This window comes from Flexivirga sp. (genome assembly GCF_035551235.1).
Taxonomy (GTDB): domain Bacteria; phylum Actinomycetota; class Actinomycetes; order Actinomycetales; family Dermatophilaceae; genus Flexivirga.
Genome location: NZ_DASZNO010000024.1, coordinates 1 through 57,671, shown reverse-complemented (window position 1 = coordinate 57,671; position 57,671 = coordinate 1). Strand labels below are relative to the sequence as shown.

Below are 57,671 nucleotides of genomic sequence, written 5' to 3'. Positions count from 1 at the left end.
ATCGAAATTCACACTGTGACAACCATATTCGGCCGCAAGCGAGCGACTCAGCCCACTTCGGCGGCACGGATGGAGGCAGCAGCACATGAGTGAGAACCTTGAGACAACCGCCGAGAGCGGGCTCGGGAAGGGCCTGAAACAGCGGCACATGAATCTGATCGCCCTCGGCGGCGTGATCGGAGCCGGACTCTTCGTCGGTAGCGGCGTCGTCATCGACGACGCGGGACCGGCGGCGGTGATCTCCTTCCTCATCGCGGGAATCATCACCGTCCTGATCATGCGCATGCTCGCCGAGATGGCGGTCAACCGGCCCGCGCTCGGCTCGTTCTACGTCTACGCACGTGAATCCCTCGGCCGCAGAGGTGGTTTCGCGGTCGGTTGGATGTACTGGTACTTCTTCGTCATCGTCGTCGCCGTGGAGGCGGTGGCAGGTGGTCGGATCCTGCAGCTGTGGGTGCCCGGTGTGCCGCTCTGGATCCTCAGCCTCGGGCTGATGCTGCTGCTCACCGGTACCAACATGGTGAGCGCCCGGTCGTACGGCGAGTTCGAATACTGGTTCTCCTCGATCAAGGTCGTCGCGATCCTGCTCTTCCTGGCTGCGGGCATCCTGTGGCTCACCGGGCTCTGGCCGGAGTCGACCCCCGGACTGGGCAACCTGGTCGACCACGGTGGGTTCGCGCCGATGGGCTGGGGCGCGGTCATCGCCGCGGTCGTGCCCTGCGTCGCCTTCTACACCGGCGCCGAGATCGTCACCATCGCCGCCGCCGAGTCCGAGCGCCCGGCGGAGGCCATCGCCAAGGCGATGCGCTCGATCATCGTCCGCGTCGTCACCTTCTATGTCGGCTCGATCTTCGTCGTCGTCAGCGTCCAGTCGTGGAACGGCAAGAACGTCAGCGTCAGCCCCTACGCCTCGGTCCTGTCGGTGCTGAACGTGCCCGGCGTCGAGACGATCATGAATCTCATCGTGCTCACCGCGGTGCTGAGCTGCCTGAACTCGGCGCTCTACACCTCCTCCCGGATGCTGTTCGCGCTCACCCGGCACAACGACGCACCGATGGCGTTCACCAAACTGTCCAAGAGCGGGGTGCCGCGTCGCGCCATCGTCGCCGGAACGCTGGTCGGCTACATCTCGGTGATCGCGGCATACGTCTCGCCCGATGCGGTCTTCAGCTTCCTGGTCAACTCGTATGGCGCCGTGGCGCTGTTCGTCTACCTGGCGATCGCGATCTCCCAGGTGGTGCTGCGCCGCCGGCTGGACGCCGAAATGCCCGAGGGTCCGCTGCTCAAGATGTGGCTCTTCCCGTGGCTGAGCTACGTGACGATCGCGCTGATGTCCTGTGTCATCCTCGCGATGGCGTTCATGGGCACGACCCGGAACGAGTTCTGGCTGAGCATGCTGACGTTGGGCGTCATCCTGGCGGTCTACGAATGGTGGCAGCGCCGCCACCCGACGGTCGGCCAGAAGCGTCCCGTGCCCGGTCCCGGGCCGACCGAGCGTCCCGCCCCGGCCTTCGCAATCGTCGACGTGCCGGACAAGTCGGTCAGCGCGCGCGAGCGAGCACGCCGGATTCGGGAGTTGCGCGAGGCGCGTAAGCGCAACGCGGGAGTGCCTCCGGAACGCGGGTCCGGGCGCTCGCCGCTGAACGGACACGACGTGCTGCCGCGCAACGGCGGCTTGATGGATGCCTCGAAGCACGACATCGACCTTCCCGACAGCCACGGCATCACCGCCGTCGTGGTGGAGGAGGACGAGCCGAAGGGCTGAGCAACTGCAGTGTCACAACAGAGGGGCCCGGTGTGTGCACCGGGCCCCTCTGTTGTCAGGCCCGGCGTCGCCGCTGCAGGCCCAGGCCGGCGACGCCCGCGACGAGCACGCCACCGACGGCGATGCCGAGGCCATGCCCGGGCATCCCGCTGTGCGTGGCCCCGCCCGGCGTGGTGGTTGAAGCGCTGAAACCACCTGCCGTTCCACGCTTTTCGTAGGCGCTACCGGCCTGCTTGTCGGCATACCTACGTTCCACGATGTGCTGGTATGACGCGACCGGCACGGGCCCACTCCCGACGACCTTCCTGGCAGCGGCGTTCAGCGGCCTGACCCGGTCGGCCGACACGGCATACCAGGCGTTGACCTGCGGCTCGATCAGCAGCGAAGCACCGTGGGCGGCTGCGGCCATTCGGGCCTCGGTGTCGCCCGATGCGACGTTCACGGCAGTCCACTTCCCGGTCCCGTCCGGCGCGGTGAAGAGCGTCATCGGCCCGGCACCCGTGGTCGCGGAGGTTGCGACATACCAGAGCTGTCCGACGGTGTCGGACCGTCCGCGCACGAAGCTAGCCGACAGTGCGTAGACCGGGGTGCCCTGCGTCCCGATCCGGGCAGGGGCCTGTGGCATCGCTGTATGGCGGCGCGCCGCCGCATCCCGTGTCGCGGTCCTGAGCAGCGCACGGGCGCCGGGTGACGACGCGGCGGCGACGGCTCCTCGCTGTTGTTGCGCCGAGACCGGCCGCAGGTCGTGCTGGCTCGCGGCGAAGGCGCTCGGTGCGCAGACGACGGCGCCGGCGACCAATGCACCGGCCAGGACGGAGCCCGCGGTGAGGCGACGGGTGACGTGCTTGCGAGTCATGTCAGGCTCCGATCCCGTAGAGCGTGTGCGTCCAGGTGAACTGCGAATTCGAGCGGTACCAGTCGTATGTCGACACGTTGAAGCGCGAGTCCGAGGGCCACGGGTCGTAGTACTGCACCTGGCTGTTGCTCTGGTCGTAGCCGGTGAGCACCATCATGTGACCACCGCCGGAGGTCCAGCCGATGCGGGTCATGACCGGCTCGTTGTTGCTGATCTGGTCGACGAGCGTGCTGTAGCTGATCGTCCCGCTGATGTAGCGACCGGGATTGATGCCGATCGTGGAGAACGCCTGTTGGTCGTTGCCGAGAGTCGCCTGGTCGTTCGGGCACGTGACGTTCGTCGAGTACCCGAAAGCCATGTCGCAGAACTGGTTCTGCGAGTAGTCGTAACCGAAGTAGGCGGCAACGCTGTTGCCGGTCGCCGCCCAGCACCAGTTGGACTGCTCCTGGGCCTGACCGTCGATGTAGAGGTAGTAGTTCGACGGTGTCGACGCCCACTGCGCCGAAACCCGTTGGCTCGCGGCGTGATTGGTGGTGGCGCGATTGCTGACCGTCTGAGCTGTCGCCGTGTGGGTCTCGGTCGCCTGCGCGGGCCCGGCCACGGCAAGCGCGGTCGTCGCCGCCGCGATCACGACGGCCGCCAGCCGGCCGGCTCTGGATGTTCGCTGCATCTGAGTGCGCCTCCTGGGAGTCCTTGCCCGCAGGCAGGAGTGGTGGATGCCGTGGATCGTGCGCGCCTTCAGCCAAAGCCGCAATACCGTTGCGCGAGTGTGCAATCCGTCCCGTGAACAGCTGCGCGGAGCGTCCCTCGCGGGCGCCGCATTCTTGACGAATCCTTGACCCAGCAGGTGTGAACGTTTACATACAGTGACGCGGGTGAGTAGTAACGGCGGCGACGACGGTCGGCTCGTGTTCAGCGATGCGCTGCGCTCCGCGATCCGGGCGCGCGAATTGTCGCTGTCGCGCCTGCGGGCACATCTCGCGGAGAAGGGTTTCGACGTCGGCACCGCGACCCTCAGCACCTGGCAGAGCGGCGCGCGGGTGCCGCGGGACGGCTCGATCGCCATACTCGGTGCGCTCGAGGACGTTCTGGGTGTCCCGCCCGGGTGGCTGGTCGAAAGGCTTGAGCCGGCACGGCTTTCGGCTGTTCGCCCGCGCCGCCCTTTCGCCGTCGTCGATGAGGCGGACGCGCTGGCAAGTCTGCTGGGACGGCTCGACGGTGCCGAGCACGGCCAGCTTCGCACGACCGGGGTCGTGGAGGAGGTCGTGCTGTCGGCGACCGGCGCGCTGCGGGTCAAGCATGTGGTCCAGGCCGTGCAGGCGGCGCGGTCCGCGGATCGGCTGGTGATCGTGCACCAGACCGAGCCCGACGGTGACATCGACGAGGTGCGGCCCTCGGCCGTCGGCGGCTGCCGGGTCGGTCGTGTCGTCCGTGACTGCGAGCGAGGCCTGCTCGTCGCGGAGTTGCTGCTCGATCGGCGCCTTGCGGTCGGCGAGTCCGCCGTCCTGCGGTATGACGTGCACGACGAGGCGACCCACCCGATGACCGAATACTTCCGCTTCCACGAGTGGCCGGTCACGCATCACGCGCTCGAGGTGCGCTTCGACCCCGCGGCGTTGCCGGTGCGGGTGATGGAGTTCCAGCGCAAGACGTCGCATTCACCGGATCTGCTACGCCGCGAGATCACCCTCTCGCAGGACCGCCGCGCGCAGGTCGTCGTCCCCGACGCCGAGCCGGGCGTCGTCGGGATCGACTGGCAATGGAGCTGATTCACGTATGACGAAGGGCGCCCCGCACCGTGCGGGACGCCCCTCGTCATACGACCTCGACCTCAGTCGGTGGTGTGTCGCGGCGGAAGCGACTCGTCCACCCCGTCGGCAGGCTCATCGCCGAGTGCCTCGTGGCGGCCGGCTCCGATACCGGCTCCGACACCGACCGGCTCCGGCCGGGCGGCCGCACTACCACCGGATGCCTCCGACGCGGCGGCCGCACTGGCGGACTGAGCGCGCAACTCGACCTGCGGCATGAGCAGCAGCACCAGGAAGCCGATGAACATCACGATCGCGGCGCACAGGAAGATCAGATCCATCGAGTCGGCGAAACCGACCTTGAAGGGGTGCGCGATGTTCGCGGGCACGTGCTGCAGGATGTTGGAGTCGTCCTGCACCTGCGCCGCGACCTTGCCCAGCACCTTCTGGTTGGCCGGGCTCGCGAGCGACGGGTCGGCCTTGACGGCCGCGCCGAGCGCATCCTTGATCTTGTCGCCGACCGTGCTGAACAGGATCGACAGGAAGATCGCGACACCGAGGGTTCCACCGGTCTGCCGGAAGAACGTCGCGGCGGCGGTGGCGACACCGATCTCGCGCGGCGGCACGGCATTCTGCACGATCAGCGTCAGCGGCTGCATACAGTTTCCGAGGCCGAAGCCGGTGACGAACATGAACGCCATGACCACGGCGAGGCTGGTGTCCGCGGAGACGGTCAGCCACAGGAGGACCAGGCCGACGGTCGCCAGGAGGGTGCCGAGGATCGGGAAGCCGCGGATCTTGCCCGTCTTCGCGGTGATCAGACCGGAGATGATCGCAGCCAGCATCAGGCCGCCGACCATCGGCAGCATCATCAGACCGGAGGTCATCGGCGACGCGCCGTGCACGATCTGCATGTAGAGCGGCAGCACGGTGATGCCACCGAACATGCCGATGCCGACGATCACGCTGGCGACGATCGTGACCGACGCCGCACGCAGCCGGAAGATGCGCAGCGGGATCAGGGCGTCGTCGCCCATCGCACGCTCGATCCAGATGAGCGCCGCGATGCCGATGACGGTGATCGCGAAGCAGATCAGCGACGTGCTCGAGGTCCAGCCCCAGCCGCGGCCCTGCTCGGCGACGGTCAGCAGCGGCACCAGCGCGACGACGAGCGCGGCAGCGCCCCACCAGTCGATCCGCGCCTCACGCCGCACGTGCGGCAGGTGCAGCGTCGCCGACACCACGAAGAACGCGACGATGCCGATCGGCACGTTGACCAGGAAGACCCAGCGCCAGCCGGTGACACCCAGGAACGAGTTGGTCTCGGCGAGGAAGCCACCGACGACCGGGCCGAGCACCGACGAGGTGCCGAAGGTCGCCATGAAATAGCCGGTGTACTTGGCGCGCTCACGCGGCGGCACCAGGTCGCCGATGATGGCCAGCACCAGGGTCATCAGGCCGCCGGCGCCGATACCCTGGAACGCGCGGAATGCGGCGAGCTCGTACATCGAGGTGGCGAAGGAACACATCGCCGAGCCGAGGATGAAGACGCCGATCGCGAAGATGAAGAGCTTCTTGCGGCCGTAGAGGTCGCCGAGCTTGCCGTAGATGGGCGTCGTGATCGTCGAGGTGATCAGGTATGCCGTGGTGACCCAGGCCTGGATCGACAGGCCGTGCAGGTCGTCGGCGATCGTCCGGATCGCGGTGCTGACGATGGTCTGGTCGAGCGCGGCGAGGAACATGCCGAGCAGCAGGCCGGAGAGAATCGTCAGGATCTGCCGGTGGCTGTACTCACCGTTCGCGGGCGCCGGAGCGGCAGCCTTGGGGGTGCTCACGAAGCATCCTTTCGAGTGGTTGGTGGAAATTCGGGAAAGTCGGCGCCCTGCGTGCGGGCCCGGTCGATCTCGGTCGTCAGATCACCGATGAACTCGCGCAGGTACCGGGTGAAGTCCCGTGCCTTCTCGTCGTCCCAGTCGGCGAGGATCTGCTGGAACCAACGGCCGCGACCGTCCTGCAGGCGCTGGACGAGGCTCGCGCCCTCCTCGGTCAGGGCGACATGCTGTGCCCGGCCGTCGTCGGGGTCGGAGACCTTCGCGACCAGGTCGTGCCCGACCAGGTTGCTGACCTGACGGCTGACCGTCGAGATGTCGGAGTGCACCAGTTCGGCCAGGGCCGAGACCCGCGCCGGACCATGCCGCAGCGCGAAGAGCACCGGGTATGACGACGGCTCGATGCCCGGGTGCACGCGCGGCGAATGGTGCCGGATCGCCTCGATCTTCTTCACCAGTTGGATGAGCTCGGTGGACAGCTCCATCGCAACGGCGTGCTCGATGGGCATGAGATTCCTGAGGGGAGAGTCGGTTTCGATGATTGGGGCCAGCAGAGCGTCGGTCCGGGGCGGGCCGTGTGATCCGAGTAACTTGCTTGCGGCATACAACTATATTCATCGGATGCCGATGAATCAAATCGGCTGTGCTTGTCAGGGCGTGATGGTGAGGGCGTCGAGGACCCGGGCGGCAACCGCCTCGTCGCCCTCGACGGCATAACGCAGCTGCGCGGTCGGCACTCGGCCGGCGCCGCGTCGGGTGAGCGCCTCGGTGGTCAGCCGGATGGTGGTCATCGAACCGGGCGGTATGACGATCACTTCGCCGGTGGTGTCGTCGGTCTCGTCCACATGTGCCTGACCGGAGAAGAGCGGCTCGCCGCGCAGCGACCCGTCATGGCTCGTCGTGATCCGCACGCCCTCGCGGGCCAGCACCGGGCCGGTGCACTCGATGATCACCGAGGTGCCGGGTTCGAGGCCGGCCCGGGCGGCCCGGCGCGGCAGGGCGTCCAGGATCGCGGTGACGAAGGTGGCCGCGGCCGCCGAGTCGAGGTTGCCCGGCCGGTCGAGCGCTTCCCGCAGGTCCTGCTCGTGGCACCAGATGTCGATGATGCGCAGCATCAGCTGGGTGGCCACGGTCCCCTTTCCACCGACCAGTGGCGGCATCGGGCTGTCCAGCGTGAGCTCCGGGTCACGCAACGCGCGCAACCGGCGCGGCAGCACGTGGGCCAACTCCTGGACGACCTCGTGCCCGCTGCGAGGTCGCCGTGCTTCCACGGACTGCTCCATGAACCGGCCAACGTCATGCCGGATCCATTCGTGGTCCGGGACGTCGACGTCTTCCTCCGGGTTGCCGGCCAGCAGCGACTCCAAGCCGGCGACATGCGAGATCTGGTCCTTCACCGTCCAACCCGGGCACTGGGTGGGGAGGTCGAAATCCGCCGGCCGACAAGTCATCCCGAGCTCGAGCACGGCCTGCACCGTCTCGGCATACGCCGTGACCATCTCGTCGAGTCCTTCGGGCGGGAGCGGTCGTGTCGGCATACCCCCACGGTAATGGCTGCGTCCCGGGCGACCGAGGCAACGACCCACAACTTGCCGATCTAGGCTTTTCGGCGTGACCTCTCCGCCCACCGCCCGTCCGAGCTCGCGCGCCGGAGCGCTTGCCGGCACGATTCTCGCCGGTCTGATCGCCTGCGCGGTCGCCGCGAAATTCACCGGCGCGACCGACAAGCTGGAGCTGGTGGACAGCGGCGCCTTCGTCCGCTGGGCGCTGCCGCTTTCGACGACGGTCTTCCAGCTGGCGATGGCGCTGACGATCGGCCTGCTCCTGCTCGGCGGGATGTTGATGCCCGAGGGCGAGAAGACCGCCCGCCGCATCCGGGTCAGCCGGTATGCCGCCTGGTCGGCACTGACCTGGGCCATCGCGGCAGTCGTCAACGTCGTGCTCAACTACGCGGACGTGTCCGGCACGCACGTCGGTTCGAGCGGTTTCTGGTCGGCCGCCTGGCAGTCGACCTGGGAGCTGGAGCTGCTGCGCGCCCCGGCGATCAACGCCCTGGTCGGCCTCGGCATCGCCGTGTTCTGCTTCATCGGCGCGGGCCGCGCCACCCAGGCCGCGCTCTTCTTCGTCGGCATTGCCGGACTGTGGCCACTCGCGCTGGTCGGCCACGCCGCCGGCAGCGACGACCACGACGCGGCCGTCAACTCGCTGATCTTCCACCTGCTCGGCGTCGCCGTGTGGGTGGGCGGCCTGATCGCCATACTCCTGATGTGGTCGCGGCTCGGCAAGGGTGCCCCGGACGTCGTGGCGCGGTTCTCCACCGTGGCGACCTGGTGCATCGCGATGGTCGGGTTGTCGGGTGCGCTCAACGCGTGGATCCGGCTCGGCGGCTTCGGCGGGCTCGGCTCGAAGTATGGCGTCGTGGTGCTCGCCAAGATCGCCGCGCTGGTCGGGCTCGGGGTGCTCGGCTGGTTCCAGCGGCAGAAGGTGATCGCCCGGCTGCGTGCCGACCGGACGTCCAAGCCGGGTCGGGCGGCGTTCGCGCGGCTGGCCGGTTTCGAGGTCCTGGTGATGGGTGTCGCGATCGGTCTCGGCGCGGCCCTGTCGCGCTCGCAGCCGCCGGTGTCCGGCGAATCGCCGCTCAACACCACGGACATCGCCTTCTCGCTCACCGACTACCCGACGCCGTCGCCGCTGGAGACCGGCAGCTGGTTCCTCGCCTGGCGGGTGGAGTGGCTCTTCACCGCGGTCGCGGTGCTCGCGCTCGGCGTCTACCTGAACTGGGTATGGCGCCTGCACCGCCGCGGTGACAAGTGGCCGATCGCCCGCACGGTCTGGTGGGTCTGCGGCTGGGCGGCGTTCGTCTACTTCTCCGACGGCGCGCCGGCGATCTACGGCCACGTCATGTTCTCGATGCACATGCTGATGCACATGGGCGTCTCGATGTTCGTGCCGATCTGCCTGGTGCGCGGGGGGATCGTGACGCTGGCGATGCGTGCGTTGCCGAAGCGGCACGACGGCACCCTCGGCCCCCGCGAGCTGATCCTCGCCGTGGTGCACTCGCGCATCTTCGCGTTCTTCGCCAACCCGATCATCGCGGCCGTGCTGTCCTTCGGCACGCTGATCGTCTTCTACTACTCGCCGTGGTTCTACCTGGCGCTGACCACGCACACCGGGCACATCCTGATGGTCGCCCACTTCACGATCACCGGATACATCTACGCCTACTCACTGGTCGGCATCGACCCCGGCCCGAAGCGCTGGGCGCCGCCGATCCGCATGCTGATCCTGTTGGTGGCCATCGCTTTCCACGCCTTCTTCGGCGTCGCGATGATGACCGGCACGACGCTGCTGGCGCCCGACCTCTTCACCGTGCTCCACCTGTCCTGGGTGCGCGATCCGCTCGTCGACCAGCAACGTGCCGGCACTGTCGCCTGGGGGGCGGGTGAGTTCCCGACCTTCATGCTCGCGATGCTGATCGCGAGGGAGTGGTACCGCAGCGACCGTGCCGAGGGCCAGCGGGCCGAACGCCAGGCCGAGCGGGACGGCGACGCCGAGCTGCACGCCTACAACGACTACCTGGCTTCCCGGGCCCGGGCCGAAGCGGCCCATGAGAAGGACTGAGGATCATGCGGATTGCTGTCATCCAACTGGCGTATGACGACGACGAGTCCCTGACGGACCGCACCGACCGGGTCGTCGGGCTGGTGCGGGCCGAGGCCGGCGCCGACCTGGTGGTGCTGCCGGAGCTGTGGTCCGCCGGTGGCTTCTCCTACCGGGACTGGCCGGCACGATCGCAGGACGTCGGAGGCGCGGTGGTTTCGGCGCTCGCGGGCGCCGCGCGGGATGCCGGGGTGTGGTTGCACGGCGGGTCGATCGCCGAGCACCCCGCGACCGGCGAGACCGGGCCGGAGGGGAAGTCGCTCTGGAACACCTCGGTGCTTTTCAGTCCCGACGGATCGCTCGCGGCGACGTACCGCAAGATCCACCGGTTCGGGTTCGCCGGTGGCGAGCCGAAGCTGATGGAAGCCGGCACCGACATCGTGGTGCGGGACATCGCCGGGCTCCGGTCAGGGCTGTCGACGTGCTACGACCTGCGCTTCCCCGAGCTCTACCGGGCGCAACTCGACCAGGGCGCAACGGCTTTCGTCATACCGGCTGCGTGGCCGGAGGCCCGCGTCGACGCCTGGAGTCTCCTGCTGCGCGCCCGGGCGGTCGAGGACCAGTGCCTGGTGATCGGCTGCAACACCGCGGGCACGCACGCCGGCACGCCGATGGGTGGGAGGAGTGCGGTCATCGCGGCCGATGGTTCGGTGCTGGCCGAAGCCGGCAGCGGCGAGGAAGTCCTGCGTCTCGACGTCGACCCGGCTGCGGTGCATGAGTTCCGCGAGACGTTCCCGGTGCTCCGCGACCGCCGCATGTGACTTTCTCGGACCGTCCGGTGACGGCCGAGACCGGCCGACCGATCGAAGAGTCGACGGCTGCGGTGATGACGATCGCGCCAGCTGGCGGAACGAGCGAGCGTGCGAGCCGTTCTGCCAGCTGACGGGTGAGGAATCAGCGCCGAGGACTCAGCTCTCGGCGACGAGCGCGCTCGCGAAGCCGAGCATGACCACACCGGTGGCGCCCTCGATGCTGCGCCGGACGGTGATGCGCTGCAGGACGCGTGTGGCGACGCCTGCCGCCGCGACGAGCCCCACGAGCACGAACAGGCCGACGGCCGCGAGGGTCATGGCGTAGGCGAGCAGCGTTGCGACGCTTGCGTGTTCGCCGACGAACTGCGGCAGCACCGCGATGTTGAAGGCCAGCACCTTCGGATTGGTGATGTTGCACAGGAATCCCTGGCGCACGGCGGACCACGGGCTGCGCCGCAGCTGGGGCACGGAGTCGGTGCCATCCGTGTTGCGCATCCGCCAGGCCGCACGGATCGCCAGGAACCCCAGATAGGCGAGGTATGCCGCACCCGCCCACTTGATGATCCGGAAGACCGTCTCGGCGTGCACCAGGATCGCGCCGAGTCCGGATGCGGCGAGCACGCCCTGCACGACGTTGGCGACCAGGATGCCGACGACCGTCCACGCGCCGCGCCGCCTGCCACCGAGGAGCGTGCTGCGCAACGTCAGCAACGAATCGGGGCCGGGCGCGATAGCCAGCACGGTGGCGAGTGCGACGAAGGACAGGTACTGCGTCATGCGAAAAATGGTAGGACCGCGCCGTCACACGGACGAGTGTTGGTGCGACATACCTCGATCGCAACCGTCGGGCCGCCTGCCGGCCACCGTTTCCTTCCCGGGTTGTCGGGTATCACGCCTACGCTCAGAATGAGCCCGGCCCGGCGCGCCCGCACTCGGCGGACGCCGCCGCCCGACAGTCGGCCGGGCCGGAGGTGTTACGGGTGACCACCCTTTCCGTTCCCACCGACCACTGGACCGTCGACGCGCTCCTGTCGCGGTATGACGAGGTCCGCTCCTACACCGAACGGCTCGCAGCGCCGCTGTCCCCGGAGGACCAGACGGTGCAATCGATGCTCGACGTCTCACCGACGAAGTGGCACCGAGCGCACGTCACCTGGTTCTTCGAGACGTTCGTGCTCGCCGAGCAGGAGCGCGACTTCGCGCCATACCAGGACAAATACTGGTTCCTGTTCAACAGCTACTACGAGGCGGTCGGGCCGCGTTACGCCCGCGCCGAGCGTGGGCACATCAGCCGCCCGGGTGCGCACGACGTCGGCACCTACCGCGGCAATGTCGACGCCCGCATGCGAGACCTGATCGACACGCTCGACGGGGGCGCGCTGGAGCGGCTCACGTCGACCATCGAGCTGGGGTTCAACCACGAGCAGCAGCACCAGGAGCTGCTGCTGATGGACATCAAGCACGTGCTGTCCGTCAACCCCTTGCAACCGGTGTATGCCGGCGCACCCGAGCCTGTCTGCACGCCCGACCCGCTCGGCTGGGTCGACGTGGACGGCGGCCTGGTCGAGATCGGCCACGACGGCGGCGGGTTCTGCTTCGACAACGAGCTCCCACCGCACCGCACCTACCTGGAGCCCTACCGGCTCGGTGACCGGCTGATCACCAACGGCGAGTGGCTCGACTTCATGGCCGACGGCGGCTACGACCGCGCCGGGTTCTGGTTGTCCGACGGGTGGGGCCACGTGCAGCAGGAGGGCTGGCGGGCGCCGTACTACTGGCAGCAGATCGACGACATCTGGTTCGAGCACACACTGCACGGCACGTTCCCGGTCAATCCGGGCCTGCCGGTGACCCACCTGAGTCACTACGAGGCCGACGCCTTCGCCAGCTGGGCCGGCAAGCGACTGCCGACCGAGGCCGAGTGGGAGCACGCGGCACGCACCATGCTCGGAGATCCGGACGACACCGCAAATCTCGCGAATTCGCAGAGTTACCATGCACGTTCGGCTCCTCCGGCCACCGGTCGACTACGGCAGATGTATGGCGACTGCTGGGAGTGGACCTCCTCGGCATATCTTGCCTATCCGGGTTTCCACCCGGCGGAGGGCGCCATCGGCGAATACAACGGCAAGTTCATGTCCGGCCAGATGGTGCTGCGCGGCGGCTGCGCACTGACGCCGCCGGGGCACGCGCGGGCGTCATACCGCAACTTCTTCCCGGCGGGCGCGCGTTGGCCGATGACGGGCCTGCGACTCGCCGAGGGGAGTGCATCGTGAGTCCCAGGCCGGAGCCGGTCGTCTCGGTGCTGCTCGATCCGGACCGCGCCGGTGACAGCCTGATCGAGGACGTGCGCCGCGGCCTCGGCAGCCAGCCGCGCACGATCTCCCCGAAGTGGCTGTATGACGATCGCGGCTCGGAGCTGTTCGACCAGATCACCAAGTTGCCGGACTACTACCCGTTCGCCGCCGAGCACGAGATCCTCTCCGACTTCGCCCCGCAGATCGCAGCTGCCAGCGGGGCGAGCACGCTGATCGAGTTGGGCAGCGGCACCAGCGAGAAGAGCCGGATCCTGCTGGACGCGTTCACTGCGACGGGCCGGCTGCGGCGGTTCACGCCTGTCGATGTGTCGGAAGCGACCCTGCGGCAGGCGACCGAGACGCTCGCGGAGCGCTACCCGGGCCTGCGGGTGGAGGCCGTCGTCGGCGACTTCACCCTGCACCTGGCCCAGCTTCCCGCCGGTGATCGCCGCACCATCGCCTTCCTCGGCAGCACCATCGGCAATCTCTACCGCGAGGAGCGCGCCGCGTTCCTCGGTGCGCTGAGCGACGTTCTGGTTGCTGGTGATTCGTTGCTGCTCGGCGTCGACCTGGTGAAGAGCGCGGATCGACTGGTTGCGGCATACAACGACCCGGACGGGGTGACCGAGGACTTCGTGCGGAACGTCCTGCACGTCCTCAACCACGCATTGGGCAGCGAGATCGACGTGGACGGCTTCGCCTACGTGCCGTTCTGGGACCCGCACATGGAGCGCATGGACCTGCGCCTGCGCGCAGAGATGCCGCAGCGGGTCCGGCTGCCCGGAGCAGGGCTGGACTTCACGCTCGCCTCCGGCGAGGAGGTGCGGGTGGAGATCTCGACGAAGTTCCGGATCAGCGGGATCTCCGGTGAGCTGGAGGACGTGGGCCTGCCGGTCCGGCAGGTCTGGACCGACCGGGCGGGCGACTTCGCCGTGCTGCTGGCCGCCAAGCCGACCGGCTGAGGGCGACGTTCGACCCCGCGCGATCATGGGGGTATGACGAGAATTCGCGTGCGTGCCCCGGAGCTCCTCGGTCGGGGCTGGCTCAACACCGGCGGGGAGCAGGTGCGCCTCGCGGACCTGCGCGGCAAAGTTGTGGTCCTCGACTTCTGGACCTTCTGCTGCGTCAATTGCCTGCACGTGCTGGACGAATTGCGCCCACTGGAACGCGAATTCGCCGATCAGCTGGTGCTGGTCGGGGTGCACTCGCCGAAGTTCGAGCACGAGGCCGACCCGGTCGCGCTGGAGCAGGCTGTCGAGCGTTACGCGGTGCACCACCCGGTGCTGGACGACCCGGAGCTGACCACGTGGGGCGCGTACACGGCCCGTGCCTGGCCGACGCTCGTCGTCATCGACCCGGAGGGTTACATCGTCGGGCAGTTCTCCGGTGAGGGGCATGCGCACGGGCTGACGGTCCTGGTCCGGGAGCTGCTGGAGGAGCACCGCGCGAAGGGCACGTTGCGCACCGGCGACGGCCCGTATGTCGCACCCGAACCGCCCGCCACCGCGCTGCGATTCCCGGGCAAGGTGGCCGCGGTGGGTGATGGGAGCTACCTCGTTTCCGACACCGCACACCACGAGGTCGTGCACCTCGAGGCGGATCTGGAGACCGAGCGCGCCCGCTACGGCGGGGACACCTTCGACTCGCCGCAGGGCGTGCTGATGCTGCCCCTCGACGTCGCCGAGCGTGTGGGGTATGACGCCGTCGTGGCGGATTCCGTGCGGCACCAGATCTTTTCGATCCGCCTGTCGGACGGTCAGGTTCGCGCGCAGGCCGGCACCGGTGAGCAGCTGCGGGAGCGGTCCGGCAGTGGTGCCGCGCTCAAGCAGCCGTTGTCGACGCCCTGGGACGTCGCGTGGTGGATCGATCGGGTGGTCATCGCCATGGCCGGCACTCACCAGCTGTGGGCGCTGCACCTCGCCGCGGATTCGAAGGACAACTCGGTGGCAGTGCTCGCCGGCACCAGCCAGGAGGGCCTGCGCGACGGCGATGCACACGACGCCTGGATGGCTCAGCCGTCCGGACTCGCGACATCGGGCGACGGCAGCAAGGTCTGGATCGCCGACTCCGAGACCTCCGCATTGCGGTCGATCTCCTTGTCGGACAGCGGTTTCCGTCTCGACTCGTATGTCGGCAAGGGCCTCTTCGACTTCGGTCACGTCGACGGTCCGGCCAGCGATGCGCTGCTGCAGCACCCACTCGGCGTCACCGAGCTGCCGGACGGCAGCGTCGCCATCGCGGACACCTACAACGGAGCCATCCGACGCTTCGACCCGGCGACCGGCGAGGTGTCGACTCTGGCGTCGGATCTGGCGGAGCCGAGTGACGTGCTGGTCGAAACCGACTCCGACGGCACCCGACTGCTGGTGGTCGAGTCGACCGCGCACCGAGTCACCCGAGTCGCCATACCCGCTGATGCTGCACGGGTTTCGGGTGCCGCGCTGCGCACGCAGCGGTCGGTGACCGAGGTCGCGCCGGGCGCGCTGCGACTGTCCGTCGGCTTCGTGCCGCCCACGGGGCAGAAGCTCGACAAGCGGTATGGCGACCCGACGCAGCTCACCGTGTCTGCCACTCCCGAGGGTCTGCTGGTGAGCGGCGCCGGCGCCGCGCAGGGCCTGGAGCGGACTCTCGAGCTGTCCGGCGAGATCACCGAGGGCGTGTTGCACGTCTCCGTGCGTGCCGCTGCCTGCGACGGCGCCCCCGTCACCGGCGAGCTGCCCGAACACGCGGCCTGCCATGTCTACCAACAGGATTGGGGCATCCCGGTCTCGCTGATCGAGGGCGCCACAGACCGCCTGGAGCTGGCCCTCCGCGCCACGGACTGATGGCGGATCGAGCAAGGCCTTGACGTTGTAATCCTGTAAGCGTGTAATCAATAGATGAACGAGATCGAAGGATGGTTCGCCGGGCGCTTGCCCGACGATTGGTTCGAGGGTGTTCCGGAGGTGACGATCGACCGCGACGAGATCGTGGTCGTCGGCACGTTGACGGCGCCGACAGTGGACAAGTCTGACGAGGGCGCCGATCAGGACGGAGCCCGCGCCGCGGAGAGCGGCCGCATCAAGCGCTGGCGTGAGGACACGCGCGGCAAGCGGATGCGGATCGCGGACGAGGCCCAGCGGCGCTTCGGCGGCAAGGTCGCCTGGGGTGCCGTCTGCGGGGAGACGCGAGAGGTCTTCACCAACCTGTCGGTGCCGGTGATGACCCGGCTGCGGCAGCCGGAGCGCCGGGTGCTCGACACCCTGGTCGACGGCGGTGTCGCACGGTCGCGGTCGGAGGCGTTGGCCTGGTGCGTGCGGCTCGTCGGCCAGCACGAGGACGACTGGATAGGCCGGCTGCGCGAGGCGGTCGCCGCCGTCCATGAGGTGCGCGACGACGGCCCGGCCGCCAAATCGTGATCAGCTGACGGTGAATTCCGTTGAGGCGCCGGTGAAGTCGGTGATCTTGCCGGTCAACGGCGCCTTCGACGAGCCATGGTGCACGATCCGATACGTCCCGGTCGGCGCATCCGTCGGGATGTCCCAGGTGATCGTTGCCGTCGAGGAGCCCAGCAGCACATCCGTGCGCTTCCAGACGAACTTCGTGGCGAAGTCGCCGTCGTCCTGCACGCGCTTCCACGACAGCCCGACCTTGCGCTGCACCTCGAGGAACGTCCCGCCGCGGCGCAGGTTGTTCTTCGGATGCCCGGTCACGAACTCGACCTTGGCCTGCGACCCGCGATCGTATGACGTCGCGGGAGCAGTCACCACCTGGCCGAACTTCTTGCCCAACGGCGGATTGTCGTAGACGACCCCCGGCACCAGATCGATGAAGCCCAGCGGCGACGGTGCACCGGCGCTGCCGACCGGCACCGGCGTGTTGTCCTGCAGCTTCTTGGCCAGGCCCGCCAGCTCCTGTTGGTAGGCGCACAGCTCGTAGCGACCGTAGAGCGTGGATCCGCCCTCGTACTGCTGGGACGCGTATTCCTCTGGCGTTGTGACGTATTCGGCATACCCGTTGGAGTAGGACTGGATCATCACCTGCTCGATCGGCACACCGAGTTCGGCTGCGACCGAGCGCCGGATCCGCAGGCCGGCGACGATCGTCACCTCGCACGGGGTGCACACGATGTGGAACTGGCCGATCTTCAGCACCTGGATCAGCACCCGGCTCGGCGCGGCCCCGACGAGGCCGACGGGCAGCGTGCACAGCTTGGGCTGCTGCTCGGCGAGCATCCACCCGGGCGACGGCGGCATCGACGGCAGCATCGCCCACAACTTCGCCAGCGGACCGGTCCAGCCCTCCGGGTAGCCCAGGCCGGGGCCGTCCTCGACGCTGCCGGCGAGCATCGACGCACCGATCACCGCCGGCGTCGTGTGGTGCTCCTGGCCGTCCGGCGTCCACTTCGAATCGATAGCGATGTCACCGATATCGATGTATGTCGCGATGCTTCCGATCGACCCGGATATCGGCTCGCTCGCGGACTTCCAGGCCTGCTGCATTGCGGCCTTCTGCCGGTCGCCGATGATCGCGATGTTCCGCCACGGATCGTCGGTCGGACCGGTGCCGGGCTTCAGCTCCAGATTGGGGGACATGTCGCCCGCGGCCGACTGTGCGAACGCCGCGACGAACTTCGGCTGACCTGCGAGGTAGTCCTGGCCGAGTTGCTCGCGCTCCCACGACCACGCGGCATACCCCTTGTTGTCCCCGCTGACAAGGAGATTCGTGTTCGGCAGCGACGTGCCGTGCGTCGGGAACCACGAGATCGCACCGACGTCCGTGCTGCCCTGCTTGAAGCGCCAGACGATCATGTGCGGGTCGATTGCGTCCGGGAAGGCGGCCTTGTCCGAGTCGGGGTTGAGGTCGAATGCCTTCTGCGATCGGTTGCGGCTGGCGTTGTCCAGGGTCGTGTGTCCGACGCTGATGCTGCCCGGCTTGAGGTCGTCGTGGGCGGCGCTGATCGCGTCGACGAAGCCGTCGACCATCGCGTCGAAGGTGTCCTGCTGGAAGCCCAGGATCGCCAGGTTGTAGATGAAATCGTGCGAGCAGCCGCCCGGTGTCGAGTGCGAATGCGTAGCAGTGACACAGACATTCGTGTAGTCGTAGGTGCCGGGATACTTGGCCATCAGTTTCGCCACGATGGCCGCATGGGCCGCGACCGGGATGAGCGCCTGGTCGGCCACGCACCACGCGATCCGCTTGCCGGTCGCCCGGTCGACGACCACGAAGGCGCGGGCGCGGAGCCGCATCGAGATGCCGTTGTCGATCTGCTGCGGCATCGAGTAACCCATCATGCCGTTCTCGGCACACGCCCCGGTCGTGTCGCCGATGCCGCGGCCGACGAGGTATGCCGAGTCGGTGCTCGCCTCGGCGTCGGGGGCGCCGCCGACTGCTGTGACTGCGACCGCTGCGCCCACGCCGGCAGCAGCAGTGCCGCGCAAGACGGTCCGGCGGGTGGGCTGGGTCTTCTCCTCGTGAACCGTCATCGCACGGTCTCCTTCGCCTGAGGGTGCGCGGTCCGCCCGCGCCGACGATTTCGACTATGACAGGGATCACGCCACGAAGGTGGACAAGCGACCAACAAATATGAACAACTGACCAAGTCGGCTGATCCACCATGCCGAATGACGGCTCCCTCGCCGAGTGACGGCGAGATTGGACCGTCACTCGGCGAAGAAGCCGTCATTCGGGATGGGTGAACGCCGAGAGGCCCGGAGAACCAACCCGCGAACGGGTGATTCTCCGGGCCCTCTCGGTGTGTTTCTGAGCCTGTCGATGTGAAGGGGAACGCCGACGGGCTCAGGGGCGAAGGATCAGAAGGACTCTTCCGGCAGGTCCATCAGGTCGAGGCCGGTGGACTCGGCGATGGCGCGCTCGGCGGTGATCTTCGGCAGCACGGTGGCGGCGTAGAACTTCGCCGCCGCGACCTTGCCGCGGTAGAACGCCTCGTCCGAACCGGCGTCGCCGGCGTCGAGCCGGGCCTGCGCGACCTCGGCGCCACGGACCAGCAACCACCCGATGACCAGGTCGCCGGCGGCGAGCAGGAAGCGCGAGGTGTTGAGGCCGACCTTGTAGATCTCCTTGGCCTTGCCCTCCTCGAGCGCCGACATCGCCGTGGTGGCAAGCCATTCGGCGATGCCCTGCACGTCGGCGAGCGCGGTGCCGAGCAGCTCGCGCTCGGCCTGCAGGCCGTCGTGTCCGTCGCCGCCCTTGACGGTCTCGGTGATCAGTCCGGCCAGGTGCATCAGCGATGCGAACTGGTCCTTGACGATCTTGCGGAAGAAGAAGTCCTGACCCTGGATCGCGGTGGTGCCCTCGTAGAGCGTGTCGATCTTGGCGTCACGGACGTACTGCTCGACCGGGTAGTCCTGCAGGAAGCCGGAGCCACCGAAGGTCTGCAGCGACTCGGTGCCGAGCAGCACCCAGGCGCGCTCCGAGCCGACGCCCTTGACGATCGGCAGCAGCAGATCGTTGAGCTTGCCGGCCATCTCCGCGGGCGAGCCGGCCTCGGGCTCGGAGCCGGTACGCAGGAACTCCGCGTCGACGATGTCCTGCTGGCTGGCGGTGTAGAGCACCAGCGAGCGCAGGCCCTCGGCATACGCCTTCTGCAGCATCAGGCTGCGGCGCACGTCCGGGTGGTGGGTGATCGTGACGCGCGGTGCGTCCTTGGCCGGCGTGGTCATGTCGGCGCCCTGCACGCGCTGCTTGGCGTAGTCGAGCGCGTTGAGGTAGCCCGTCGACAGGGTGGCAATTGCCTTGGTGCCGACCAGCATTCGCGCGTGCTCGATGACCTGGAACATCTGCGCGATGCCGTTGTGCTCGTCGCCGAGGAGCGTGCCGACGGCCGGCTCGCCGTCGCCGAAGGTCAGCTCGCAGGTCGTCGAGACCTTCAGGCCCATCTTGTGCTCGACGTTGGTCGTGTAGACGCCGTTGCGCTCGCCGAGCTCGCCAGTCTCGAGGTCGACGTGGTACTTCGGCACGATGAAGAGCGACAGGCCCTTGGTGCCGGGGCCGGCACCCTCCGGGCGGGCGAGCACGAAGTGCACGATGTTGTCGCTCATGTCCTGCTCGGCGGAGGTGATGAAGCGCTTCACGCCGGTGATGTGCCACGTGCCGTCGGGCTGCTGGACGGCCTTGGTGCGGCCTGCTCCGACGTCGGAGCCCGCGTCCGGCTCGGTCAGCACCATGGTGGCGCCCCAGGAGCCCTGGGCGATCCACTTGGCGAGCTTCTTCTGGTCGTCGGTGCCCAGCACGTTCATCAGGCGAGCGAACGAGAACGTCGCGGCATACATGCCGATCGCCGGGTTCGAGCCGAGCACCAGCTCGTTCATCGCCCACTTCAGCGACGGGGGTACGACGGTGCCGTCGAACTCCTTGGGCAGGTCGACGGCCTGGAACCCCGAGTCGAGGTAGGCCTGGTAGGACTTCTTGAAGCTCTCCGGCAGCGTTGCAGTCTTGGTCTTCGGGTCGTAGACCGGCGGGTTGCGGTCCGAGTCGAGCAGGCTGTCGCCCAGCTCGTTCTCGGCCAGTCGGGCCAGCTCCTTGATCATTTCGCGTGCGGTGTCGGCATCGACCTCGTCGTACGGGCTCGAACCGAGAACATCCTCGCGACCCAGGAGTTCGAAGAGGTTGAACTCCAGATCGCGGGTGTTGCTCTTGTAATGGGACATGGCTCTGGCTCCTCCAGATGGGCCTACTCGTCAGTAACTTCATTGTGCTACTCGCCAGTACATCAAGCAAACCCGGGGTCGGTATGCCGAATGACGGCATCCGTGACGACCGTGGTGCGACGGGGTATGACGTGGTCGGGCTGCCGCCCGTAGTTGTATGGCGGCACGAGGCGACGGGAGTGTAGGAATGGCGCAGGCGGATCAACATCTTGAAGTGGAGCGCAAGTTCGCGCTCGGCCCCGACGACGCGCCGCCCGACCCGGTGGACTGGCCGGGCGTCGACACCGCGGCGGAGCCACAGCGGTTCGAACTCGACGCGCTCTACTACGACACCGGCGACATACGGCTGGCGAGGGCCGGGGTGACCCTGCGGCGGCGGACGGGTGGTGGTGACGACGGCTGGCATCTCAAGGTGCCGGGCGAAGGGGAGGGGCGGCTCGAGCACGGGCTTCCGTTGGATGCGGCCGCCGACACGCCGCCGGAGGAGTTCGCCAGGGAGGTGGAGCACCTGACCGATGGTGAGCGGCTCCGACCGATCTGCCGGGTCCGCACCAGCCGGGTGGAGCGCCGGCTCGACGGGCCGGCGGGGCCGGTCGCGACGATGTGCGACGACCGCGTCACGACGCACAACCTGCTCGACCCGACGCTGGACCAGAGGTGGCACGAGCTCGAGGTCGAGCTCACACAGGACGGCACGGTGGACTTCCTGGACGCCGTCACCGCGCACCTGACCTCGCTCGGCATACCGGAGGTCTCGATCGCGTCGAAGCTCAAGACGGCGCTGACGCCTCCGGGCCGGTCCGGCTGAGGGACAATCGGCGGGAAGGAGGTGCACGATGCGTCATACCGATGAAGCCCCTGCAGTTGCCGAAGCGCTGGGCCAACTGCGCGAGAAGGGCGAGCGAGTGACCGCGGCGCGACGGGCGGTGCTCGAGGTGCTGGACGAGGCGCGCGGTCACCTGTGCGCCGAGGACATCGCCGAGCGGGTCGATGCCGCCGAGCCCGGTGTGCACCGGGCGACCGTTTATCGATCCCTGCAGTCGCTGACCGAGCTGGGCATCGTCGCGCACACCCATGTGCCGGGCAGTGCCACGATCTACCACCTGAAGCACTCCGCGGCGTCGCGGCACAGTCACGCGCATCTGCAGTGCACGACGTGTGAGCGGTTCTTCGACATACCGACCGAGTGGCTGGAGCCGCTCGGAGACCGCATGCGGGACGAGCTCGGGTTCGAGCTCGACGCCCAGCACGCCGCGCTGCTCGGCACCTGCGCCGACTGCCGCGCCGACTCGCACAGCTAGCGCCGAGTCGCACACCTGCAGCTGTGCGGCTCGGCGTTCACTGTGCGGCTCGGTGGCTACTCCTTGGCGACCAGCGTCAGCACGTCGTATGTCGCCACGGCCTCGCCGTCCTGGTTGGTGACCAGGCAGTCCCAGCGGACCTCGCCGTAGTCGGCGGTCTGCCGGGGCGTGATCTGCTTCGCGGTGAGCTTGACGCTGATCGAGTCGCCGGCCTTGACCGGAGTCAGGAACCGCAGGTTGTCGACGCCGAAGTTGGCCAGCACGGGGCCCGGGTTGGGCTCGACGAAGAGGCCGGCGGCGAGTGACACGATGAGGTAGCCGTGCGCGACGATGCCGCCGAAGATCGGGTTCTGAGCAGCCGCCTCGGGGTCGGTGTGCGCGTAGAAAGTGTCGCCGGTCTTTGCCGCGAAGTCGTTGATGTCGTCGAGGGTGATGGTGCGGCTGCCGGTCTCGACGGTGTCGCCGATCTGCAACTGTGCCAACGACTTTCGGAACGGATGCATGTCGGCGGCGGCACGTGCCGAGCCGGTCGTCCAGCGCCCGGTGATCGCGGTCAGCATGTCCGGCGAGCCCTGTATGGCGGTGCGCTGCATGTGGTGCAGGATGCCGCGGACACCGCCGAGCTCCTCGCCGCCGCCGGCGCGTCCGGGGCCGCCGTGCACGAGCATCGGCAGCGGCGAGCCGTGGCCGGTGGATTCCTTCGCATCATCGCGGTTGAGCACCAGAATGCGACCGTGCCAGGGGGCGACGCCGCGCACGATGTCCCGGGCGACGTCGGGGTCGTTGGTCACGACGGATCCGACTAGGCTGCCCTTGCCGCGAGCCGCCAATTGCACTGCGTCAGAAGTGGATCCGTAGCCGATCACCGATGCGACCGGGCCGAAGGGCTCGACGTCGTGCACCTGGGTGGAGTCGGCATGTGCGCGGAGGAGCACCGGCTGCATGAACGCGCCGCGCTCGTCGCCGACAGTGGCGTGGGGGTCGCCATACACGACATCGGCGGCGGAGCGCAGCGCCTCGATCGCCTTACGCACCTCGTCACGCTGCGCGAGTGAGGTGAGTGGTCCCATGCGAGTGGTCTCGTCGCGCGGGTCGCCGACGGTGGTCTTGTCCAGGCGTGCGCTGATCGCCTCGATGACCGGGTCGATCATCGGCTCGGGCACGATCACCCGGCGAATGGCGGTGCACTTCTGGCCGGCCTTGACGGTCATCTCGGTGACGACGCCCTTGACGAAGAGGTCGAACTCCGGGTCGTCGGTCGTGACGTCGGTGCCGAGCACTGAGCAGTTGAGCGAATCTGCTTCCACGCCAAGGGAAACCCCGCCGTGCAGCACCGACTCGTGCCGCCGCAGGATGCCCGCGGTGTGTGCGGATCCGGTGAATGCGACGGAGTCCTGCACGGTCAGCTCGTCGAGCAGTGTGCCGGCGCTGCCGGCGAGGAACTGCAGGCTGCCCTCGGGCAGGATCCCGGCCTCGATGATGCGACGCACCGCGAGTTCGGTCAGGTATGCCGTCTGGCTGGCCGGCTTCACGATGCTCGGCAGGCCGGAAATGAAGGCGGGAGCGAGCTTTTCGAGCATGCCCCAGACCGGAAAGTTGAACGCGTTGATCTCGACGGCGACGCCGGGGCGCGAGGTGAAGACGTGCTGCCCGACGAAGGTGCCGCCCCTGCCGAGCTGCTCCAGGGGGCCGTCGGGGGCGACGGTGGAGTTGGGCAGCTCGCGGCGGGCCTTGCTGGAGTAGCTGAAGACGGTGCCGATGCCGCCGTCGATGTCGACCCACGAATCCTTTTTGGTGGCACCGGTTTTGAAGGACGCGTCATACAGCTCGTCCTTGATCTCCGGCTTCGACAGGAGCAGTGCGACCTCCTTCATGAGCATGGCGCGCTCGTGGAAGGTCAGCTCCCGTATGGCGGGCCCGCCGGCCTCCTTGGCGTGACGGACCATCGCGGCGAGATCCACGCCGACGCTGCTGATGCGGGCGACCGTCTCTCCGGTCGTGGCATCGAGCAGGGGGTCGCCCTCGGCATCGGACCGAAACCACGATCCTGCGGCGTAGCTCTCGAGCATGCGTGCATCTGTCACCGGGGACTCCCTCGTCGTTGCCAATGGCGGCCGTCACGTGCCAGACTAATAACTGACCACTCGGTCTGTAAATAGCGCAGGAGGACACCGTGCAGGTTGATCAGGCTCCGCTGGAGGAGGCCTTCGCAGCGACGATCGCCGCCAACGACCGCATCGAGCCGCGCGACTGGATGCCGGACGACTACCGCAAGACGCTGATCCGGCAGGTCGCGCAGCACGCGCACTCGGAGATCATCGGCATGCAGCCGGAGGGCAACTGGATCACCCGCGCCCCGTCGCTGCGGCGCAAGGCGGTGCTGCTGGCCAAGGTTCAGGACGAGGCGGGCCACGGGCTCTACCTCTACTCCGCGACCGAGACGCTGGGTGTCTCGCGCGACGAGCTGACCCGACGGTTGATCTCTGGCAAGCAGAAGTACTCCTCGATCTTCAATTACCCGACGCTGACGTATGCCGATGTCGGCACCATCGGCTGGCTGGTCGACGGCGCCGCGATCTGCAACCAGGTGCCGCTGTGCCGGACGTCGTACGGGCCCTACGGGCGCGCGATGATCCGCATCTGCAAGGAGGAGTCGTTCCACCAGCGGCAGGGTTACGAGCTGCTGATGACGATGATGCGCGGCACGGACGATCAGCGCGCGATGGTGCAGGAGTCGGTCAACCGCTTCTGGTGGCCGGCGCTGATGATGTTCGGCCCGCCGGACGGCGATTCACCCAACACCGCACAGTCGATGGAGTGGGGCATCAAGCGCCATACGAATGACGAGCTGCGGCAACGGTTCGTCGACATGTCGATGTCGCAGGCGGAAGCGCTCGGTGTCACGTTCCCGGACCCGGAGCTGAAGTGGAATGCCGAGCGCGGCTCCTACGACTACGGCGAGCCCGACTGGGAGGAGTTCTGGCACGTCGTCAAGGGCAACGGCCCTTGCAACACCCAGCGAGTCGCGCACCGCAAGGCGGCGTACGACGAAGGCGCCTGGGTCCGAGAAGCCGCGATGGCATTCGCAAATTCAAGCGGGTCGAGTAGCCGGGGGAGCGAAGCGGAGGAGGCGTATCGAAACCGCGAGGGTCTCGATACGGTCTCGCCTAGCGGCTCGCCCTACTCGACCCGCAGTGAGGACTCGAAATGACTGACAACACATCAAATTCAGCCGAATGGCCGCTCTACGAAGTCTTCATCCGCAGCAAGCGCGGACTCAACCACGTGCACGTGGGTTCGCTGCACGCTCCCGACGCGGACATGGCGCTGCGCCACGCGCGTGACGTGTACACCCGCCGCAACGAGGGCGTGTCGATCTGGGTCGCGAAGTCCGCGGACATCACCGCGTCGAGCCCGTTGGAGAAGGACCCGCTCTTCGCTCCGAGCGGCGACAAGGTCTACCGGCACCCGACCTTCTACGACATCCCCGCTGATGTCCCCCACATGTGAGGCACCCATGAGTGAGCACATCCAGCAGGACGCCGAGGGCGCGCACGACAACGCGTATGCCGGGCTGCTCGGCAACGACGCGCACTGGGCGTTCGGCACCGACTTCGAGGACCCGCTGGCGGGTGTCGACACGACAATCCCGGACGGCATCGATGCGGCCGAATTGGCGCAGTATTGCTTGATGCTCGGCGATGACGCACTCATCTATGCGCAGCGCCTGTCGGAGTGGACCAGCCGTGCGCCCGACCTCGAGGAGGACATCGCGATCGCCAACATCGCGCTGGACCTCGTCGGTCAGGCACGGTTGTTGCTGGCCCGCGCGGCTGCCGCGGATCCGTCGCTGGTGCCGTCCCTGCCCGAGGGATCTCCGGTCCCCGACGAGGACCGGCTCGCCTACTTCCGCGATGCCGGCGACTTCCGCAACGTGCGGCTGGCCGAGGTCCCGAACGGCGACTTCGCGGAGCTGGTGACCCGGCTGCTGGTGATGTCCACCTGGCGGCTGGCGATCCTGCAGCGGCTGGTCGACCACGCGGATGCCGTGGTCGCGGCGATTGCCGCCAAGGGCGTGAAAGAGCTTGCCTACCACCGGGATTTCGCCGGGCGCTGGTTCGTGACACTCGCCCGGGGCACGGAGGAATCCCACCGCCGGTTGACCGACGCGATGCGCATGGTGTGGCCGCTGATCCCCGAGCTGACGACGTCCACCGAGCCGGAGAGCCGCGTCGGGGTCGACCCGGCGTCGCTGGCCGCTGAGGTCGGTGTGGTGCTCGACCAGGTCCTGGCCGTCGCAGGTATGACGGCACCGGACCTCCCGGCACTCGCGGGCGTCCGTGGCCGCACCGGTCGGCAGGGGATGCATTCCGAAGCATTCAGCATGCTGCTCGGCGAAATGCAGGTGGTCGCCCGGGCGCACCCGATGGGCAGGTGGTGAGCATGGTCGAAACACTGGAAGCCACCGCGGTGGAACGTGCTTGGCGGATCGCGTCGGAAGTCACCGACCCGGAGCTGCCGATGCTGACCCTCGCCGATCTGGGTGTGCTGCGGGACGTCCGCCAGGATGACGACGGCACGATTGTTGTCGCGATCACCCCGACGTACACCGGGTGCCCGGCGATGGCGACGATGCGGGACGACCTCGTGCACCGGCTGACCGACGCAGGCTTTTCGTCAGTGCGGGTGCGGGTGCAGCTCAGCCCGCCGTGGACCACCGATTGGATCACCGACGAGGGCCGGAAAGCATTGTCGGACAACGGCATCTCGCCGCCGGGACAAGCTCCGCGCGGCCCGATATCGCTGCAGTTGGCGCCGACCCGGCGCGCCATACATTGTCTGCAGTGTGGGTCCGGCGACACCGAGGTGACCAGCGAGTTCGGCAGCACGGCGTGCAAGGCGCTCTACCGCTGCCGTGCCTGCGGCGAACCCTTCGACCACGTGAAGGAAATCTGACGTGACCACCCTGACGCCCGAGAGCGACATCAATTCTCGGACTGCACCCTTCCGCCGTCTCGTGGTGCGCGATGTCGAGCAACTGACCGACGACTCCGTCGCCGTGACGTTCGACGTGCCCGATGAGCTGAAGGACGAATTCGCTTTCGCCGCAGGGCAAGCGCTCACGCTGCGTCGCGTCGTCGACGGTGTCGAGCACCGGCGTACCTACTCGATCAGCTCACCGGTCGGCAGCCTGCCGCGCATCGGTGTCCGCGAGATCCCGGACGGTCTCTTCTCCAAATGGCTGGTGCACGAGGTGCGGCCCGGCGACACCATCGAGGTGCAGCGTCCGAGCGGCAGCTTCCGCGCCGAGCCCGACCAGCCCGCGCGGCACCTGTGCATCGCAGTCGGCTCCGGCATCACGCCGATGCTCTCGATCGCGTCGTCCGTGGTGACACATCCGGAGTCCACGGTGACCATGCTCTACGGCAACCGCGCCACCAACACGGTGATGTTCGCCGAGGAGCTCGCCGACCTCAAGAACGCCAATCGCCAGCGTTTCGACCTGATTCACGTCCTGTCGCGCGAGCCGCGCGACGTCGAGCTCTTCTCCGGACGGCTCGAAGGAGACCGCCTGCGCACCATCCTGCGGGAGTTGGTGCCTTTGGCGCAGGTCGACCATGTCTGGTTGTGTGGCCCGATCGACATGTTGACCGAGACGCGCTCCGTGCTGGAGGAGCTCGGTGTCGCCAAGGACCGCATTCACTACGAGCTGTTCTACGTCGACGCGCCGCCGCCGCAGCTGCGGCATGCCGACGCCATCGTCGAGGGTGAAACCTCGTCATTGACAGTGGTGCTCGACGGTCGCAGCACCACCACGGCGGTCCCCAAGACGACGACCGTACTTGACTCCGCGCAACAGAAGCGGCCGGACATGCCGTTCGCGTGCAAGGGCGGCGTGTGCGGCACATGCCGCGCCAAGGTCACCCATGGCGAGGTCGAGATGGCCCGCAACTACGCCCTCGAGGACGCCGAGGTCGAGCAGGGCTTCGTCGTCACCTGCCAGAGCTTCCCGATCAGCGACGAGGTCACCGTCGACTTCGACGCCTGAGCACCACCCGATTTCAAAGGAGCAATGTATGCCGGAGGCCTTCGTCCTCGACGCCATTCGCACCCCCATCGGCCGGTATGGCGGAGCGTTGGCCGCACACCGGCCCGACGACCTGGCCGCGCTCGTCGTCGGCGAGGTCGTCCGCCGGTCGGGGATCGACCCTGAACGCATCGACGAGGTGATCTTCGGCGCCGCGAACCAGGCGGGTGAGGACAACCGCAACGTCGCCCGTATGGCGGTGCTCCTCGCCGGATTGCCCCAGAACGTGCCGGGATTCACCGTCAACCGGCTGTGCGCGTCCGGGCTGACCGCGATCACGACGGCCCGCCAGATGATCGCCGCGGGCGATGCGGACATCGTGGTCGCCGGCGGTGTCGAGTCGATGACCCGGGCGCCGTGGGTGCAGGCGAAGCCGTCGCGACCCTGGGCGAAGCCGGGTCCCAGTTTCGACACCGCGATCGGCTGGCGGTTCACCAACCCGCAGTACGACGCGGACACGACCCTGTCGATGCCGCAGACGGCCGAGCGGGTCGCCGAGCAGTGGCAGCTGAACCGCGAGGAGCTGGATACCTTTGCGCTGCAGTCACATCAGCGTGCGGTGGCGGCTCGCGATGCGGGCCGCTTCGACGACGAGATCATCGCGGTCGGCGACGTCACGCGCGACGAGGGTCCGCGCCCGGACACAACGGCGGAGAAGCTGGCGAAGTTGCGGCCGGTCAACAAGCCCGATGGCGTGATCACCGCCGGCAACGCGTCGTCGCTCAATGACGGAGCGGCCGCCGTCGTCGTGGTGTCCGAGAAGTTCCTGACCGAGAGCGGTCTGCAACCGAAGGCTCGCATCGTCGCCGGCGCGAGTGCCGGTGTGGCACCGGAGATCATGGGCATCGGCCCGGTCCCGGCCACCCAGAAGGCGCTGGATCGCGTGGGCTGGCAGGTGGATTCGCTCGACGCGGTCGAGCTCAACGAAGCCTTCGCGTCGCAGTCGATCGCGTGCATGCGGGACCTGAAGCTGGACGCCGATATCGTCAACGCCGACGGCGGAGCCATCGCGCTGGGTCACCCGCTCGGGTGCTCCGGCACGCGCCTGGTCGTGACGCTGCTGCGTCGCATGCGCGACACCGGTGGCAAGCGCGGCCTGGCCACGATGTGCGTGGGTGTGGGTCAGGGATCCGCCCTTCTCCTGGAACGGGCATGACCATGAGCGCCGTCGAGCTGGAACCCAGCGAGGACCGGATCGTCATACGCCTGAACCGGCCGGAGGTGCGCAACGCCATCGACGCCGACACCGTCGCCGCGTTGCACGAGGCCTGTTCGCTGTTGGAGCGCCAGCCCCGCATCGGGCTGATCACCGGCAGCGGAGGCGTTTTCGCCGCCGGTGCCGACATCGGCCAGTTGCGTGAGCGGCGACGTGACGATGCGCTGCAGGGCATCAACTCCGGCATTTTCGACCGGATCCGCAAGCTGCCGATGCCGGTGATCGCCCTGATCGACGGTTACGCGCTCGGTGGTGGCGCGGAGCTGGCCTACGCGTGCGACTTCCGGATCGGCACGCCGAGGGTGAAGATCGGCAACCCGGAGCCCGGCCTCGGCATCCTCGCTGCCGCGGGCGCGTCCTGGCGTCTGGCGGAGCTGGTCGGTGAGCCGCTCGCCAAGGAGATCCTGCTGGCCGGTCGGGTGCTGACCGCGGAGGAGGCGCTCGGCTGCCGCCTGCTCAACGACATCGTGGAGCAAGACGAGCTGGAGGCGGCCGGTATGGCGCTCGCCGACCGGATCGCCCGGCAGGCGCCGCAGGCCGTGCGGCTGACCAAGTCGGTCTTCCACGCGCCGCGCGAGGCGCACCCGTTGATCGACGACATCGCGCAGGCGGTGCTCTTCGAGACGGAGGAGAAGTACGACCGGATGACGGCATTCCTGGAGCGGAAGGAGCGGAAGAAGTGACGAAAAATGTTCTGCCCGAACGGATCGGCGTGATCGGTGCCGGCCGGATGGGTGCCGGCATCGCCCACGCGTTCCTGCTCCGTGGCGCCGACGTCGTGGTCGTCGAGAGTTCGGACGAAGCGTCCGCCGCGGGCCGGGAGCGGATCGAGCGCAGCCTCGCCAAGTCGGCCGAGCGTGGGCAGACCGACCACGGCACAGTCACGTTCGCGACCGACCGGCAGGAGCTGGCCGGCTGCGGTCTGATCGTCGAGGCGGTGCCCGAGGACGCCGACCTGAAGGCGGCAGTGCTGACCGAGGTCGCCGGCATCGTGCCGGACGCGAAGCTCGGCACCAACACCAGCTCGCTGTCGGTGACCGACCTGGCGAAGCGACTGCCGAACCCGGGGCAGGTCATCGGGTTGCACTTCTTCAACCCGGTCCCGAGCAGCTCCCTGGTCGAGATCGTGGTGGCCGAGACGACTGCGGACGAGCTGACGACGGCTGCGCAGGGCTGGGTCGCTGCGATCGGCAAAACCGCTGTCACCGTGAAGGATTCGCCCGGATTCGCCAGCAGCCGCCTCGGCGTCGCCATCGCGCTGGAGGCCATGCGAATGGTCGACGAGGGCGTCGCCAGCGCCCAGGACATCGACACCGCGATGGAGCTGGGCTACCGGCACCCCGTCGGACCACTCAAGACCACCGACCTGGTCGGACTCGACGTACGCCTCGCGATCGCCGAGCACCTCGAGCGCGAGCTCGGTCCACGCTTCACCCCGCCGCAGGTGCTCCGGGACAAGGTCGCGGCCGGTCACCTCGGCCGGAAGACCGGTCAGGGGTTCTACGACTGGACCGCGGACAAATAGGCCGCAACCCGGGTCTGGTTATGCCGAGAGTGCGCCATACCGCACTCTCGGCATAACCAAAGAGCAAGTCACCTAGAACAGGTCCTCCGCCAGCGGCGTCGGCGAACCGAAGCGATGCGCGGTGACGGCGACCGCCTGCTCGTGCAGGAAGGGCAGCAGCTCGATGCGGCCTGCCTCGAGGACCGGCTGGGTGTAGAGCGCAATGTCGGCTCGGCCCTCACTGGCAGTGGCGAAGCCTTCGCGGGTGCCACCGACCAGTCGGACCCGGTGCGGCGCGTCGTCACCGCGGAGTCGGGTCGCCCACGCGGCGTCATCCTCCTCGGCGACGCTCGCGCCGGCGGCCTTGAGAGCGCTGACGACAGCGGCATCGAGCGAAACCCCGAGAGAGACCGTCACCGGAGCGCCCGCCACCAGTCCGGCAGCGACGATCCGGACGAGCTGCACCGGCTCGTCGGCCTCGACGCGAACCGTGACCGGCACCGGCCGGTAGCGGAAGACGTTCTTCTCCGCCAGCAGACCGGAAACGTCCTTGGCGCAACCGAATTCGTCGCGCCACGCCAGCGCGTCGGAGCCGGTGGCGCGGCGCAGGAAGTCCGCTGCGTCGCCGGTCAAGCCCGAGGCGTCGAGCAGCCGCTGCACCTTCGTGTCGACCGGGGCGGACTGAGTCGCCACCTGCGTCGTCCAATCGATCAGCCCGACAAGGTAATTCGGGCCACCGGCCTTCGTGCCGGCGCCGACGGCCGACTTCTTCCAACCACCGAAGGGCTGCCGCCGTACGATCGCACCGACCGTCGTCCGGTTGATGTAGGCGTTGCCCGCCTCGACCTTCTCGATCCACGTCTCCAGCTCGGTGCGCTCCAGCGAGTGCAGGCCGGCGGTGAGGCCGTAGTCGGTCTGGTTCTGTATGGCGATCGCCTCGTCCAGGTCCGCGGCTGCGATGAGCCCGAGCACGGGGCCGAAGTATTCGGTCAGGTGGTACTCCGAGCCGCGCTTGACGCCGGTCTTGACCCCGGGTGACCAGAGACGACCCTCGTCGTCGAGCTGCTCGGGCTTCACCAGCCACGACTCGCCCGGGTCCAGTGTGGTGAGAGCCTTCTTCAGCTTTCCGGCCGCCGGCTCGATGACCGGGCCCATCTGCGTGGTCGGGTCGCTGGGGAAGCCCACCTTGAGCGAGGTGACGGCGTCGATCAGCTGGTTCCGGAAACGATCGGACTCGGCAACGGAGCCGACGAGGATCGCCAATGACGCGGCCGAGCACTTCTGCCCGGCGTGACCGAACGCTGACGCGACGAGGTCCTTCACCGCCAGGTCGAGGTCGGCATTCGGGGTGACGATCATCGAGTTCTTGCCCGACGTCTCCGCGAGCAGCGGCAGGTCGGGTCGGAACGTGCGGAACAGCGCAGCCGTGTCGAACGCGCCGGTGAGGATGAGCCGGTCGACCTTCGGGGAGGAGACCAGCGCCTTGCCGACCTCGTTCTCCGGGACGTGGACCAGACGCAGCACGTCCTTGGGAACGCCTGCAGCCCAAAGGGTTTCAACGAGGACCGAGCCGCACCGCGCCGCCTGCGGTGCGGGCTTGACGATCACCGCGGAGCCGGCGGCAAGCGCGGCCGCCATACCACCGGTCGGTATGGCGAGCGGGAAGTTCCACGGCGGCACGACCAGCGTGAGCCGGACCGGCTGCGGTGCAGCGCCGTCGACCTGCTCCAGGCTCTCGGCCAGATCGGCGTAGTAGTTGAGGAAGTCGATCGCCTCGGAGACCTCCGGATCACCCTGATCCAGCGTCTTGCCGCACTCGGACCCGGCGACTTCGAGCAGCTGACCGCGGCGCTTCTCGAACTCGACCGCAGCCGCGCGCAGGATGCCGGCGCGCTCGGCCGCCGGCCGCGCACCCCACGATGCGCCGGCGGCCTGCGTGTCGTCGATGATCGACGCCACGGCGTCGGCGTCGTCGACGGAGTGCTCGGCCACCAGGTCAACGCCCAGTGTCGACGTCGCGATCCGGCCGATGATCTGCGCGCCCCACTCGCGGTTGCCGGGCAGCGAGGGGTCGGTGTCCGGGGTGTTCGCGAAGTGGGTCATCGGTGCTGCGTCGACCGGCTGCCGCCGGTCCTGGACCCGGTGTGACGGCGGCACGGTGTCGGTCAGCGCGGCCAGCGACGCGACGAAGCGGTCCTTCTCCCGCTGGTAGAGCGCCGCGCTGTCGTGCAGCTCGAACACCGCCGACATGAAGTTGTCCTGGCTCGCGCCCTCCTCGAGCCGGCGCACCAGGTAGGAGATCGCCACGTCGAAGTCCTTCGGGTGGACCACCGGCACGTAGAGCAGCAGGTCGCCGACGGTCTCGCGGACGGCCGCGGCTTGGCCCTCCGCCATACCGAGAAGCATCTCGAACTCGATGCCGTCGCGAACTCCGTTGCGGCCGGCCAGGATCCACGCGTAGGCGATGTTGAAGAGGTTGTGACCAGCCACGCCGACGCGGACGTTCTTGATCCGCTCGGGCTGCAGCGCGTAGTTCAGGACGCTCAGGTATGACGTGTCGGTCTCCTGCTTGCTACCCCACGTCGCCAGCGGCCAGCCGAAGAGGGACGCCTGCGCCCGCTCCATGGGCAGGTTGGCACCCTTGACGAGGCGCACCTTGATCGGCGCGCCGCCGCGAGCCCGCCGGGCCGCCGACCACTCCTGCAGTTTGATCATCTCGGACAGCGCGTCGGGCAGGTAGGCCTGCAGCACGATGCCGGCCTCGAGACCGAGCAGCTCGGGGCGGTCCAGCAGCTGGGTGAAGACATCGACCGTGATGGCCAGGTCGTGGAACTCCTCCATGTCCAGATTGATGAACTTCGGTGAGCCACTTGCACTTTGGGTCGCTGCGTACTGGTAGAGCGGCAACAGCCGATCGACGACGTGCGCGACGGCCTCGTCGTGCGACCACGGCGCGTGCGGCGCGACGGGCGAGGAAGCCTTGATGGAGACGTAGTCGACGTCGGGACGCGCCAGCAGCTGCTGGGTGCCCTCATAGCGACGGTTCGCCTCTGCCTCGCCGAGGACGGCCTCGCCCAGCAGGTTGATGTTCAGGTGTATGCCGGGCTTCTTGATCCGGCTGATCTGACCGCCGAGCTTGGATTCAGTAGCGTCGATCAGAAGGTGACCGACCATGCGGCGCAACACTTTTCGCGCGATCGGGATGACGACCCCGGGTGCGACGTTGGAGACGGAACCGCCCGTGCGCAGCGCCGCCCGCTGATACCACGGCAGGAAGCCCGGCGTGGTGTCGACCAGCTCGCGCAGCGCCTGCGCGGCGACCCCGAGGTCCTCGGGGCGGATCACCCGGTCCACGAACCCGACGGTGAACTCCAGGCCACGGGGGTCCTTCAGGACCTCGGCGAGGCGCTTGGCCGAGGGATCGACCGGTTTGGCCGCGGCGGCATCGAGCCAGGCCTTGACCTGGGCCTCGACTTCGGCGACGAGTTCGGTGTCGACGTCGGCAGTGCTCACTGGATCACCTCGGGGTTCTGTCAGGGGTTTGCACTCTTGAGTATCGGACGAGTGTCACTTCGGGTAAAGCGATGTTTTCCGATGCATTTCATTCGGATAATCTGAAGCATGCTCGAAGTCCGGAGACTGCGCCTGCTGCGTGAGCTCAGCGGTCGCGGCACCATCGCCGAAGTTGCCGAAGTGCTGCACCTGAGCCCGTCGTCCGTCTCCCAGCAGCTGAGCCAACTGGAGCGCGAAGTCGGCATACCGCTGCTGCGCAAGGCGGGCCGGCGGCTCGAGCTCACGCCCGCGGCAGAGGTGCTGGTGGAGCACACCGAGCGGATCCTCAGCCAGCTGGAGGAGGCCGAGAGTGCCGCCATTGGCGTCTCCGGTGAAGCGTCCGGGACGTTGCGGATCGCGGTCTTCCAGTCGGCCGCGGTCGCCTTCATGCCGCGGCTGCTCGCCGAGCTGGCCACCCGGCATCCGCGCCTGCGGGTCACCATGTCGCAGCGCGAGCCCGAGGAGGGTCTGCGGGAGACGGCTGCGCACGAGTTCGACCTGGTGATCGCCGAGCAGTACCCCCACCACGCGGCACCGCGCTATCCGGCGCTCGACCGGGTTCCGCTCACCACGGACGCCCTGCGGCTGGTGGTGCCTCCCGGCGAGGAGTGGGCCGAGGTCACGTCGGTCGAGGACGTCAGTTCCATGCCCTGGGTGATGGAGCCGTATGGCGCCGCATCGCGCCACTGGGCCGAACAGCTGTGTCGGCAGGCGGGATTCGAGCCTGACGTCCGCTTCGAGACCGACGACCTCGAGGCGCACATCGCGCTGATCGAGTCGGGCAGCGCGGTCGCGGTGATCCCGGAACTCATGTTGGTCCGGCGGCGGCCGGACGCGCGCCTGATCCAGCTGCCGGAGGCGCCGCGCCGCTCGGTCTTCACCTCGGTCCGGCGGTCCAGTGTGGCCACCCCCGCGATCGATGCCTGCCGCTCGGTCCTGGCCGAGGTCTTCCCGAAGACGGTCGAGCTGGCCTGAGCGTCAGTGCTCGAGCAGGCCCTCGAAGGCGATGGCGGTGAGCGCGTCGGCGATCGTGTCGGGGCTGATCCGGCCGCTCGGGCGCACCCACTCGGTGAGCGAGTTGACCATGCCGAAGAGCAGGCGACTGATCAGATCGGGCGGTATGTCGGTGCGGATGCCGCCCTCCGCTGCTGCGTCGGCGACCAGTTGTGCCAGCTCGCCATCCAGCTCGCGCCGCCGTTTGAGCGCGGCCAGCTCCGCAGGGCTGTTGCCGCGGACCCTGAGCAAGAGGGTCACCGCCGGCAGGTGCCCGATCAGCACGTCGACACTGCCGCGGACCGCGCGACGCAGCCGCTCCAGCGCCGACACGGACTTGTCCGCACTGGCGGCGGCGACGGCCTCGGCCAGGTTGTCGAGTGCCTCGTCCAGGGCCTGTTGCAGCAGGTGTTCCTTGCTCGGAACATGGTGGTAGAGAGCAGATTTGGTGAATCCGAGGCGACTGGCAAGATCACCCATGCTCGTGGCGTCATACCCCTGCAGGTTGAAGAGCTCGATGGCTTCACGCAGCACGGTCGCCTGGTCCTTGCCAGGTCGCCCCCGGCGGCGCGGCGCCGGCTCCTCGGCTGCTGTCATGCCCCGAGACTTTCACACATTGCGTGTCCGGCGCCGGTCGCACGCCGCTGGGTCGCGGCGTGCGAGGCCGTGGCCACGCACGCCGCTCGGGTGACCCTTCACTGGGAGGCGGGCTAGGAGCCCGCTTGTGCGTCCACCTCATAGCTGGTGTTGATCGACTCGAAGAAGTTGACCAGCTCGAGAGTGTCGTTCGCGGTCGCCATCCACTTGGCCGGATTGCTGACGCCCCAGTGCGGTCCGAAGCCGAGCTCCTCCAGCCGGCGATCGGCCAGGTAGCGCACGTAGGTGTTGATGTAGTCGGCGTTCAGGCCGAGGATGCCGCGGGGGAGCAGGTCGCGGTTGTACTGCTCCTCCATCTCGACCGCGTCGAAGATCATCTGCTGGATCTCGTCGGCGAACTCCTGCGTCTGCAGGTCCGGGTTCTCCTCCAGCACCGTGAGGATCAGGTTCATCCCGAACTTCAGGTGCAATGACTCGTCCCGCACGATCCAGTCGATCAGCGAGCCGAAGTTGCGCAGCAGGTTCCGCTGCCGGAAGCTCAGCGCCACCATGAAGCCGCTGTAGAACCAAATGCCTTCCAGCACAACGTTGTAGGCCACCAGGTTGCGCACGAAGTCACGCTTGCCCTCGGTCGTCGAGATGTCGAGCGTCTGCTCGGCCATCCGCCGGATGTAGCGGACCTCGAACTCCTCCTTGGCCGCCATCGACGGTATGTCGACGTGCGCGGCATACGCCTCGTCACGATCGATGGGGAAGGTCTCCAGGACGTACTCGAACGCCATGCAGTGGTTGGCCTCCTCCCACATCTGCTTGGCGAGGTAGAGGTGTGCCTCGGCCGCGCCGACATACGGGTAGACGCCGAAGGCGAGGGCCTTGTTGACGAGCAGCTCGTTGGGGTTGAAGTAGCTCATCAGGAAGGTGACTGCATGCCGCTCCTCGTCGGTCATCCGCTCGAAGTCGCCGAGGTCCTCACCGAGCTGGATCTCGTGCGGGAACCACGTGTTGGCAACGGCCTGGTTGTAGAGGTCGTACGCCCACTGGTAGCGGATCGGCTTCAGCAGCAGTGCGTCCTCGATGCCGGTGCCGAGGATCGACCGCGTCTCGTGTGTGGATGTCATTGGCAAGCCTCGCAGTTCAGAAGTTCCTGGGGATCGGTCGGGCAGGTGGAGCCATCGGCGAAGACGACCTCGGGTGCATCGGTCGGAGCATCCTTCAGAGGTGCCTGAGGAGCGGGGGAGCGCAGCGGAGGAGCGTCTCGAAGGCCACCGTCCTCAACGGTCGCCTGTGCTGCAGCAGGTGCAGCGGAACGCCGGGCGAAGCCGAATCCGCTTCCTGTGTGGCCACTTTCGACGGCTTTGTTGACCTTGACGGTCGACTGCTCGGCACGGTGCCGCGGCTTCATGTGCAGGTAGTAAGTCGTCTTGACACCCTTGCGCCAGGCGTCGACATACAGTTCGCTCATGCCGCCGATGTCCCGCGACTCGAGGTAGATGTTGCGACTGATCGCCTGGTCGATCCACTTCTGCGCCCGGGAGGCGACCTGCAGGTATGCCGTCGCCGGCAACTGGAACGACGTCTGGAACACCTCGAGCAGGTCCCCCGGCACGCCGGAGACCGCCGACAGGTCACCGCGAGACCGCAGCAGGTCCTCGCGGATCGTGTCCCACAGGCCGCGCTCCTCGAGCGCGGCGACCAGGTTGCGGTTGACCTCCAGGAACTTCCCGGACGACGTCGTGCGTGAGAACAGCTGGGAGAACTGCGGATCCAGCCCTGGTGTCGTCCCGGCGACCAGGCCGATGGATGCCGTCGGAGCGATGGCCATCAGGGTCGCATTGCGGATGCCGTCCTTGACGCGGTCGCGCAGTGCGTCCCAGTCCATCCGGGTGGTGCGGGGCGCGTCGACCTCGACGCCCCGGCGCTGCTGCAGGCTCTCGAGAGTGTCGATCGGCACCAGGCCGCGGGACCAGCCCGACCCGGCGAAGTTCGGGTAGGCGCCGCGTTCTTGGGCAAGGTCGCACGATGCGTCGATCGCGTGCCAGCTGATGAACTCCGTCAGTTGATCGATCAGATCGGCGGCTTCCTCCGACGCGTAGGAGAGGCCGAGCTTCTCGACGACATCGGTGAATCCCATGAACCCCAGGCCGATTGCGCGGTTCTGGTCATTGGAGTGCTCCGACTCCGGCACCGACGAGCGGGTGATGTCGATCAGGTTGTCGAGCTGACGCACCGCTGTCCGGGCGGAGTCGGCGAGCCGGTCCCAGTCCCACTCGCCATCGACGAGGTGGCGTGAGAGGTTGATCGAGGCGAGGTTGCAGACCGACACGTTGTCGCGGTCCTGCGGGAGAGTGATCTCGGTGCACAGGTTCGACAGGTGGATGGTGCCGGTGTTGTCGTTGAGCGCGCGCTGGTTGATCGTGTCCTTCCAGGTCAGCCACGGGTGCGAGGTCGTCTGCAACGAGATGAGGATCGACTTCCACTGTGCGCGCGCTCGAATCTTCTTGAACGAGCGCAGTTTTCCGGTCTCGGCGAGGGCGACATACTCCTTGTAGCGGCGGGAGAAGTCGTCACCGACCAGCTCGACCAGGTCCGGGGTCTCGAGCGGGTCGAAGAGATACCAGTCGTCGTCCGCGACGACGCGCTTCATGAACTCGTCGGACAACCACACGGCGGTGTTGGCGGTACGGGTGCGGCGATAGGGGTCGCCGGAGTTCTGCCGCAGGTCGATGAACTGAGGGAAGTCCAGGTGCCAGTTCTCCATGTAGAAGCACAGCGCGCCGAACTTCTTGCCGCCGCGGGAGACGGCGCGCAGGATCGAGTCGATGGTGTGCATGAACGGGATCGGGCCGGTCGACGAGGTGTTGTTGCTCCGGATCGGGCTGCCCTCGGAGCGCAGCTTCGAGACCGAAAGCCCAATGCCACCAGTGCCTTTGGTGAGCCACATGACGTCGCGCATGGACTTGGCGATGTGCTCGATGTCGTCGTCCATCTGCATCACGAAGCAGTTGGACAGTTGCGGGGTGTTGGTGCCGGCGTTGACGAGGGTCGAGCCGGCGGCGAGGTAGTCGAGGGATGCCATCTTGCGGTAGAAGCCGATCGCGGCCTGGGTCGGATCCTTCTCGTTGACCGACATACCCATGGCCACCCTCATCCAGAAGTATGCCGGAACCTCCAGCGGTCGATTCCTGGAATCCGTTGCCATGTAACGGTTCTTGAGCGTGACGATCCCGATGTAGCGAAGTCCGTCGTCCTGGTGGTGATCGAGCGCCGCGGCCAGTTGCTCCAGGTTGAACGCCGAGGCGAGGCGTGCGTCGAAGAGGCCGTCCTCGACCGACATACGGATGTAACCGGGGAAACGGGCCTGGTGCAGCAGTGCGAGCTCGGACTGGGTCTCGAAATCGCCGAGAACCTTCTTGTAGATCGTCTTCAGCAGCAGGCGCGAGGCGATCACGTCGAAGTCGGGATCGTCCTTGACGTTCTGCACCGCGACCGAGATGGCGGCCTCGTCGAGCTGCTCGGTGGTGATGCCGTCGAAGAGTGTGATCGCCAGCTCCGAGGCGATCTGCATGGTCATCGACATGGCGTTGGGTAGGCCGTCTGCGGCCCGCTCGATCGCCCGGTTGATGCGGTCCGCGTCATATGGCTCGCGTGAACCGTCGCGCTTGGTGACATGAATGGTCACGTGCGTGTTCTCCCGTCTTCCCTCGCTGTGGCTCGGCGGGGAGGACGGCGAGCGGGCAGCGCGCGCACATGGCTCGCCGCCGCTCGTTCGTCAGCCCTTCCCGCGCGGGCTGCGGTCGGTCCCGCCCGCGGGTGCGCGGACGGGGCAGTGGCAGGTCTTCGGACTCGTGACTCCGTGCGGGATGCGCACACCTACTGGTCGTCGCTTCCCGGGCTCTCACCCAGTGCTGATGACGACGGTCGTCCTCACTCACCGCTGCGGGGGCAGTGCCGGATTTTCACCGGCTTCCCTCTTTCCTCGGGCACCCTCGATCGCCGCGTGAGCGGTGAGTTTGGGGTGCTCGAACCAGCTGCGAGATACACATTATCTAGTGGTGGATGCTTTTCCAAGCCCCAACATGATGTAGTTGCACGTGTGTAGTTCCAGCGCCGCCAAATCGGCGGAATGGCGCCGAAATGAGGTGCCAGGGCGAGCAGGAGACGGCGTGTCGACCCAAGCTGCTCGAGTGCCAAGGGGAGCAAGGTGGTCGAGTGCCGGGGAGCGTGGCCAAGCTGCTCGAGCGCCGAGCAGCACCTCAACGATCGACAGGACACGCGATTGCCGACGGGACAGGCGATTCGGGCCCGAAATGGGCCGAATCGGGTGTCCCCTCGATCAACGGCTGTCCTCTCGGTAGAAGAGGGGCGCCGGCCGGGGAAGATGCGTCGAGGCCTTCGTCCCGAAGTGCCGACGGTCGGTCGATTGGGACATGTTTGTCCGGGGCGGGCGTCCCGAAGTGCCGACGGTCGGTCGGGCGGGACACTCAGGACCAGGGAGTTACGACGTGTCGGGCGCGCGGCGTGACGACGCCATGCGCACTGGGGGAATGAGGCGGGAAAACTCCGAAGAGCGAGTGACGAGAATCGAACTCGCGTATTCAGCTTGGGAAGCTGATGTTCTACCATTGAACTACACTCGCGCGCCCCGGGCGGCGGCCGAAAAGGCTCTCGCTCGGACCGGCAGGAGTCTAACCCACAGAGTCCGGCACCGCCGCAAGCGGCCGCCCGGTACCGTGACCATCGTGCTGCTCTCCGACCGCGACATCCGCGCCCAGATCGACGCCGGCCGCGTGCGCCTCGACCCGTATGACGAGACGATGATCCAGCCGTCGAGCATCGACATACGGATGGACCGCTTCTTCCGGCTCTTCGACAACCACAAGTACCCGTTCATCGACCCCGCCGCCGAGCAGGACGAGCTGACCCGGCTGATCGAGACCGAGGAAGGGGAGCCCTTCGTGCTGCACCCGGGGGAGTTCGTCCTCGGGTCGACCTACGAGCAGGTGACGCTGCCCGACGATGTCGCCGCGCGGGTGGAGGGCAAGTCGAGCCTGGGCCGACTCGGCCTACTGACTCACGCGACCGCCGGCTTCGTCGACCCCGGCTTCTCCGGGCACGTGACGCTGGAGCTGTCCAACGTCGCGACCCTGCCCATCAAGCTGTGGCCGGGGATGAAGATCGGCCAGCTGTGTTTCTTCCAGCTCAGCAGCCCTGCCGAAAACCCTTACGGCAGCGCAAAATACGGCTCCCACTATCAGGGTCAGCGCGGCCCGACCGCGAGCCGGTCCTACGCCAACTTCCACCGCACCGAGGTCTGATGGGCCGCTTCGAGGTCGGTCCGCGGCACGACGACGTACACCCGGAGGCGCACCCGTTCCTCACCCTGCCCGACGGTCGTCGCCGTCCCGCGGCGATTGCACTGCTGCTGCACGGAGGCGCCGAGGACAGCTTCCATCGCACCTACAAGCAGAGCCCGCCGGTGCTGCGGATGGTCGCGGTCGCCCGCAGCATCGAGCGCGGGGCACAGGGCCGCATCGCGACCGCAGTGCTGCGCGACGCGGTGCGCGGCTACAACGGTGACGCCCGCTCGCCGGTGCATGACGCGCAGTGGGCGCTGGCGCGGTTGCGCCGGCTCTACCCCGACACCCCGCTCGCACTGGTCGGGCACTCGATGGGCGGCCGGGTCGCTCTCGAACTCGCCGGCGCCGAAGGCGTCGTCAGCGTTGTCGGTATGGCGCCCTGGATCCCGCACCTGTATGACGTGGCGCCCTTCCTGGACCGGCATACGCTCCTGCTGCACGGTCGCAAGGACGTCATCACCGATCCGCGGAAGAGCGCCCGGCTCGCGGAGCTCATCGCGCAGGCCGGGGGCGATGCCCGCAGCGTGCAGTTGCCGGACGCGCACGCCATGCTGCTGAAGGCGCGCGCGTGGCACCGCCATACGACGGAGTTCCTCAGGGAAACCTTGCTTCCCTGAAAATCACCCCTCGGCACGAGCGCTTGTCGGTGCCCTGCACTACGTTTGTTGACCATGATCCGCTTCGAGCAGGTGGTCAAGCAGTATGCCGGGGGCACGACAGCCGTCGACAACCTTTCCTTCGAGGCCCCGACCGGCCAGATCACCGTCCTGGTGGGTCCGTCCGGGTGTGGCAAGACGACGTCCCTGCGGATGATCAACCGGATGATCGAGCCGACCGGCGGGCACATCTACATCGACGACGAGGACGTCCAGACGTTCAACGCGGCCAAGCTGCGGCGCGGCATCGGCTACGTCATCCAGCACGCCGGCCTGTTCCCCAACAAGCGGGTCGTCGACAACGTCGCCACCGTGCCGCAACTGCTCGGCACGCCCAAGGCACGGGCGCGTGAGAGGGCGCGCGAAGTGCTCGAGCTCGTCGGGTTGCCGGGTGACTTCGCGGACCGGTGGCCGTCCCAGCTGTCCGGGGGCCAACAGCAGCGCGTCGGTGTCGCGAGGGCGCTCGCGGCGGACCCGCCGGTGATGCTGATGGACGAGCCGTTCAGTGCCGTCGATCCCGTGGTCCGCGAGCAGCTGCAGGACGAATTCCTCCGCCTGCAACGCGATCTGGGCAAGACGATCGTCTTCGTCACGCACGACATCGACGAGGCGCTGAAGCTCGGCGACCAGATCGCGGTGATGCGGGTGGGCGGGAAGCTCGCGCAGCTGGCCGATCCGGCATACCTGCTCGCCCACCCGATAGACGACTTCGTCGCCGACTTCATCGGCCGTGATCGCGGATACCGCGCGCTGACGTTCGCCGAGACGCCGCCGTTGCCCCTGGCGAGCGAGCCGACCGTGCCGCTGGGCACGACGCCGGAGCAGGCCCGCGCCGCGACGCAGGACGAGTGGCTGCTGGTCGTGGGCGACGACCGGCCGCTCGGCTGGGTCCAGCCGCGGGTTATCACCGCCCCGATCGAGCCGGCGATGTTGCACCGGGGCGGCACCGTCGCCAGGGCATCCGGCCCGCTGCGCTCGGCGCTCGACGCGGCGTTGTCCTCGCCGAGTCGCCGTGGAGTCATCGCCGCGGATGACGGCACGCTGCTGGGCACCGTCCGCGCGCACCAGGTGCTGCAGGCCATCGAAGCCACCGAGCGACCCGAGGTCGACGAGGCCGACATCGCACCGCAGCGGGCCGACCTGTCGCTGGACAAGTAGCACCTCGTGATCTCCTTCATCCAGGACCACTGGTCGGACATCCTCAGCCGGGGCGTCGAGCACGCCTGGCTCGCCGGTTTGCCGCTGCTGATCGGCCTGTTCCTCTCGCTGCCGCTCGGCTGGCTGGCGCGCCGGGCGTCGTGGCTTCGGGTGGTCCTTGTCGGCGGCTCGAGCCTGCTCTACACGATCCCGTCGCTCGCGCTGTTCGTGCTGATGCCGCTCATCGTCAAGACCAACATCGTCGACCCGATCAACGTCATCATCGCGATGACCATCTACACCCTGGCCCTGCTGGTGCGCACTGTCGCCGACGCGCTCGGCGCCGTGTCGGAGGAGACCACCCAAGCGGCAATTGCCATGGGATACACGCCGATTCGACGCTTCTTCGGGGTCGAGCTGCCGCTCGCCGTGCCGGTGATCTCGGCCGGTCTGCGGGTCGCGGCGGTGAGCAACGTCGCGATCGTCAGTGTCGCCGCGCTGCTCGGCATCCGCCAGCTGGGCTTCTACCTGACCGACGGCTACCAGACCACCTACTGGGCGGAGGTCTGGACCGGCGTCGTCGCCTGCCTGGTGCTGGCGCTGATCTTCGACCTCGTGATCCAGCTGATCACTCGGCTGCTGACGCCATGGCAGAGGGCGGTGTCCTGATGATCGGATCCGTATGGCGCTGGTTGACCAACGGCGCCAACTGGCAGGGCGAGACCGGCATCATCCACCGGCTGCTGGAGCACCTGCAGTATTCCGGCGAGAGTCTCCTCATCGCCGCGCTGATCGCGCTGCCGATCGGCGCGCTCATCGGTCACACCGGCAAGGGCAAGTGGATCATCGCTGTTGCCAACGCATTTCGAGCGATCCCGAGCCTCGGCCTGCTCTTCGTGGTTGCCATGTGGTTCGTGTCCCGGCTCACCGGCGACTCGGCATACCTCGTGCCCACGATCATCGTGCTGGTCATCCTCGCCATACCTCCGCTGTTGGCCGGTGCCTACAGCGGTGTCAGCGAGGTCGATCCTGCCGCGCGCGATGCGGCATACGGCATGGGCATGTCCGGCGGCCAGGTGCTGACCCGCGTCGAGGTGCCGTGCGCACTCCCACTGATCTTCTCCGGCGTCCGCAGCGCTGCGCTGCAGATCATCGCCACGGCCACGATCGCTGCGGCGATCAGCGTCGGTGGCCTCGGGCGCTATCTGATCGACGGGTTGGCGGGCAGCGACTACGCCCAGATGGCGGGCGGCGCGATTCTGGTGACCGTGCTCGCCCTCGTCGTCGACGGTGCGCTCGCCGTCATCCAGCAACTCAGCGTTCCCGGCGGGCTGCGCACGACGGACCTGTCCCGTCGCAAGCAGCGCGCCGCAACCGCGGCGGCCGAATCCGCGCATGCCGCATGAACTTCCGAAACCACAACCGAGATGAGGAACCCACCATGAAGCGCACACTCCCAGTGACCGCTCTCGGCGTCGCCGCGACGCTCGCGCTCGCTGCCTGCGGGGGAGGCAGCAGCAACCCGCTCAGCACGGGTTCCGGCTCGGCGGCCAGCGTGCCGAGCGGCAGTGCCAAGGCCGGCACCATCCACGTCGGCGCCGCGAACTTCCCCGAGTCACAGCTCATCGCCGAGATCTATGCCGCGGCTCTCAACGCCAAGGGCCTCAAGGCCACGACCGGCGACCCGATCGGCGCCCGCGAGGTCTATCTCAAGGCGTTGCAACAGGGTTCGATCGATCTCGTCCCCGAATACGCCTACTCGCTGCTCACCTTCTATGACCCGTCGGCCTCGCAGACGGCGCCCGACGCGGTGCGGGCTGCGTTGACCAAGAAGCTGCCCAAGGGCGACATCGTGCTCGACTCGGCGGCGGCCGAGGACTCCAACACGGTCACGGTCACCAAGAAGACCGCGGACAAGTGGGGCCTGAAGACGATCGCCGACCTGGCCAAGCACTCCGGCGAGGTGACGTTCGCGGCGCCCGCCGAGTTCCAGAAGCGGGAGCAGGGGCTGAAGGGCTTGAAGGAGAAGTACAACCTGGTGCCCAAGAGCTTCCGGGCGCTGCAGGGCACGGCGATCGTGCAAGCGCTGAAGAACAACCAGGCGCAGGCCGCGAACATCTTCACCACCGACCCGTCGATCAAGGCCGACGGCTTCGTGGTGCTGAAGGACCCCAAGCACGTCTTCGGAAGCGACAACGTCGTGCCGTTGATCAGCAAGGCGAAGGCGTCCTCGAAGGTGCAGACGGTCCTCAATGCCGTGCAGGCCAAGCTCACCACCGACAAGCTGGCGGCCATGGACAAGCAGGTGCAGGTTGACCACAAGGACGCGTCGAGCGTTGCCAAGCAGTTCGTCTCGAGCAACGGCCTCGGCTGAACGTTCCTGATCCGGTCGGCGCCGGTCGTTCCCCCGGGGAGCGGCCGGCGCTGTCATGTGTGGAACAAATGACTGAGTGAGCACTCACTCAGTGTGTTATCGTGCCGTCTCATGGGTGTTTCGAAGGTCACGAAGGGCAGCGGGCGTGCCGCGCCGCTGCCGCCGCAGGAACGCCGAGAAGCCCTGATCCAGGCGGCGATCGAGGTCATCCGCGAGCGTCATACCTTGCCGACCACGCGGCAGATCGCGGAGGCGGCAGGGGTCGCCGAGGGCACCATCTTCCGGGTCTTCGCCAACAAGGACGAGTTCTTCGACGCCGTCATCGACCGCACCTTCGACTCCCGTTCGCTGCATGCCGAGCTCGACAAAATCGATGGCGACACCGGGTTGGAAACCGTGATGATCGATCTCGTGCGTCTGCTGCAGGCACGGTTCCAGGAGATCTTCGACATCATGGGCGCCTTCAGTCTGGTCGGGCCGCCCGAGCGTTTCCGGGACCCGGTGCGGCAGCGGCGCCAGGAAGCGGAGGTCGGGTCGTGCGTGCTGCGGCTGCTCGACCCGTATGCCGACCAACTGCGCCTCCCGGTGCCCGAGGTCAGCAGGTTGTTGCGGCTGCTCACTTTCAGCGGCAGCCACAAGCAGATCAACGACGGCAGCGTCATGCCGCCCGAGGAGATCGTGCACGCCGTTCTCTACGGCGTCATCAGACGAGAAGACTTGGAAACACAGCAGATTCGGGGGAAATAGATGCTCTTCAAGCTGATCCGGGATCGGCTCGCGCCATACAGCGGGCTGTTGCTCGGGCTCGTGTTGTTACAGCTGGTCAACGTCGGCGCCAACCTCTACCTGCCGACGCTGAACGCCGACATCATCGACAAGGGCGTGACCAAGGGCGACACGGGTGTCATCTGGAGCACCGGCGGGGTGATGCTCGCGATCTCGCTGGTGCAGGTCGTCGGCTCGATCGGTGCGGCGTTCTTCGGAGCGCGGATCGCGATGTTCTTCGGCCGCGACACCCGCGGTGCCATCTTCCGCTCGGTGGGTCGGTTCTCCGCACGGGAGATGAACCAGTTCGGCGCACCTTCGCTGATCACCCGCAGCACCAACGACGTCCAGCAGGTGCAGACGCTGGTGCTGATGAGCTGCACGCTGATGGTCGGTGCGCCGATCATGATGGTCGGCGGCGTGATCATGGCGCTGCGGCAGGACGCCGGCCTGTCCTGGCTGGTGCTCGTCGCGGTGATCGTGCTCGGTGTGGCAGTGGGTTCCGTGGTGCGCAGGATGGTCCCCGGCTTCCGCTTGGTCCAGAAGCGCATCGACCTTGTCAATCGGGTGATGCGCGAACACCTTTCGGGCGTGCGAGTCATCCGGGCCTTCACCCGTGAACGGTATGAGGAGCGGCGCTTCGACGAAGCGACCGACAGCCTGACCGAGATCTCCACCAAGGTCGGCAGCCTGATGATGATCATGTTCCCGATGGTCATCACGGTGATGAACCTGTCGACCATCGGGGTGTGGTGGTTCGGTGCGCACCAGGTCGCCGATGGTGACGTGCAGATCGGATCGCTGTCGGCCTACATGACCTACCTGATCCAGATCCTGATGTCGGTGATGATGGCGACCTTCATGTTCATGATGATCCCGCGCGCATCCGTTGCCGCCGAGCGGATCACCGAGGTCATCCGGACCGAGCCGTCGGTCGTGCCGCCGCCGAAGCCGGTGACGCCCACGCAGGTGCGGGGAATCGTCGAGCTGGACCGCGCGACCATGCAGTACCCCGGCGCCGACGACCCCGTGCTGCGGGAGGTCAGCCTGCGTGCCGAGCCCGGGCAGACCGTGGCGATCATCGGTTCGACGGGTTCGGGCAAGTCGACCCTGCTGTCGCTCATCGCGCGGCTCTTCGACACCACCTCCGGCACGGTCCGGATCGACGGCGTCGACGTCCGTGACCTCGACCCGCAGCTCCTGTGGGGTCACATCGGCATCGTGCCGCAGAAGGCGTATCTCTTCTCCGGCACCGTGGCCAGCAACCTGCGCTACGGCAACCCCGACGCCACCGACGAGCAGCTGTGGCAGGCACTGGAAGTGGCGCAGGCGCGCGATTTCGTCGAGCGAATGGACGGCGGCCTCGAGGCGGCGGTCACGCAGGGCGGGACGAACGTGTCCGGTGGTCAGCGCCAGCGACTGTGTATCGCCCGTGCGCTGGTGGCACAACCCCGGATCTACCTCTTCGACGACTCCTTCTCGGCGCTCGACCTCGCCACCGACCGGCGATTGCGGGAGGCACTCGCTCCGCACGTGCGTGAGGCGACGGTTTTCATTGTCGCGCAGCGGGTTTCGACGATCCGGGGCGCTGACACGATCCTCGTGCTGGATGACGGCCATGTGGTCGGCGCCGGCGCACATGACGAGTTGTTGATGACCTGCGAGGAGTACCGCGAGATCGTCGCGTCCCAGGGCGGCACCGGAGAGGAGGCCGCGTGATGGCGAAGAAGACTTCCGTGCGGGAAGCGCCTCCGGCGGCTCCGGCCGGGCAGGCGGCCAAGCCGATGCGCCGACAGGGCGGTGGTCCGCACATGGGCCTCGGTATGGCGGAGAAGTCGAAGGACTTCAGTGGTTCCGCCAAGCGGCTGCTGGGGAGGCTGACCCCGCACCGGCCGACGCTGATCCTGATCCTCGTGCTGACCCTGACAGCGGTCGCGCTGAACGTCATCGGCCCGAAGGTGCTCGGCAAGGCGGTCGACACGATCTATTCGGGTGCGGTGGGTTCGCGACTGCCGCACGGGCAGACCAAGCAGCAGGTCGTGCAGGCCCTGCGCGATCGAGGGCAGGACACGTTCGCGGACATGGTGTCCGGCATGGACGTGGTGCCCGGCGTCGGCATCGACTTCGACTCATTGAGCCGGATCCTGCTGGTCGTGCTCTGCCTCTATCTGCTGGCCGGTGCCTTCCAATTCATCCAGGCGCGGCTGCTCAACCGCGTCGTGCAGGACACGATGAACACGCTCCGCAAGGACGTCGAGGCGAAGATCAACAAGGTCCCGCTCAGCTACCTGGACGGGCAGCCGCGTGGTGAGTTGCTGTCGCGTCTCACGAATGACATTGACAACATCGGCCAGTCGATGCAGCAGACGATCAGCCAGTTGCTGGTCAACGGGCTGACGGTGATCGGCGTCATCGTGATGATGTTGACGATCTCCTGGTGGCTGACCCTGGTGGCGATGATCGCCATCCCGATCGTGATGCTCGTGACCGGTCAGGTGATGAAACGCTCGCAGAAGCTCTTCATCGCCCAATGGGGTCATACCGGTGCGCTTAACGCGCAGATCGAGGAGACCTTCAGCGGGCACGAGCTGGTCAAGGTCTTCGGCCGGCAGCACGAGGTCGACGCGTCGTTCGACGGCACCAACGACCAGCTCACCACGGTGAGTTGGAAGGCGCAGTTCGTCAGCGGCCTGGTCATGCCGATCATGATGTTCGTCGGCAACCTGCAGTACGTCGTGGTCTGCGTCCTCGGCGGGCTGCAGGTCGCCAACGGTTCAATGACGCTGGGCAACGTGACGGCGTTCGTGCAGTATTCGCGGCAGTTCACCCAGCCGCTCACCCAGATGGCGTCGATGGTCAACCTCATGCAGTCCGGGGTCGCCAGCGCCGAGCGTGTCTTCGAGGTGCTCGATGCTCCCGAGCAGCGACCCGAGGAGAACGCCCCGATGGCGCCGACCCGCGGCGCGGTGGAGTTCGAGCACGTCGACTTCGGTTACACACCGGAGCAGCCGCTGATCGAGGACCTGTCACTAGCGGTCGAGCCGGGACAAACCGTCGCCATCGTCGGCCCGACCGGGGCCGGCAAGACGACGCTGGTCAACCTCATCATGCGCTTCTACGAGATCGACTCCGGCCGCATCATGATCGACGGGCAGGACATCACGACGATCAGCAGGCAGGACCTGCGCTCGCGGATCGGCATGGTGCTGCAGGACGCCTGGCTCTTCCACGGCACCATCCGGGAGAACATCGCCTACGGCCGGATGGACGCCACCGAGGACCAGATCCACGCCGCGGCGGAGGCGACGTTCGTCGACCGCTTCGTGAAGTCACTGCCGGACGGCTACGACACCGTCATCGATGAGGAGGGCTCCGGCGTGTCGGTCGGGGAGCGACAGCTGATCACCATCGCCCGGGCGTTCCTGGCCGACCCGGCCATGCTGATCCTCGACGAAGCGACCTCATCGGTGGACACGCGCACCGAGGTGTTGCTGCAGGAGGCGATGGCTGCACTGCGATCGGATCGCACGAGTTTCGTGATCGCACACCGCCTCTCGACGATTCGTGACGCCGACACGATCCTGGTCATGGAGGACGGTCACATCGTCGAACAGGGTGACCACGACGCGCTGCTGGCGGCGGAGGGTGCCTACCACCGGCTCTACATGTCGCAGTTCGAGGGCGCGATGACCGAGTCGGATCCCAACGCGCTCGACCCGGCATGACCCGCCGTGTGTTCTCCGCGCCGGGATGTCCTAGCGCGCCCATCAGGGATTGTCCCGGCGCAGTTGGAAGGTGAAGTCGGTGTCCTTGCCGTTGAGGAAGTGGTGGTTGCGGGCGTACCAGTCCGACAGTTGCCCTTCACGTCGGTCCGCACTGAGTTCACCCGCGGATCGGCCGTAGCGCGATGCGTCGTGCGCGTCGAGGATGGTGTGGAGGTGCTCGCCCTTGGGCGTCTCGCACACGACGTTCGTCCGGTTGACGGTGTCGGGATTGGGGACACCGTCGGTCCGCGGCACCGGGTCGTGGATGTTCTCGATGGATAGCACGTTGACGCTCTTGGGTATGTCGACCCTGCCGATCGGGGAGCCGGACGTGACCACCTCCGTGACGTCGAACTTCTGCCGGAAGTGCTGGTCCGCCGCGAGTCGCGCAGCGACGATGCCGCCCTGGCTGTGCCCGGTGAGCATGACCGGTTCACCGCCCGGCGTGACGCCGGCTTCCTTCATCGCTGCACCGACTGCCTTGTCGATCGCTGGGTAGAGCGACGACTTCTCGCCCGCCATGCTTGAGAGGTTGGCGGCGGTCGACGAGGGTCCGTGGTCGCTTTGCGTGGTCCAGTGCGTCGTGCCGGGGATCGACACGACCCACGCCCCCTTGCCGTCCGCGCCGACGACCCGCCGCACGTGCACCACGGAGTGGTCGCCGTTCGACTGGTGCTCGGTGTCTGCCGCTTCGCTGACGATGTCGCCGAGTTTTCGGCGGTGGCCCGCGCCGGACTTCGTGCCGGTCTGCCTGACGCTCAACGGTTTGGAGTCTTTGAACCACCCGAGCTTCCGGCCGCTGGCGAGCAACCACGCGATCTGCCCCTCATAGTCCGTGGGTGACGGTGACGCCCCGAAGACCTCGCGGATCGGGAGCTGCGCGCGGCTTTCGTACGCGACGAAAAGCTGTGTCCACACGACGGTCCCGTCGACCAGACCGGGATCGTCCTCGACGTTCTGCTGAACCTCCTTGAGGAAGTTTCCGCCCAACGCCTTCACGTAACCGGCCAGATCCCCCGCGACGGTCGGGCCCTCCTGCGGCAGTCGCGTCTCGAACAGCGCCTTCTGTGCGGCGGTCGAAACGGCGAGGGCCCAACGTTCGGGGGTCGTGTAGATGTTGATGGCGGCGAACAGCTTGCGCTGGGTCGCATCGGCCAGTTCGTAGGCCGTCGCGCTCCACCGCAGGGTCCGCGCGACGAACTCCATCCGGAGCGCGAGTGAACCGAGGTGCAACGTCAACGACGCGATCTTCGTCGTGACCTGCAGCGCCGAGCCGGGCGACATGATCGCGCTCTTCGCGGGCAGCGACATCCCGATGCCCACGACGCTCGAGCACAGGTGGGTCGCGTCGTCGCCGGAGCTGTCGAGCTTCGTGGCCGTCGTCCGCATGTCGAGGAAGTAGGCCTCGGTCGAGCCCGAGCTACCGGAGACCGTGCATTGCGGAGCAGGGTCAGTCGTCGTCATCCGAGCTCTCCTGGAGTAGGGCGGCGAAGGCGTTGACGCGTGCCTGCACCTCGATGGTGGTCATGGGCCGGAACGTCAGGTCGTCATCGGCATCGGCGCTCAACTGCCCCCAGCCGTCGGTGAACAGGTGCAGCATCGCCGCGAATCCAACGCTGCTGCCGACGAGCTGCAACGTGACGATCGCTTCGGCGCCCCACGCGAATTGCCGTACCCACCAAGGAAGTCCGGTCATCTCCAACTCTTCGAGCGCGGCATCGAGACGTTCGGGGTCGCCCTCGCGGATCACCTCCGCCAGCGCGAGCAATTCACCCGGAGCCAGCGGCGGTGTGTCGACGGCGGGTGGCGGCTCGTCCGGCGGCGTTGTGCCGGTGCTCCGCTCGAGCGTGGTGACCAGGCCGACGAGCTCCCCGCCGAGTCGTTCCGCTGGCCCCGAGATCAGTCGCACGCCGGACTCCGACGGAATGAGCAGTTCGAACGCGCCATTGCGCACCCGGGCCAGGAACGCGAGGTCCCGCGTCCGCAGGCGGGCGGCAATCGTGGCGTGCGGCCCGTCGGTCAACCTCCGGGTGATGTCCTCCAGCTCACCGGGCGCCACGGTGCGTGCGGTGAGCTCGGTGTCCACACCGGTCATCACAGCAGCGCCCCTCCGGGCACGAGGCCCTTCACCACGTCCTTCACGATGTTCTTCGCGGTGTTCTCGTGGTCCTCGACGTGTCGCGCGTGGCTGTACAGCAACCGGCTGAGCTCATCCAGGTCGTCGGCTCGAGCCCGGAAGTCAGCGGCGCGGTCGGAAAGCTTCTTGCGGTATCGCTCGGCGCCCTGGCTGTGCCACTCCACGGAACTGTTGCTGCTGACCGCGGCGGCAGCACTGCGTGCCTCGGTCGCCAGGCGCGCAGCCCGGCGGGCTTGGGTGCGGATTTCCTCTGGATCGTCGGACATGCCGATGACAGTAGGTAGTTCGGCACTCGCGCCGCTGCCGGAAGACCGCCTCCTGTGGACAACCGCGGGCGCCCGAGGGGATGTGCACAAAGTCCCCGAGATCTTCGTCCTGCCGTCGCCGCACGGGTCCGCGCTGAATCCCCCGAGTCCTCCAGTGCTCCCACAAGAACAGCTGCGTTTACTGACGTAAATGAGAGGGAAGATGGTTTCCGATCGTCAAGATGTCGTGCGGCGTCATCGACGCCAGACGAGGAGAACCGGCTGATGGAGGACGTCGTCGCTCAGCGGGCGCGTCAGGTGCAGCTGTACGGCGAGCCGCTCGGCGTGATCATCGAGAGCATCGGCACCAGCCTCGGCCTGACGCAGGGCGGGATCGCCAAGGTGCTCGGGCTGTCGGCGCCGATGCTGTCCCACCTGGTCAGTGGTCGACGGGTCAAGATCGGCAATCCGATGGCCCACACGCGGCTGCTCCAGTTGCGTGCGCTCGCCGCGGACGTGTCGGCCGGTCGCCTCACCGCCGCGCAGGCGGGGACAGTGCTGCCGCAGATCGCGGCGAGCAATGACAGCTGGACGGCCTCGCACTCGCTGTCCGGTAGCGGGGGCACGGCCGGCCCCATCTCGACCGAACCCGCGGCCGGCAACGAGACGACCACAGACCCGACCGCCGTGGTCCGGGCGATCCAGGAGCTCTTCCGGCACGTCGCGGACGCCGGTGACTGGCTCGCCGCAGCGACCGCGATCGAAGCGGAGCACCCAACCATCGCCGAGGTCCTGCGCACCTACGGTGCGTCACGCACGTCGACCGCCCAGGCGCATTGGCATCGCGTGCTCGGTGGCGGGCGGTAGCGTCAGCCCGTGGTCGAGGGAACGCCCGGTCGGATCCGAGCGGCGGTCAGTGGGCTGTCGCCGGGATACTTCGCCCTGGTGATGGCCACCGGCATCGTGTCGTCCGGCCTGCGCCTGGACGGTGCGACCTGGCTCGCCGACATCCTGCTGGTGATCGCCGGCGCTGCCTTCGTGGTGCTGCTCGTGCTCAACGTATGGCGGCTGGTGGCGTTCACCTCTCGGGCTTCGGCCGACTTCTTCGACCCGCAACGTGCCTTCGGCTACTTCACGTCGGTGGCCGCGGCCGGTGTGCTCGCCGGCGGGGTCTCGGCGCACGGGCTGATCACCGTGGCGCTGGTGCTCTTCATCCTCGGTTTCACCGCCTGGCTGCTGCTCGGGTATGCCGTGCCGTGGGCGACCATGCTCGACCGCTCACACCACCCGACGGTGCGCGGCGCGAACGGTTCGTGGTTCCTGTGGGTCGTCTCGAGCCAGTCGGTGGCGACGATGGCCGCCATACTCGAGCGGCACCTGCACGCGGCGGAGCATCTCTTCGCGATGCTGGCCGTGGTCGCCTGGTCGGTCGGCGTCTTCCTGTATGGCGCCGAGAGCATGCTGATCGCCCTGCGCGAGATGCTCTACGACGCCGACTTCGCCCCGTCCTATTGGGTCTGCATGGGCGCCGCGTCGATCACCGTCCTGGCGGGCGCCGAAATCCTGGCCTCGCCCGGCTCGACGGTCGTGACCAACGTGGAGCCGATTCTGGACGCCGCGACGGTGATGTTCTGGTCCTTCGCCTCGTGGCTGCTGCCGATGCTGATCCTCGCCTTCTGCTGGCGGCACTTCGTGCGCCGGGTGTCGCTCGCGTATGACGTCAGCCTGTGGAGCATGGTCTTCCCGCTCGGCATGTATGCCGTGGCGTCGGTGCATCTCGGGCAGGTCGAGCGGTTGCCATGGGTGGAGCACATCGGCCGCGGCGAGTTGTGGTTGTCGTTCGCGATCTGGTGCGTCGTGTTCATCGGGTTCGTTCGGCACGTCTGCCGGATGCTGAACAGACACGCAGCGCAGGATGCGAGGTCGGCGCCGGAGCACATCACGTAATGGGAACTCTTGCGCAGAATCCCGGCAGGGACGCCGACTCGGCAATAGTGTTGCGCCACAGGATCGCGGCATCCTCCCTGGACCCCGCCGCGGTCGTTGCACCTGCCGGAAGGAATTCCACGTCATGGCATTCACACGTACCCTCAGCATCACGGGCGCTATCGCCCTTGCAGCCTCGCTCGCCGCCTGCGGCTCGAGCTCGAGCGGAGGCGGCTCATCGGCCGGTTCCGGCGGTGGCGGTAAATACGGCAACTGCAAGATCACCAGCAAGGCCAACTCGATCAAGATCAAGCCGGCCGTCAAGGACACGCTGACCGTCGAGACGACGCTTCCGGCGCAGGGCTGGTGGAACGGCACGACCGCCGACTCCATCAAGGACGGCTACGAATACTGCATGGCCGCCGAGCTCGCCAACATGGCCGGCCTGAAGCACCTGAAGATCAAGGCCGTGTCGTTCGATCAACTGGTGGCCGGCCACACGGCCAGCTTCGACATCGCGCTCGCGGAGATCTCGATCACTCCGGAGCGCGCCAAGGTCGTCGACTTCTCCAAGCCCTACTTCGACTCCAACATCGGGGTGCTGACCAAGAAGGGCGCCGGCATCACCGCCGACAACATCAAGAGCAAGCGCTGCGCGGCATACTCCGGCACGACGTCGGTCGAGTTCCTGAAGACCAAGCTGAAGTGCAAGTCGCAGAAGGTCTATCCGGACAGTCAGACCCTCTACCAGGGTGTCCTGTCGGGGCAGACCGACGTTGCGTTGCTGGACACCGCGATCGTGCTGGCCGAGGCGAAGCAGACCGGAAACAAGCTGGAGGTCCCGGGCCAGTTCAAGACCGGTGAGAAGTACGGCGCGATCTACCCGAAGGGTTCGGCCAACGAGAAGGCGCTGGACAAGGGCATCACCACACTCCTGAATGACGGCACGCTCAAGACGCTGTCCAAGGACTACCTCGGACCGGCCTTCGGTGGCGACCCGTCGTCCGTGCCGGTCTGGACCGTCAAGTGACCATGCCTGACCGAAGCTGGAAGGTGCCGTAATGAGCGCACACCAACTGGTGAGGGACGACGTTCAAAAGGCGCCCGAGCCGAGCGCGCCGTCCAAGGTCACTGGTGTAGCTGTCGCTGCCCTCGTCGTCGATCTCATCGGTATCGCCCTGATGTTGTATGCCGTGAAGTTGTTGCGGGACTACAACCACGACAACGCGGCCGCCACCGTGGTCGGTGTGATTCTTGTGTTGATCTCGCTCTACCCGCTGTGGCCGACCATTCAGGGTTTCCTGGGAGCGGGCAAGCGCGCCAAGCTACTTGCCGACAAGCAACTCGTCGCCGCCCGGCGAACTGCCGCCCGTGGTCGCGAGGACGCGGCGATAGGCGTCGGCTACGGAGCCGCGGTGATCATCGTCGGCGGCGTGCTGTGGCTGGCGATGACCAGCGAGGGTGCGGTCGCCGACACCTTCCTACGAGTCGATGCCTGGCGACAGTCCTTCGATGAGTTGATCCACGCCTTCTGGATCAATATCTGGGTTGCCGTGGTCTCGTTCATCCTGGTGCTGATTTTCGGGCTGATCCTGGCGATCATGCGGATGCTGCCCGGCCGTGCCGGGGCACCACTGCGGCTCATCGCCACGGTGTACTGCGATGTTTTCCGCGCCATTCCGGCGATCGTCACAGTCCTGCTGGTCGCTTTCGGTGCGACCTTGGCCTTCAGCTTCACCCAGAACTGGAACATCGCGTGGTTGGGGGTGGTCGCGCTGACCATGACGTATTCCGCATATGTGGCGGAGGTCTACCGGGCCGGCCTGGCCTCGATTCACCCCAGCCAGGGCGCGGCCGCTCGGTCGCTCGGTCTCAGCTATTCGCAAACCCTGCGAGCGGTGCTGGTGCCGCAGGCCGTGCGCCGGATGGTGCCGCCGCTGATGAACGACTTCATCAGCCTGCAGAAGGACACCGCGTTGCTTTCGATCGCGGCCATACCGGAAGTGCTGCAGGTCGCAAAGCTCTGGGAGTCCAAGCTTTACACGCTCGCTCCGGTGACCTTGGCAGCACTCTTCTTCATCATCATCACCATCCCGCAGGCGCGTTTCGTCGATTACCTGATCAACCGGGATGCAGCGAAGCGGGCGGGTGGCTGAGGCAATGGCATTCCTGGAGATCAACGACGTCCACAAGTCATATGGTCACAACGAGGTGCTGAAAGGTGTCTCGCTCACCGTCGAGCGGCACGAGGTGGTCTGCCTGATCGGCGCCTCGGGATCCGGTAAGTCGACGTTGTTGCGTTGTGTCAACCAGCTGGAGCAGATCAACGGCGGTGAGATCCTCATCGAGGGTGACACCGTCACCGGCGCAGGCGTCGACCTCAACCGGTTGCGCCGCGATGTCGGCATCGTCTTCCAGAGCTACAACCTGTTCCCGCATATGTCGGTGCTGAAGAACATCATGCTGGCGCCGACGATGGTGGCCGGTGTGAAGGACAAGGATGCCAAGGCGAAGGCGATGACGCTGCTGGAATCGGTCGGTATGGCGGAGAAGGCGAACGCCTACCCGGACATGCTGTCGGGTGGTCAGCAGCAGCGCGTCGCGATCGTGCGTGCGCTCGCCATGGAGCCACGCATCATGCTGCTGGACGAGATCACCGCGGCGCTCGACCCCGAGCTCGTCGGTGACGTCCTGGAGATCGTGCGTGAGCTCGCGAACGACGGTCTCACCATGATGCTGGCGACCCACGAGATGGGCTTCGCCAAGGAGGTCGCCAGCAAGGTGTGCTTCCTCGAGCAGGGCTCCATCCTCGAGATGGGACCGCCGCAGCAGATCTTCGAGAATCCGCAGGAGGAGCGGACCCAGCAGTTCCTCAGCCGCGTCGTGAAGTCGGGACGCCTGTAGACCGCGCTTTACTCAACGTGCCACTCCGATTGAGCGGCAGACCAAAACATTGAGCGGCGTACGAAAAACACTGTTTTTCGTACGCCGCTCAATGCGGATGTATGCCGGTCAATCAGAGGGTGGCGGGCTACTCGGCCGCGACGGGCTCCTGCTCCTTGCCGCGGTGGACGGCTGCGAGCAGCATGTTCGCGACGTCCACGACCTCGACCTCTTCGCGGGCCTTGCCCTCGGACTGCTCTGCGGTGAGGCCGTCGGTCATCATGACCCGGCAGAACGGGCAGCCGATGGCGATCCGGTCGGCGCCGGTGGCGACGGCCTCCTGGGTTCGGTTGAGGTTGATCCGCGAACCGAGCTTCTCCTCCATCCACATGCGGGCGCCGCCGGCGCCGCAGCAGAACGACTTCTCCTTGGTGCGCTCCATCTCCGTGAGCTCGACCCCTGGCAGGGCGCCGATGAGCTCGCGGGGTGGGGAGTAGACGCCGTTGTGGCGGCCGAGGTAGCACGGGTCGTGGTAGGTCACGGTGCGGGCGGTCGAGGCGACGTCCTTGGTGGTGGACTTGCCGGGAGCCTGTGCGGGGCGGGACACCGGGACGAGCTTC

The 57,671-nt window shown here is 67.4% G+C and carries 50 protein-coding genes, 1 tRNA gene and 1 riboswitch; of the genes, 33 read left to right on the top strand and 18 right to left on the bottom strand.

All coding sequences use genetic code 11. The features are described from left to right. Positions 1 to 85: 85 nt before the first annotated feature. The gene (locus VG502_RS07415; protein ID WP_325549395.1) at positions 86 to 1,765 is read left to right on the top strand and encodes an amino acid permease; all 1,680 of its coding nucleotides are present in this window, start codon (positions 86 to 88) and stop codon (positions 1,763 to 1,765) included. Between the two features lie 55 nt (positions 1,766 to 1,820). Here the strand turns inward: VG502_RS07415 and VG502_RS07410 are convergent, their stop codons facing one another. Both VG502_RS07410 and VG502_RS07405 read right to left on the bottom strand, forming a co-directional pair. Further along, positions 1,821 to 2,621, bottom strand: coding sequence for a hypothetical protein (locus VG502_RS07410; protein WP_325549394.1), 801 nt, complete (start codon positions 2,619 to 2,621; stop codon positions 1,821 to 1,823). A 1-nt stretch (position 2,622) separates the two neighbouring features. Further along, positions 2,623 to 3,291: a papain-like cysteine protease family protein gene (locus VG502_RS07405; RefSeq protein WP_325549393.1), complete on the bottom strand. Its 669-nt coding sequence runs from the start codon at positions 3,289 to 3,291 to the stop codon at positions 2,623 to 2,625. A gap of 205 nt (positions 3,292 to 3,496) precedes the next feature. Between VG502_RS07405 and VG502_RS07400 the strand changes: the two genes are divergently transcribed. Continuing rightward, on the top strand, positions 3,497 to 4,390 hold the full coding sequence (locus tag VG502_RS07400; protein WP_325549392.1) for a hypothetical protein: 894 nt from the start codon (positions 3,497 to 3,499) through the stop codon (positions 4,388 to 4,390). 62 nt (positions 4,391 to 4,452) lie between these two features. On the opposite strand, the gene VG502_RS07395 is transcribed toward VG502_RS07400, so the two are convergent. From VG502_RS07395 to VG502_RS07385, 3 genes are all read right to left on the bottom strand, one after another. Further along, on the bottom strand, positions 4,453 to 6,204 hold the full coding sequence (locus VG502_RS07395) for an MDR family MFS transporter (RefSeq protein WP_325549391.1): 1,752 nt from the start codon (positions 6,202 to 6,204) through the stop codon (positions 4,453 to 4,455). Further along, positions 6,201 to 6,707, bottom strand: a complete 507-nt coding sequence (locus tag VG502_RS07390) for a MarR family winged helix-turn-helix transcriptional regulator (RefSeq protein WP_325549390.1) — start codon at positions 6,705 to 6,707, stop codon at positions 6,201 to 6,203. Before VG502_RS07390 ends, VG502_RS07395 begins: the two co-directional genes overlap by 4 nt. Positions 6,708 to 6,848: 141 nt before the next feature. Then, complete coding sequence (locus VG502_RS07385; RefSeq protein ID WP_325549389.1) at positions 6,849 to 7,736, bottom strand: maleylpyruvate isomerase family mycothiol-dependent enzyme; 888 nt, start codon at positions 7,734 to 7,736, stop codon at positions 6,849 to 6,851. Between the two features lie 73 nt (positions 7,737 to 7,809). On the opposite strand from VG502_RS07385, the gene VG502_RS07380 reads away from it, so the two are divergent. After that, complete coding sequence (locus tag VG502_RS07380) at positions 7,810 to 9,819, top strand: bifunctional copper resistance protein CopD/cytochrome c oxidase assembly protein (protein ID WP_325549388.1); 2,010 nt, start codon at positions 7,810 to 7,812, stop codon at positions 9,817 to 9,819. Between the two features lie 5 nt (positions 9,820 to 9,824). Next, positions 9,825 to 10,619, top strand: a complete 795-nt coding sequence (locus VG502_RS07375) for a carbon-nitrogen family hydrolase (protein ID WP_325549387.1) — start codon at positions 9,825 to 9,827, stop codon at positions 10,617 to 10,619. 147 nt (positions 10,620 to 10,766) lie between these two features. On the opposite strand, the gene VG502_RS07370 is transcribed toward VG502_RS07375, so the two are convergent. Further along, positions 10,767 to 11,387 carry a LysE family translocator gene (locus VG502_RS07370; protein WP_325549386.1) on the bottom strand — a complete coding sequence of 207 codons (621 nt, stop codon included), beginning with the start codon at positions 11,385 to 11,387 and terminating at the stop codon, positions 10,767 to 10,769. A 203-nt stretch (positions 11,388 to 11,590) separates the two neighbouring features. Here VG502_RS07370 and egtB point away from each other — a divergent pair, with 203 nt between their 5' ends. The 4 genes from egtB to VG502_RS07350 are packed head-to-tail and all read left to right on the top strand — an operon-like array spanning position 11,591 to position 16,305. Further along, positions 11,591 to 12,886 (top strand): ergothioneine biosynthesis protein EgtB, encoded by a 1,296-nt coding sequence (gene egtB, locus VG502_RS07365; protein WP_325549385.1) that lies wholly within the window; start codon positions 11,591 to 11,593, stop codon positions 12,884 to 12,886. Then, the gene (gene egtD / locus VG502_RS07360) at positions 12,883 to 13,869 is read left to right on the top strand and encodes an L-histidine N(alpha)-methyltransferase (protein ID WP_325549384.1); all 987 of its coding nucleotides are present in this window, start codon (positions 12,883 to 12,885) and stop codon (positions 13,867 to 13,869) included. Before egtB ends, egtD begins: the two co-directional genes overlap by 4 nt. Before the next feature lie 33 nt (positions 13,870 to 13,902). Beyond that, entirely contained in the window at positions 13,903 to 15,732 is a 1,830-nt protein-coding gene (locus tag VG502_RS07355; RefSeq protein WP_325549383.1) for an NHL domain-containing thioredoxin family protein, read from the top strand. A 54-nt stretch (positions 15,733 to 15,786) separates the two neighbouring features. Beyond that, positions 15,787 to 16,305 (top strand): hypothetical protein, encoded by a 519-nt coding sequence (locus VG502_RS07350; RefSeq protein WP_325549382.1) that lies wholly within the window; start codon positions 15,787 to 15,789, stop codon positions 16,303 to 16,305. On the opposite strand, the gene VG502_RS07345 is transcribed toward VG502_RS07350, so the two are convergent. Together VG502_RS07345 and VG502_RS07340 are read right to left on the bottom strand one after the other, a co-directional pair. Beyond that, positions 16,306 to 18,372: a neutral/alkaline ceramidase gene (locus VG502_RS07345; protein ID WP_325549381.1), complete on the bottom strand. Its 2,067-nt coding sequence runs from the start codon at positions 18,370 to 18,372 to the stop codon at positions 16,306 to 16,308. A 327-nt stretch (positions 18,373 to 18,699) separates the two neighbouring features. Then, on the bottom strand, positions 18,700 to 20,556 hold the full coding sequence (locus VG502_RS07340) for an acyl-CoA dehydrogenase (protein WP_325549380.1): 1,857 nt from the start codon (positions 20,554 to 20,556) through the stop codon (positions 18,700 to 18,702). 214 nt (positions 20,557 to 20,770) lie between these two features. Between VG502_RS07340 and VG502_RS07335 the strand changes: the two genes are divergently transcribed. Next, positions 20,771 to 21,364 (top strand): CYTH domain-containing protein, encoded by a 594-nt coding sequence (locus VG502_RS07335; protein ID WP_325549379.1) that lies wholly within the window; start codon positions 20,771 to 20,773, stop codon positions 21,362 to 21,364. 28 nt (positions 21,365 to 21,392) lie between these two features. After that, positions 21,393 to 21,857, top strand: a complete 465-nt coding sequence (locus VG502_RS07330; protein WP_325549378.1) for a Fur family transcriptional regulator — start codon at positions 21,393 to 21,395, stop codon at positions 21,855 to 21,857. Between the two features lie 56 nt (positions 21,858 to 21,913). Here VG502_RS07330 and paaZ read toward each other — a convergent pair whose 3' ends face one another. Beyond that, complete coding sequence (paaZ, locus tag VG502_RS07325) at positions 21,914 to 23,926, bottom strand: phenylacetic acid degradation bifunctional protein PaaZ (protein WP_414655716.1); 2,013 nt, start codon at positions 23,924 to 23,926, stop codon at positions 21,914 to 21,916. A 104-nt stretch (positions 23,927 to 24,030) separates the two neighbouring features. Between paaZ and paaA the strand changes: the two genes are divergently transcribed. From paaA to VG502_RS07285, 8 genes are read left to right on the top strand one after another with little or no spacing between them, the layout of a single operon-like run. Then, positions 24,031 to 25,068 carry a 1,2-phenylacetyl-CoA epoxidase subunit PaaA gene (paaA, locus tag VG502_RS07320; protein WP_325549376.1) on the top strand — a complete coding sequence of 346 codons (1,038 nt, stop codon included), beginning with the start codon at positions 24,031 to 24,033 and terminating at the stop codon, positions 25,066 to 25,068. Continuing rightward, a complete protein-coding gene (gene paaB / locus VG502_RS07315) occupies positions 25,065 to 25,367 on the top strand; it encodes a 1,2-phenylacetyl-CoA epoxidase subunit PaaB (protein WP_325549375.1) in 303 nt (100 codons plus the stop codon). Before paaA ends, paaB begins: the two co-directional genes overlap by 4 nt. A 7-nt stretch (positions 25,368 to 25,374) precedes the next feature. Further along, positions 25,375 to 26,298 (top strand): 1,2-phenylacetyl-CoA epoxidase subunit PaaC, encoded by a 924-nt coding sequence (gene paaC / locus VG502_RS07310; RefSeq protein ID WP_325549374.1) that lies wholly within the window; start codon positions 25,375 to 25,377, stop codon positions 26,296 to 26,298. A gap of 2 nt (positions 26,299 to 26,300) precedes the next feature. Next, positions 26,301 to 26,813 (top strand): 1,2-phenylacetyl-CoA epoxidase subunit PaaD, encoded by a 513-nt coding sequence (gene paaD, locus VG502_RS07305; protein WP_325549373.1) that lies wholly within the window; start codon positions 26,301 to 26,303, stop codon positions 26,811 to 26,813. Position 26,814: 1 nt separating this feature from the next. Further along, positions 26,815 to 27,906: a 1,2-phenylacetyl-CoA epoxidase subunit PaaE gene (gene paaE / locus VG502_RS07300; RefSeq protein WP_325549372.1), complete on the top strand. Its 1,092-nt coding sequence runs from the start codon at positions 26,815 to 26,817 to the stop codon at positions 27,904 to 27,906. 28 nt (positions 27,907 to 27,934) lie between these two features. Further along, positions 27,935 to 29,101, top strand: a complete 1,167-nt coding sequence (locus tag VG502_RS07295; protein WP_325549371.1) for a thiolase family protein — start codon at positions 27,935 to 27,937, stop codon at positions 29,099 to 29,101. Then, a complete protein-coding gene (locus VG502_RS07290) occupies positions 29,098 to 29,844 on the top strand; it encodes an enoyl-CoA hydratase/isomerase family protein (RefSeq protein WP_325549370.1) in 747 nt (248 codons plus the stop codon). Before VG502_RS07295 ends, VG502_RS07290 begins: the two co-directional genes overlap by 4 nt. Further along, on the top strand, positions 29,841 to 30,686 hold the full coding sequence (locus VG502_RS07285; RefSeq protein WP_414655715.1) for a 3-hydroxyacyl-CoA dehydrogenase family protein: 846 nt from the start codon (positions 29,841 to 29,843) through the stop codon (positions 30,684 to 30,686). The genes VG502_RS07290 and VG502_RS07285 overlap by 4 nt, the downstream gene beginning before the upstream one ends. Before the next feature lie 72 nt (positions 30,687 to 30,758). Here the strand turns inward: VG502_RS07285 and VG502_RS07280 are convergent, their stop codons facing one another. Continuing rightward, positions 30,759 to 34,178 carry a bifunctional proline dehydrogenase/L-glutamate gamma-semialdehyde dehydrogenase gene (locus tag VG502_RS07280; RefSeq protein ID WP_325549369.1) on the bottom strand — a complete coding sequence of 1,140 codons (3,420 nt, stop codon included), beginning with the start codon at positions 34,176 to 34,178 and terminating at the stop codon, positions 30,759 to 30,761. Between the two features lie 108 nt (positions 34,179 to 34,286). On the opposite strand from VG502_RS07280, the gene VG502_RS07275 reads away from it, so the two are divergent. After that, positions 34,287 to 35,192: a LysR family transcriptional regulator gene (locus tag VG502_RS07275; RefSeq protein ID WP_325549368.1), complete on the top strand. Its 906-nt coding sequence runs from the start codon at positions 34,287 to 34,289 to the stop codon at positions 35,190 to 35,192. 3 nt (positions 35,193 to 35,195) lie between these two features. On the opposite strand, the gene VG502_RS07270 is transcribed toward VG502_RS07275, so the two are convergent. From VG502_RS07270 to VG502_RS07255, 4 genes are all read right to left on the bottom strand, one after another. After that, a complete protein-coding gene (locus VG502_RS07270) occupies positions 35,196 to 35,807 on the bottom strand; it encodes a TetR/AcrR family transcriptional regulator (protein WP_325549367.1) in 612 nt (203 codons plus the stop codon). A 113-nt stretch (positions 35,808 to 35,920) separates the two neighbouring features. Further along, positions 35,921 to 36,925: a ribonucleotide-diphosphate reductase subunit beta gene (locus VG502_RS07265; RefSeq protein WP_325549366.1), complete on the bottom strand. Its 1,005-nt coding sequence runs from the start codon at positions 36,923 to 36,925 to the stop codon at positions 35,921 to 35,923. Further along, positions 36,922 to 39,486: a ribonucleoside-diphosphate reductase subunit alpha gene (locus VG502_RS07260; RefSeq protein ID WP_325549365.1), complete on the bottom strand. Its 2,565-nt coding sequence runs from the start codon at positions 39,484 to 39,486 to the stop codon at positions 36,922 to 36,924. The genes VG502_RS07265 and VG502_RS07260 overlap by 4 nt, the downstream gene beginning before the upstream one ends. A 132-nt stretch (positions 39,487 to 39,618) precedes the next feature. Further along, positions 39,619 to 39,821: riboswitch (cobalamin riboswitch) on the bottom strand. A 552-nt stretch (positions 39,822 to 40,373) separates the two neighbouring features. Further along, positions 40,374 to 40,444: transfer RNA gene (locus tag VG502_RS07255), tRNA-Gly, on the bottom strand. A 102-nt stretch (positions 40,445 to 40,546) separates the two neighbouring features. Between VG502_RS07255 and dcd the strand changes: the two genes are divergently transcribed. The 9 genes from dcd (at position 40,547) to VG502_RS07210 (ending at position 49,821) form a co-directional block, all read left to right on the top strand. After that, positions 40,547 to 41,122 (top strand): dCTP deaminase, encoded by a 576-nt coding sequence (gene dcd / locus VG502_RS07250; protein WP_325549364.1) that lies wholly within the window; start codon positions 40,547 to 40,549, stop codon positions 41,120 to 41,122. Further along, positions 41,122 to 41,781, top strand: a complete 660-nt coding sequence (locus VG502_RS07245) for an alpha/beta hydrolase family protein (protein ID WP_325549363.1) — start codon at positions 41,122 to 41,124, stop codon at positions 41,779 to 41,781. The genes dcd and VG502_RS07245 overlap by 1 nt, the downstream gene beginning before the upstream one ends. Positions 41,782 to 41,835: 54 nt before the next feature. Next, positions 41,836 to 42,978 (top strand): ABC transporter ATP-binding protein, encoded by a 1,143-nt coding sequence (locus tag VG502_RS07240; RefSeq protein ID WP_325549362.1) that lies wholly within the window; start codon positions 41,836 to 41,838, stop codon positions 42,976 to 42,978. A 9-nt stretch (positions 42,979 to 42,987) separates the two neighbouring features. Then, the gene (locus tag VG502_RS07235; RefSeq protein WP_325549402.1) at positions 42,988 to 43,626 is read left to right on the top strand and encodes an ABC transporter permease; all 639 of its coding nucleotides are present in this window, start codon (positions 42,988 to 42,990) and stop codon (positions 43,624 to 43,626) included. Continuing rightward, positions 43,605 to 44,363, top strand: a complete 759-nt coding sequence (locus tag VG502_RS07230; protein WP_325549361.1) for an ABC transporter permease — start codon at positions 43,605 to 43,607, stop codon at positions 44,361 to 44,363. Before VG502_RS07235 ends, VG502_RS07230 begins: the two co-directional genes overlap by 22 nt. A gap of 35 nt (positions 44,364 to 44,398) precedes the next feature. Then, positions 44,399 to 45,331 carry an ABC transporter substrate-binding protein gene (locus tag VG502_RS07225; RefSeq protein ID WP_325549360.1) on the top strand — a complete coding sequence of 311 codons (933 nt, stop codon included), beginning with the start codon at positions 44,399 to 44,401 and terminating at the stop codon, positions 45,329 to 45,331. A 111-nt stretch (positions 45,332 to 45,442) separates the two neighbouring features. Next, a complete protein-coding gene (locus VG502_RS07220) occupies positions 45,443 to 46,078 on the top strand; it encodes a TetR/AcrR family transcriptional regulator (protein ID WP_325549359.1) in 636 nt (211 codons plus the stop codon). Continuing rightward, complete coding sequence (locus VG502_RS07215) at positions 46,079 to 47,815, top strand: ABC transporter ATP-binding protein (protein ID WP_325549358.1); 1,737 nt, start codon at positions 46,079 to 46,081, stop codon at positions 47,813 to 47,815. It begins immediately after the preceding gene. Further along, on the top strand, positions 47,815 to 49,821 hold the full coding sequence (locus VG502_RS07210; protein WP_414655714.1) for an ABC transporter ATP-binding protein: 2,007 nt from the start codon (positions 47,815 to 47,817) through the stop codon (positions 49,819 to 49,821). Before VG502_RS07215 ends, VG502_RS07210 begins: the two co-directional genes overlap by 1 nt. A gap of 42 nt (positions 49,822 to 49,863) precedes the next feature. Here VG502_RS07210 and VG502_RS07205 read toward each other — a convergent pair whose 3' ends face one another. Genes VG502_RS07205 through VG502_RS07195 form a run of 3 tightly spaced genes read right to left on the bottom strand, consistent with a single transcriptional unit; the run spans position 49,864 to position 52,263 of the window. Next, complete coding sequence (locus VG502_RS07205) at positions 49,864 to 51,324, bottom strand: lipase family protein (protein ID WP_325549357.1); 1,461 nt, start codon at positions 51,322 to 51,324, stop codon at positions 49,864 to 49,866. Further along, entirely contained in the window at positions 51,311 to 51,955 is a 645-nt protein-coding gene (locus VG502_RS07200) for a hypothetical protein (protein ID WP_325549356.1), read from the bottom strand. The genes VG502_RS07205 and VG502_RS07200 overlap by 14 nt, the downstream gene beginning before the upstream one ends. Next, positions 51,955 to 52,263 carry a hypothetical protein gene (locus VG502_RS07195; protein WP_325549355.1) on the bottom strand — a complete coding sequence of 103 codons (309 nt, stop codon included), beginning with the start codon at positions 52,261 to 52,263 and terminating at the stop codon, positions 51,955 to 51,957. Before VG502_RS07195 ends, VG502_RS07200 begins: the two co-directional genes overlap by 1 nt. Positions 52,264 to 52,527: 264 nt before the next feature. On the opposite strand from VG502_RS07195, the gene VG502_RS07190 reads away from it, so the two are divergent. The 5 genes from VG502_RS07190 (at position 52,528) to VG502_RS07170 (ending at position 57,072) form a co-directional block, all read left to right on the top strand. Further along, positions 52,528 to 53,109, top strand: a complete 582-nt coding sequence (locus VG502_RS07190) for a DNA-binding protein (protein WP_325549354.1) — start codon at positions 52,528 to 52,530, stop codon at positions 53,107 to 53,109. A gap of 9 nt (positions 53,110 to 53,118) precedes the next feature. Continuing rightward, entirely contained in the window at positions 53,119 to 54,189 is a 1,071-nt protein-coding gene (locus tag VG502_RS07185) for a tellurite resistance/C4-dicarboxylate transporter family protein (RefSeq protein ID WP_325549353.1), read from the top strand. Between the two features lie 124 nt (positions 54,190 to 54,313). Next, positions 54,314 to 55,198, top strand: coding sequence for an ABC transporter substrate-binding protein (locus VG502_RS07180; RefSeq protein ID WP_325549352.1), 885 nt, complete (start codon positions 54,314 to 54,316; stop codon positions 55,196 to 55,198). Between the two features lie 31 nt (positions 55,199 to 55,229). Beyond that, a complete protein-coding gene (locus VG502_RS07175) occupies positions 55,230 to 56,324 on the top strand; it encodes an amino acid ABC transporter permease (protein WP_325549351.1) in 1,095 nt (364 codons plus the stop codon). After that, positions 56,317 to 57,072: an amino acid ABC transporter ATP-binding protein gene (locus tag VG502_RS07170; protein WP_325549350.1), complete on the top strand. Its 756-nt coding sequence runs from the start codon at positions 56,317 to 56,319 to the stop codon at positions 57,070 to 57,072. Before VG502_RS07175 ends, VG502_RS07170 begins: the two co-directional genes overlap by 8 nt. Before the next feature lie 127 nt (positions 57,073 to 57,199). Here the strand turns inward: VG502_RS07170 and VG502_RS07165 are convergent. Next, a partial coding sequence (locus VG502_RS07165; RefSeq protein ID WP_325549349.1) for a (Fe-S)-binding protein occupies positions 57,200 to 57,671 on the bottom strand: 472 nt, incomplete at its 5' end.

Bases quoted from the DNA above. Each gene is read 5' to 3' on its own strand.
- VG502_RS07245 (WP_325549363.1), top strand. From the start codon at position 41,122: ATGGGCCGCTTCGAGGTCGGTCCGCGGCACGACGACGTACACCCGGAG.
- paaC (WP_325549374.1), top strand. From the start codon at position 25,375: ATGAGTGAGCACATCCAGCAGGACGCCGAGGGCGCGCACGACAACGCG.
- VG502_RS07415 (WP_325549395.1), top strand. From the start codon at position 86: ATGAGTGAGAACCTTGAGACAACCGCCGAGAGCGGGCTCGGGAAGGGC.
- VG502_RS07200 (WP_325549356.1), bottom strand. From the start codon at position 51,955: ATGACCGGTGTGGACACCGAGCTCACCGCACGCACCGTGGCGCCCGGT.
- VG502_RS07195 (WP_325549355.1), bottom strand. From the start codon at position 52,263: ATGTCCGACGATCCAGAGGAAATCCGCACCCAAGCCCGCCGGGCTGCG.
- VG502_RS07375 (WP_325549387.1), top strand. From the start codon at position 9,825: ATGCGGATTGCTGTCATCCAACTGGCGTATGACGACGACGAGTCCCTG.
- VG502_RS07410 (WP_325549394.1), bottom strand. From the start codon at position 2,621: ATGACTCGCAAGCACGTCACCCGTCGCCTCACCGCGGGCTCCGTCCTG.
- VG502_RS07295 (WP_325549371.1), top strand. From the start codon at position 27,935: ATGCCGGAGGCCTTCGTCCTCGACGCCATTCGCACCCCCATCGGCCGG.
- VG502_RS07355 (WP_325549383.1), top strand. From the start codon at position 13,903: ATGACGAGAATTCGCGTGCGTGCCCCGGAGCTCCTCGGTCGGGGCTGG.
- VG502_RS07225 (WP_325549360.1), top strand. From the start codon at position 44,399: ATGAAGCGCACACTCCCAGTGACCGCTCTCGGCGTCGCCGCGACGCTC.
- VG502_RS07330 (WP_325549378.1), top strand. From the start codon at position 21,393: ATGCGTCATACCGATGAAGCCCCTGCAGTTGCCGAAGCGCTGGGCCAA.
- VG502_RS07175 (WP_325549351.1), top strand. From the start codon at position 55,230: ATGAGCGCACACCAACTGGTGAGGGACGACGTTCAAAAGGCGCCCGAG.
- VG502_RS07345 (WP_325549381.1), bottom strand. From the start codon at position 18,372: ATGACGGTTCACGAGGAGAAGACCCAGCCCACCCGCCGGACCGTCTTG.
- VG502_RS07385 (WP_325549389.1), bottom strand. From the start codon at position 7,736: ATGCCGACACGACCGCTCCCGCCCGAAGGACTCGACGAGATGGTCACG.
- VG502_RS07390 (WP_325549390.1), bottom strand. From the start codon at position 6,707: ATGCCCATCGAGCACGCCGTTGCGATGGAGCTGTCCACCGAGCTCATC.
- VG502_RS07350 (WP_325549382.1), top strand. From the start codon at position 15,787: ATGAACGAGATCGAAGGATGGTTCGCCGGGCGCTTGCCCGACGATTGG.
- VG502_RS07340 (WP_325549380.1), bottom strand. From the start codon at position 20,556: ATGTCCCATTACAAGAGCAACACCCGCGATCTGGAGTTCAACCTCTTC.
- VG502_RS07230 (WP_325549361.1), top strand. From the start codon at position 43,605: ATGGCAGAGGGCGGTGTCCTGATGATCGGATCCGTATGGCGCTGGTTG.
- paaB (WP_325549375.1), top strand. From the start codon at position 25,065: ATGACTGACAACACATCAAATTCAGCCGAATGGCCGCTCTACGAAGTC.
- VG502_RS07180 (WP_325549352.1), top strand. From the start codon at position 54,314: ATGGCATTCACACGTACCCTCAGCATCACGGGCGCTATCGCCCTTGCA.
- VG502_RS07290 (WP_325549370.1), top strand. From the start codon at position 29,098: ATGACCATGAGCGCCGTCGAGCTGGAACCCAGCGAGGACCGGATCGTC.
- VG502_RS07275 (WP_325549368.1), top strand. From the start codon at position 34,287: ATGCTCGAAGTCCGGAGACTGCGCCTGCTGCGTGAGCTCAGCGGTCGC.
- VG502_RS07220 (WP_325549359.1), top strand. From the start codon at position 45,443: ATGGGTGTTTCGAAGGTCACGAAGGGCAGCGGGCGTGCCGCGCCGCTG.
- VG502_RS07210 (WP_414655714.1), top strand. From the start codon at position 47,815: ATGGCGAAGAAGACTTCCGTGCGGGAAGCGCCTCCGGCGGCTCCGGCC.
- VG502_RS07215 (WP_325549358.1), top strand. From the start codon at position 46,079: ATGCTCTTCAAGCTGATCCGGGATCGGCTCGCGCCATACAGCGGGCTG.
- VG502_RS07370 (WP_325549386.1), bottom strand. From the start codon at position 11,387: ATGACGCAGTACCTGTCCTTCGTCGCACTCGCCACCGTGCTGGCTATC.
- VG502_RS07405 (WP_325549393.1), bottom strand. From the start codon at position 3,291: ATGCAGCGAACATCCAGAGCCGGCCGGCTGGCGGCCGTCGTGATCGCG.
- paaD (WP_325549373.1), top strand. From the start codon at position 26,301: ATGGTCGAAACACTGGAAGCCACCGCGGTGGAACGTGCTTGGCGGATC.
- VG502_RS07190 (WP_325549354.1), top strand. From the start codon at position 52,528: ATGGAGGACGTCGTCGCTCAGCGGGCGCGTCAGGTGCAGCTGTACGGC.
- VG502_RS07270 (WP_325549367.1), bottom strand. From the start codon at position 35,807: ATGACAGCAGCCGAGGAGCCGGCGCCGCGCCGCCGGGGGCGACCTGGC.
- VG502_RS07265 (WP_325549366.1), bottom strand. From the start codon at position 36,925: ATGACATCCACACACGAGACGCGGTCGATCCTCGGCACCGGCATCGAG.
- paaZ (WP_414655716.1), bottom strand. From the start codon at position 23,926: ATGCTCGAGAGCTACGCCGCAGGATCGTGGTTTCGGTCCGATGCCGAG.
- VG502_RS07240 (WP_325549362.1), top strand. From the start codon at position 41,836: ATGATCCGCTTCGAGCAGGTGGTCAAGCAGTATGCCGGGGGCACGACA.
- VG502_RS07205 (WP_325549357.1), bottom strand. From the start codon at position 51,324: ATGACGACGACTGACCCTGCTCCGCAATGCACGGTCTCCGGTAGCTCG.